The following is a 57671-nucleotide window of genomic DNA, read 5'->3' on the forward strand; positions in this document are numbered from 1 at the left end:
GGCGTCGCTGCGCCGGCGGGGGTAGACCCGGTGGGAAGGCGAAGGGCCCGTCCTGACCAGGACGGGCCCTTCGCCTTCGCTCACTCCCACTCGATGGTGCCCGGCGGCTTGCTCGTCACGTCCAGCACGACCCGGTTGACCTCGGCCACCTCGTTGGTGATGCGGGTGGAGATGCGCTCCAGCACCTCGTAGGGCAGGCGGGTCCAGTCGGCGGTCATGGCGTCCTCGCTGGACACCGGGCGCAACACGACCGGGTGGCCGTAGGTGCGGCCGTCGCCCTGGACGCCGACGCTGCGCACGTCGGCGAGCAGCACCACCGGGCACTGCCAGATCTGCCGGTCCAGGCCCGCGCTGGTCAGCTCCTCGCGGGCGATGGCGTCGGCCTTGCGCAGGACGTCCAGGCGCTCCTGGGTGACCTCGCCGATGATCCGGATGCCCAGGCCGGGGCCGGGGAACGGCTGCCGCTGCACGATGGTCTCGGGCAGGCCCAGCTCGGTGCCGACCCGGCGGACCTCGTCCTTGAACAGCGCGCGCAGCGGCTCGACCAGGGTGAACTGGAGGTCGTCGGGCAGGCCGCCCACGTTGTGGTGGCTCTTGATGTTCGCGGTGCCCGCGCCGCCGCCGGACTCGACCACGTCCGGGTAGAGCGTGCCCTGCACGAGGAACTCGTAGTCGCCCTCGGCCTTGAGGTCGCGCTCGGCCTGCTCGAAGACCCGGATGAACTCCCGGCCGATGATCTTGCGCTTCTGCTCGGGGTCGGTGACGCCCTTGAGGGCGTCCAGGAAGCGCTCGCGGGCGTCGACGGTGACCAGCCGGATGCCGGTCGCGGCCACGTAGTCGCGCTCGACCTGGGCGCGCTCGCCCGCGCGCAGCAGGCCGTGGTCGACGAAGACGCAGGTCAGGCGGTCACCGATGGCGCGCTGCACCAGGGCCGCGGCGACCGCGGAGTCCACGCCGCCGGACAGGCCGCAGATGGCCTTGCCGTTCCCGACCTGCTCCCGGATGCGGGCCACCTGCTCGTCCACGATCGACGAGGTCGTCCACTGGGGCCGGATGCCCGCGATCTCGTGCAGGAACCGGCGCAGCACCTCCTGGCCGTGCGGCGAGTGCCCCACCTCCGGGTGGTACTGCACGCCCGCGAACCGGCGCTCCCGGTCCTCGAACGCGGCCACCGGCGCGCCCTCGCTGGTCGCGGTGACGGTGAAGCCCTCGGGCGCGGCGGTCACGCAGTCGCCGTGGCTCATCCACACCGGGTGCCGGTCGGGCAGCTCGTCGTGCAGCAGGCCGCCGGCGTGCCGCACGCCCAGCTCGGTGCGGCCGTACTCGCGGGTGCCGGTGTGCTCGACCGTGCCGCCCAGGGCGCCCGCCATGGCCTGGAAGCCGTAGCAGATGCCGAACACCGGGACGCCGACCTCGAACAGCTTCGGGTCGACCTGGGGCGCGCCCGGCTCGTAGACGCTGGAGGGGCCACCGGACAGCACGATGGCGGCCGGGTCCCGCTCCAGCAGCTCCGCCACCGGGGTGCTGTGCGGCACGACTTCCGAGTAGACCTGCGCCTCCCGGACCCGCCTGGCGATCAGCTGCGCGTACTGCGCGCCGAAGTCGACTACCAGCACGGGGCGGTTGCTGCTCTCGGGCACTGGGGGAAAACCTCTCGTCCGGCGGATCCGCGCAGGTGAAGGATGTCATGGGCACCCCGGGGGGCGCTCATCGAGGCCGGTCGACCCGGTCCGGGCACCGGGTTTCGCCCGCACCGGGCGGGGCAACACCCCTGGTGACCCGATCCCGCGGCGTGCGCACGGGTGCACTTCCAAGATCGGTGAAGCCAACCAACCCCGTACGGGCATACGGTGACCACCATGGACGCGACCACCCCCGAGCCCCGGCCCTGCTGGATCGCCGGACACGCCGAGCAGGGCGTGCAGGCCACCACCGTCTACCACCCGTTCGACGGCACCGAGGTGGCCTCGGTCGCCGTACCGGGGCCGGACCAGGTGGAACGCGCGGTCGCCGCCGCGGCGGCGGTGGCCAAGTCGTTCCGGCGCACGCCCGCGCACGTGCGGGCCAAGGCCCTGCTCCACGTCTCGCAGGCGCTGGCCGACCGCGCCGAGGAGATCGCCGAGACCATCACCGCGGAGAACGGCAAGCCGCTGAAGTGGGCGAACGTCGAGGTGCAGCGGGCGGTGAACACCTTCCGGTTCGCCGCCGAGGAGGCGCGCCGGTTCACCGGCGAGCTCCAGCGGCTCGACACCGACACCACCGGCGAGGGCCGGCTGGCCGTGGTGCGGCGGGTGCCGCGCGGGCCGGTGCTGGCGGTGGCGCCGTTCAACTTCCCGCTGAACCTGGTCGCGCACAAGGTCGCGCCCGCGCTGGCCGTCGGCGCGCCGGTGATCGTCAAGCCGGCCTCGGCCACGCCGCTGTCGGCGCTGCTGCTGGGCGAGCTGCTGGCCGAGGCGGGCCTGCCCGAGGGCGCGTTCTCGGTGCTGCCGGTGCGCGGTGGCGACATGAAGGCGCTGGTCACCGACAAGCGGCTGCCGGTCATCTCGTTCACCGGGTCCACCGCGGTCGGGTGGTCGCTGATGGACGACGCGCCGCGCAAGCACGTGGTGATGGAGCTGGGGTCGAACTCGGCGGCGATCGTGTGCCCGGACTGGCCGGACCTGGACCTCGCCGCCTCCCGCATCGCCACGTTCGGCAACTACCAGGCCGGGCAGTCGTGCATCGCGGTGCAGCGGGTGCTGGTGCACCGCGACGTCGCCGACGAGTTCGTGCCGAAGCTGGTGGCCGCGGTGCGGTCGCTGCGGACCGGTGACCCGCACGACCCGGAGGTCGAGGTCGGGCCGCTGATCGACGAGGACAACGCACGCCGCGTCGAGGAGTGGGTGGCCGAGGCCGTGTCCGGCGGGGCCACCCTGCACGTCGGCGGCGGGCGGACCGGCACGTCGGTCGAGCCGACCGTGGTGCAGGACGTGCCGGCGGAGGCGAAGCTGTGGCACCAGGAGGTGTTCGGGCCGGTGCTCGCGGTGTCCGTGGTGGACTCCGTGGCCGAGGCGTTCGAGCGGGCCAACGCCACCGACTACGGCCTCCAGGCCGGCGTGTTCACCCGGGACGTGACCGTGGCGTTCGAGGCGGCGGCCGAGCTGGAGGTCGGCGGCGTGATCATCGGCGACGTGCCGTCGTACCGGGCGGACCAGATGCCCTACGGCGGGGTGAAGGGCTCGGGCACCGGGCGCGAGGGCGTGCGGTCGGCCATGGAGGACTTCACCGAGGAGCGCACCATGGTGCTCACCGGCATCAGCCTCTGAGGGCTCCGAGGGCTCCGAGGGCCCGGCGGCACCGCCCCGGTCCCCCGGGCGGTGCCGCCGGCGTGGACCGGCCCGACCGGTCTCAGGGGTGCTTCACCTCCACGATCGGCAGCCGCAGGGCACCGGGGGCGTCGGCGGGCACGGCCGGGTGCCGCGGGAGCACCGGGGCGACCCGCCGGTACCCCTCGCCCTGCGCGGGCCGCCGGTCCGGCTCGCCCTTGTTCGGCCACAGCGAGAACGCCCGCTCGGCCTGCGCGGTGATGGTCAGGGACGGGTTCACGCCCAGGTTCGCCGAGATCGCCGCGCCGTCCACCACCGACAGGCCCGGGTAGCCGTGGACCCGGTGGTACGGGTCGATGACGCCGCCCTCCGGGTCCGCGCCGATCGGGCAGCCGCCGATGAAGTGGGCGGTGAGGGGGATGTTGAACAGCTCGCCCCAGGTGCCGCCGGGGATGCCGTCGATGTGCCGCGCCGCCAGCAGGTTGGCCCGGTGGCCGGCGGGGATGAAGGTGGGGTTCGGCTGCCCGTGCCCCTGCCTGGAGGTGAGCTTGCGGCGGCCGAACGCGCCCTTGCGGGTGTAGGTGGTGATGGAGTTGTCCAGGCTCTGCATCACCAGCAGGATCACGGTCCGCTCGCTCCACCGGTGCACCGACAGCAGCCGCGCCAGGCGGACCGGGTGCCGCACCGCCTGGGCGAGGAACTGCAGCACCCGCGGGGTGGACTTGGCGCCGTCGGTGGCCAGGGTCTGGAGCAGGCCCATGGCGTTGCTGCCCCGGCCGTAGCGGACGGGCTCGATGTGCGTCTGCTCGTCCGGGTGGATGGACGAGGTGATGGCCACGCCCCGGCTGAAGTTGCGCTCCTCGTCCACGGTGAAGCGGCCCGCGCCGATGATGGCCTCGGAGTTGGTCCTGGTCAGCTCGCCGAGCCTGGGCGAGAGGCGCGGCAGGGCGCCGGTGGCCCTCATGCGGTGCAGCAGCTGCTGGGTGCCCCACGTGCCGGCGGCGAGCACGACCTGGCCCGCGGTGATCGTGCGGCGGTGGCGGCGCACCTTGGCCCCGGTGCGGCGGGTGTGGACCGCCCACGTGCCGTCGGGCGCCTGGCGCAGGTCGGTGACGGTGGTCAGCGGGAGGACCTCGGCGCCGTTGCGCTCGGCCAGGTACAGGTAGTTCTTGACCAGGGTGTTCTTCGCGCCGACGCGGCAGCCGGACATGCACGCGCCGCACTCGGTGCAGCCGGTGCGGGCGGGGCCGGCACCGCCGAAGTACGGGTCCTCGGCCGGCTCGCCCGGCTCGCCGAAGAACACGCCGACCGGGGTGGGGTGGTAGCTGTCCGCCACGCCCATGTCCCGCGCGACCTGGCGCATGACCTCGTCCGACGGCGTGGTGGTCGGGTTCTCCACCACGCCCAGCATCCGGCTCGCCTGGTCGTAGAACGGGGCCAGCTCGGCCTCCCAGTCGGTGATGTGCGCCCACTGGCGGTCCTCGTAGAACGGCTTGAGCGGCCGGTAGAGGGTGTTGGCGTAGACCAGGGAGCCGCCGCCCACGCCGGCGCCCGCGAGGACCATGACGTTGCGCAGGGCGTGGATGCGCTGGATGCCGTAGCAGCCCAGGAACGGCGCCCACAGGTAGCGCCGCAGGTCCCAGGAGGTCTTGGCGAACTCGTGGTCGGCGAACCGGCGGCCGGCCTCGACGACGGCCACCCGGTAGCCCTTCTCGGTGAGCCGGAGGGCGGCCACGCTGCCGCCGAAGCCCGAGCCCACCACGACGACGTCGTAGTCGGTTTTGTTACCGGCGAGTTCACCCATGCCTGGCAGGTTAGGCGTTACCCGAAGTAACAGGCTAGTTCCTGATCGATCCAGACATCCGGGCACACCGAAGAGCCCCCGCTTTCCGCGGGGGCTCCCAGGTGAAATACCGGACGAAGCGGACGCGAGCCCGTCAGCCCCTGATGGTCAGGCCGACCTTCTGGAACTCCTTCAGGTCCGAGTAGCCGGTCTTGGCCATCGCCCGCTTGAGCGAGCCGAACAGGTTCGTCACGCCCCGCGGGTCCACCGACGGCCCGAACAGCAGGCTCCGCAGGTCGACCACCTGGTCCACCCCGGTGGACACGTGGCTGCGCGGCACCGACGGGTGCGCCGACGCGGCGGTCCAGTACAGGCCCTGGCCCGGTGCCTCGGCCGCCGACGCCAGCGGCTCGCCCAGCATCACCGCGTCCGCGCCGCAGGCGATCGCCTTGGCCACGTGACCGCTGGTCAGCACGCCGCCGTCGGCGATCACGTGCACGTACCGGCCACCGGTCTCGTCCAGGTAGTCCCGGCGCGCCGCGGCCGCGTCGGCGATCGCGGTGGCCATCGGGACGCCGATGCCGAGCACGGCGTCCGTGGTGGTCACGCCCGGCGTGTAGCCGTAGCCCACGATCACGCCCGCCGCGCCCGTGCGCATCAGGTGCATCGCGGTCCGGTAGTCGCCGACGCCACCCGCGATGACCGGGATGTCCAGGTCGGCGATGAACGACTTCAGGTTCAGCGGCTCGCCGTCGCGCGAGACGTGCTCGGCGGAGATGATCGTGCCCTGCACGACCAGGATCTCCACGCCCGCGGCCAGCAGGTCCGGGGTCAGCTCGGCGGCCCGCTGCGGGCTCACCCGCACGGCCACCGTCACGCCCGACTCGCGCACCTGCTTGATCGCCTCGGCGATGAGGTCCATGCGCACCGGCGCGGCGTGCAGCTCCTGGAGCACCTTCACCGGCGCGGCCGGGTCGTCGGTGTCCTCCACGGCCCTGACCAGCCGGAACAGCGCCTCCTCCACGTCACCGTGCCGGGCCCACAGGCCCTCCGCGTTGAGGACGCCCAACCCGCCCAGCTCGCCCACCGCGACCGCCGTGCCCGGCGACACGATCGCGTCGGTCGGGTGGGTGATCAGCGGGATCTCGAACCGGTAGGCGTCGATCTGCCACGCCGTCGAGACGTCCTTCGAGGACCGGGTCCTGCGGGACGGGATGATCTCGACGTCGTCCAGCTCGTAGGCCCGCCTCGCGGTCCGGCCCATGCCGATCTCGACCAGATCGCGCACCTTCGTCGTCCTTCCGTGGAGCCTGCGTGCCCAAACCAGTGGACCTTACAGCCCACCGGTCCGTTTTTCAGCGGCTCGTGTAGTTCGGGGCTTCCACCGTCATGGTGATGTCGTGCGGGTGGCTCTCCTTCAGCCCCGCCGCGGTGATCCGGACCAGCTGCTTGCGCTGGAGGTCGCCGATCGTCTTGGCGCCCGTGTAGCCCATCGCGGCGCGCAGGCCGCCGACGAGCTGGTGCACCACCGTGGACAGCGGGCCCCGGAACGGCGTGCGGCCCTCGATGCCCTCGGGCACCAGCTTGTCCTCGGACAGCACGTCGTCCTGGAAGTACCGGTCCTTCGAGTACGACTTGGCCGCGCCGCGGCCCTGGAGCGCGGCCAGCGAGCCCATGCCCCGGTAGGTCTTGAACTGCTTGCCGTTGACCAGGACCAGCTCGCCGGGCGCCTCGGCGGTGCCCGCCAGCAGGCTGCCCAGCATCACCGTGCTCGCGCCCGCCGCGATGGCCTTGGCGATGTCGCCGGAGTACTGGATGCCGCCGTCGCCGATCACCGGCACGCCCGCGGGCGCACACGCCAGGCTCGCCTCGTAGATCGCGCTGATCTGCGGCACGCCGACGCCCGCCACCACGCGCGTGGTGCAGATCGAGCCCGGGCCGACGCCGACCTTCACGCCGTCCGCGCCCGCGTCCACCAGCGCCTGGGCGCCCGCGCGGGTGGCGACGTTGCCGCCGACCACGTCGACGTCCTCGCCCAGCTCCTTCTTCACCCGCGCCACCATCTCCAGCACGTTGCGCTGGTGGCCGTGCGCGGTGTCGACCATGATCACGTCCACGCCGGCGTCGGCCAGCGCCATGGCGCGCGCGAAGCTGTCCTCGCCGACGCCGATCGCGGCGGCGCACAGCAGCCTGCCGTCCGGGTCCTTCGAGGCGTTCGGGTACTGCTCGGTCTTGACGAAGTCCTTGACCGTGATCAGGCCGCGGATCTTGCCCTCGCCGTCCACGATCGGCAGCTTCTCGACCTTGTGCCGGCGCAGCAGGCCCAGCGCGGCCTCGGCCGACACGCCGACCTGGGCGGTGACCAGCGGGCCCTTGGTCATCACCTCGCTGACCTTGCGGGAGTGGTCCACCTCGAACCGCATGTCCCGGTTGGTGATGATGCCGACCAGCTTGCCGCTCGCGTCGGTCACCGGGACGCCGGAGATCCGGTAGCGGGCGCACAGCTCGTCCACGTGCTTGATGGTGTCCTCCGGGGAGCACGTGACCGGGTCGGTCACCATGCCCGCCTCGGACCGCTTCACGGTCTCCACCTGGCGGGCCTGCTCCTCGGCGGAGAGGTTGCGGTGCAGCACGCCGATGCCGCCCTGGCGCGCCATGGAGATGGCCATCCGGCCCTCCGTCACGGTGTCCATGGCGGCGGAGGCGAGGGGCACCCCCAACGTGATGTTGCGGGACAGCCGGGCGCTGGTGTCCACCCCGCTGGGCACGACCTCGGATTCGGCGGGCAGCAGCAGTACGTCGTCGAAGGTCAGTCCCAGCATGGCGAACTTGGGCGGGACTCCGTCAGCGTTGAGCTCGCTGGTCATGGCGGCTGGCTTGCCTTCCGTCGTGCGGCGATCCCGCCGCCGCGGATCGGGTTTCCACAGGCGGCGATGGGTTCAGCCCATGGTATCTGGACGTGGTCGGGGGTCCGCCCGGTACCGTGCGGGGTCGTGCCGCACGACGCGTTGCCACCAGACCCGTTCGCGGGTGACCCGGACGACCCGGCCCGGGCGCTCGGCGAGCCCGAGCACGACCACGACCACGACCACCCCCCGATGGACGACGCCGAGCGCGCCGAGCTGGTGGGCGACCTCAGCGACCTCGCCGTCTACCAGGCGCTGCTGGAACCCCGCGGGATCAGGGGGATCGTGGTGGACTGCGGCGAGTGCCAGGAACCGCACTACCACGACTGGGCGCTGCTGAGGTCGAGCCTGGAGCAGCTGCTGTCCGACGGGCGGATGCGCCCGCACGAGCCCGCGTACGACCCGGACCCGGCGACGTACGTGAGCTGGGAGTACTGCCGCGGTTACGCGGACGGCGCGACCGCGGAGAGCGCGCGGTAGGGAAAGTGTGACGAAGCCCGCCCCGGCGGAGGCGGGACGGGCCTGCTCGTCGTCGGTCCGGCTACTCGCCGGCGCCCTGCGTGCCCTGGGAGCCCTGCGTGCCCCCGGAGGTCTCGCCGCCCGGGCTCTGGCCACCCGGGCTCTGCGTCTCGCCGCGGGTCTGCCCCGTCTGGCCGGAGGACTCGCCCGAGGTGGGCAGCGGTGGCGGCGGCTCGGTGGCGTCCGTGGACGGGTTCGGCTCCGAGGTGGGCCGCGGCTCCGTGGTCTGGCTCGTCTGCTGCGTGGGCAGCACCTGCGACGTCGTGGACTGCGTGGTCGACACCTGCGGCAGCGTCGAGGTCGCCGACGTGGTGGCCGTGGACGGCGTGGCCGTCGGCGTGGCCGTGGTGCTCGCCAGCTCCTGCTTCAGCGACTCGTGCCGCTGGGTCAGGACGTCGCGCTCGTCGTCCTCGGACACCGACGGGAGGAACGCGCCCGCCTTCTCCAGGGCGGTCGCGGCCTCGCGGTAGCGGCCCTCGCGGAGCGCGGCGTTGGCGGTGTCGAGGTCGGTCCGGACCGCCACGGCGGCCTCGATCGACCGCGCGTGGTCGGAGTAGAGGACCCTGGTCAGGCCCCAGAGCGCGTCACCCGGCTGGGCGTCGCGCGCCACCAGGCTCACCCCGGTGAACGCGATGGCCAGCACGGCGGCGGCGCTCGCGAGGGGGATGAGGTAGCGCCTGGGGCGCGGCTGGGGCCGGGCCGCGGCGATGGTCGCCACGGCGGTGTCGGTGTCCACCAGCTCGCCCACCGGGCGGCTGTCCACGTCGCGCCGCCACGCCAGCAGCAGCGCGTTCAGCTCGTCGTCGACGAGCGCTTCCGACTGCCGGGGGTCACGCCCGCCCAGTGCGTCCAGCAGTGCGTCGTCAGCCCGGATGCCCGCCAGGTCGTCCCCAGGTTCGACCAGGGCGTCATCGGGTTGCGGCGGTCTCTCTTCACGTCCGCGCACGACTTCTCCGTTGCCCTTCCCGTGCTGGTCAGCCACGTCAGACCACCTCCTCCGCCGCCAAGGCTTTGCGGAGGCGGGCCAGGGCGCGGTGCTGCGCCACCCGTACCGCGCCCGGCGTGGAGCCGACCGCGTCGGCGGTCTCCTCGGCCGAGAGGCCGACGACCACCCTGAGCAGCAGGATCTCCCGCTGCTTCTCCGGAAGGACTTTCAGGAGCGCGGCCATCCGGTCCGACAGCTCGCCCTGCATGGCGCGCTGCTCGGGGCCGGCCTCCGTCTCCGGGGCGTCCGGCACCTCCGGGACCGGCTCGGACCGGTTCCGGGCGGCTGAGCGATGCGCGTCGGCCACCTTGTGCGCGGCGATCCCGTAGACGAACGCCAAGAACGGCCGACCCTGGTCGCGATAGCTGGGCAGGGCCGTCAGCACCGCGAGACACACCTCCTGGGCCACGTCGTCCGCCGAAGCGAAAGACCTCTCCTGCCTTCCGACACGGGCGCGGCAGTACCGCACCACCAGGGGTCGGATGGATGCCAGGAGCCGCTCGATCGCGTGGCGGTCGCCATCGACGGCTGCGCCCACTTCGGCGTCCAGTCCGTCCCCCAAGTTGGTCATCGCAGACAGCAGCCCCGGTGTTACGCGCAGGCGTATCGACAGAGAACAGCACGGGGCGACCGACGTCGCCCGTACCGGTGACCCCTACCGTACCGGTCACCCGGCCGTGTGGGGCGCAACGGGTGCGGAGACGCCTCGCGACCTGCCGACACGCCGTGGACGGCGAGCCGGCCCGGCGACGGTGACGTCGGCCGGGCCGGCAAGAGGAAGGAGCGTCGGTGTGACCCGCCTTACCCGTTCGCGCGGGTGCTAGGAGACCAGGCCGCGCCGGAAGCCGTGGGCCACGGCCTGCGCGCGGTCGCGCACGCCGAGCTTGCGGAACAGCCGGCGGGCGTGCGTCTTCACCGTGTCCTCGGACAGGTAGAGCTCGCGCCCGATCTGCCCGTTGCTCTTGCCCTGGCTCATGCCGCGCAGGACCTGCAGCTCGCGCTCGGTGAGCTGCACGCCCGGGTCGGAGGGCTGGCGCGGCGCGGGCACGCTGGTGCTCGCGAGGGTGTGCGCCAGCGCGGCGACCAGCTCGGGGCGCGAGGCGTCCCAGCGGAGGTAGCCGCGGGCGCCGCCGGCGATCGCGGCGGCGATGCTGCCCGCGTCGTCCGGTGCGCCGAAGACGATGACGTTTGCCTGCGGGTTGGCCGAGACGAGTCGCCGGGTCGCTTCGACCCCGGTCGGGACGGCGCGCTGGGTGCCAACCAGTACGACGTCGACCGGCTGCCGAGAGAACCGAGCCAACAACTCGTCACCGTGCGCTACGCAGTCGATGCGGCTAACCCCGGGGACAGCCGACATCACGCGGGTGAGACCCTCCCGCACACTGCGCCGGTCGTCGCAAATAAGGACCGTGGTCACGGGGACTCCTCCCTGCAGCCGAGTGACGTTCCACATCCCCTATCGGACGCTAGGGGCCGAACCTTGACACGATCCGGTGCTTAATCCGTCAAGAAGTTCGTCTCAGCGTCTGCGTTCGGGGGTTCCCCGGAACGGAGCAGCGCAGTCGGGATCCACGGCGATCGGTCGGCCAGTCGTCGGCTGATGGGATCAGCTCTCCGCAACACGCAGCTCAGAGCGTTTTTTGTTCGAACCTTCATGTTCTGTTCGTCCGCAGAACTGCGGTCTTCCTGCAGGTTTGCGAGTACGAGTGCCGCCGGCCAGAACAACGACACCAGGTCCCGTTGGTCAGTGTGATTTAGGTCACAGTGCAGCAAACGGCGGCCCCTGTCAACGCTTTCGGGGGTTCCGAGCACCACGAGCGTGGTCCCCAGGACCAGGTCGGACTTGAGGATGTGTCGCGTTGCGCCCACCTCCCGGGCGATCCGGGCGGCCTCCTCGGCGGGCCCCACCGCGCGCTCCGCGTGACCGTCGGCCAACTCGATCTCCGCCGCCACCCACTGGTGGCGCACCCGACTGCGCCAACCGAGCGGCCGGACCCTCCCGTGCAACCTCCGGGCTTCACCCACCCGTCCGGCCCCCACCGCGTCGGCCGCGAGCCCCAGCAACGCGTCCGCGAGCGCCCCGTCCGCGTCCACCCCGTCGGGATCCCCCCGCCGCGGTACCCCCGGTCCCCCGGTACCCCCGACCTCCACCGCCACCCGCAGCGCCAGCGCGTCCAACCCCCGGGCCGCCGAGTGCCCCCCGAGCTGACGGCGGTGCGAAGCGAGCGTCGAGGCCGCCAACGACCCGAACAGCCCACCCCCCTTGATCAACTCCCCCAACACCCCCGCCGCCGCCGCGTAATGCCCCTGCCCACCCAGCACCACAGCGGCCAACCACCGCTCCTCCACCCCACCCCCACCCGCAGCCGCCCAAACCCCGACCTCGGGCCGATCCCCGAACGCAGCACGCCGAACATCCACCCCACCATCCTCCGCCCCACCTCCCCTCCCCCACCCCCGCGTGTCCTCCACTCCAACCCCGCGTGTCCTCCACCCAGACACCGCGTGTCCTCCACTCAGCCCCGGCGTGTCATGCGCTCAACCCCCGCGTGTCATGCCTCCAGACCTCGCGAGTCGAACGCTCAGACCCCTCGTGTCGAACCTTCCGGACCGGCGAGTTCCACGTTCAGCCCCGGCGTGTTCAGCAGACGGCGCGTTCCACCGCGTCCGCGGCCGCCGCGAGGTCGTCGATCCGCTCCGACGGCTGCGGCACGACCCCGCGCGCCCAGCCGGGACCACCCACGAACACGCGGACCTGCTGGCGCGTCCGGGGCAGCGCGACCACCACACCCGGATCGGCGTACCGCGGCAGTTGGGCCCACAGCACGACCGCCGCCGGTGCGGTTCGCCGAACGGCGGCGACCAGCGCGTCCAGCGGCAGCGCGGCACCGAACTGGCGCACGCCGACCCCGCGCTGGGCCAGCACCGCCGCCAGCGGGTAGAGGGGCAGGTCGTGCCGCTCGGCCGGCACGCACGCCAGCAGCACCGGCCGGTGGTTGCGCGGCCGCGTGACGACGGGCGTCGCGCGGATCATCGCGGTCCGCACGCACTCCTCCAGCAGGTGCGACACCTCCACGCCGGCACCCGAGTGCGCCCACCGCGCGGCGAGCGCCGCCATCACCGGGCGGACCACGTCGTCCCAGGTCGCGACCACCCCGTCCGCCTCGACGGCGGCCGCGAGCAGCGACTGCACCGCCGCCGAGTCCAGCGCCACCGCCGCCCGGCCCACGCCCCTGGCCCGCCGGTTGGCCGCGCCCAGGTCGAGGTCCCGGCGGGGCGCGGCACCCTCGTCCAGCTCGCCCCCGGTCAGCACGGGCGCGTCCGGCGACGGGTGCGACCGCGTGGCGCGCGGCCCGGGGACGGGCGCGGCGAGGGCGTACTTGGCGGCTTCGGCGGACGACGCTCCGCGCAGCAGGGCGCGCTGCATCAGCTCCAACCTGGCCACGTCCAGCGGTGCGTATTTACGGTGTCGCCCGGTTGTGTGATCACTGGGTCCGAGGCCATAGCGGCGGTCCCAAGTGCGGAGAGTAGCCGGCGCAATGCCCAGCCGACGGGCCACCGCGGCCACCGAGAGCGTCACCGAATGGGCGGGATCATCGTCTGCCCCAATGGTTTCCGGTTCGCCTTCGGCCGCGGTGCCGTTGTGGTCGGGGGGCGTTGTCACGGTGACATGGTCCGTTCACCTGATGTCACCGGCAACTTCGGGTTTGAACCGCGTCTGATCACCCATCGAATGAATTGCCGGCCCTCTGCCTCAGATCCTCTTGAACAAGCATTGACGCGGTTCTACGGTGGATCATCGTTAAGCCGAATGGAGCAGTGCACGTCAATGGGCCAAGGAGGCGGTCTCGATGGCGGACACCCGTAGGCTTCCCGGTCCCAACGCGGATCTGTGGGACTGGCAGATGCGCGGCTCGTGCCGCGGGATGGACAGTGCGTTCTTCTTCCACCCGGATGGCGAACGCGGACCGGCGCGGGCTCGGCGGGAGGCGCGCGCCAAGGCGGTGTGCCTGTCGTGCCCGGTACTGGAGATGTGTCGACGACATGCCCTGGCGGTTCAGGAACCGTACGGGATATGGGGTGGGCTTTCGGAGTCGGAGCGGGACAGCATCATCAAGGCCCGCAAACGGCAACTGACGCCTGCTTGACGAGCGACGACGTGGAGGGGCGGCACCCGCGGGTGCCGCCCCTCCACGTTTTCCCGGGGTGCCCGAGCGGTCGGTTCGCGGTGTCGGACCGGAGGACACGCGGTGTCCGAGCGGAGGACACGCCGGGGCTGAACGTGGAACTCGCCGGTCCTGGAGGTTCGACACGAGGGGTCTGAGCGTTCGACTCGCGAGGTCTGGAGGCATGACACGCCCGAGGTGAGCGCATGACACGCCGGAGGTGAAGGCATGACACGCGGGGGGTGGAGGCATGAGCGGGGGTGGGAGATGGGGAAGGGGCGGCCCCGGGAGGGGGCCGCCCCTTCAGGGGTGGTGCGGTGGGTCAGTGGCCGTGGCCGTGACCGTGGCCGTGGCCCGCGGCGGCGGCCGGCTCCTCTTCCTTCTTCTCCACGACGGCGCTCTCCGTGGTGAGCACCATGCGGGCGATGGAAGCGGCGTTGGCGACCGCGGAGCGGGTGACCTTGACCGGGTCGATGATGCCCGATTCGAGCAGGTCACCGTAGGTCAGGGAGGCGGCGTTGAGGCCGAAGCCCCACTCCTGCTCCCGGACCTTGTTGACCACGACCGCGCCCTCCAGGCCCGCGTTCGCGGCGATCCAGAACAGGGGCGAGCCCAGCGCCTCGCGGACGACGGCGACACCGGTGGCCTCGTCGCCGGTCAGGTCGAGGTTGCCGTCGAGCACCTTGGAGGCGTGCACCAGCGCGGAACCGCCGCCGGGCACGATGCCCTCCTCCACCGCCGCCTTGGTCGCCGCGACGGCGTCCTCGATGCGGTGCTTGCGCTCCTTCAGCTCGGTCTCGGTGGCCGCGCCGACCCGGATGACCGCCACGCCGCCGGACAGCTTGGCCAGCCGCTCCTGCAGCTTCTCGCGGTCCCAGTCGGAGTCCGTGGCCTCGATCTCGCGCTTGAGCTGCTCGGCGCGCCCGGCCACGTCGGCCTTCGAGCCGCCGCCGTCGACGATCGTGGTCTCGTCCTTGGACACCACGATGCGGCGGGCGGAGCCCAGCACGTCCAGGCCGGCCTCGGACAGCTTCAGGCCCACCTCGGAGGAGATGACCGTCGCGCCCGTGACGACCGCCAGGTCGTCCAGGAACGCCTTGCGGCGGTCGCCGAAGTACGGCGCCTTGACCGCGACCACGCGCAGCGTCTTGCGCAGGGCGTTGACCACCAGGGTGGACAGCGCCTCGCCCTCGACGTCCTCGGCGATGATGACCAGCGGCTTGCCCGCCTCGGCCACCTTCTCCAGGATCGGCAGCAGGTCGGCCAGGGCCGAGATCTTCTCGCGGTGCAGCAGGACGCGGGCGTCCTCGAACACCGCCTCCTGGGCCTCCAGGTCGGTGGCGAAGTGCGCCGAGATGTAGCCCTTGTCGAACTGGACGCCCTCGGTGATCTGCAGCTCGGTGGCCAGCGTCGAGGACTCCTCGACGGTGATCACGCCGTCCTCGCCGACCTTCTCGATCGCCTCGCCGAGCAGGCCGCCAATGGACTCGTCGCGGGACGACACGGTGCCGACCTGCGCGATGTTGTCGCGGCCCTTGACCGGCGTGGCCTTCGCCTTCAGCGCGTCCACGACCGCGTCGGCGGCGGCCTGGATGCCGCGGCCCAGCGAGGTCGGGTTGGCGCCCGCGGCGACGTTGCGCAGACCGACCCGCACCATGGCCTGGGCCAGCACGGTCGCGGTCGTCGTGCCGTCGCCGGCCACGTCGTTGGTCTTGGTGGCCACGTTCTTGGCCAGCTGCGCGCCGAGGTTCTCGAACGCGTCCTCCAGCTCCACCTCGCGGGCGATGGTCACACCGTCGTTGGTGACCGTCGGCCCGCCGAACTTCTTGTCGAGCACCACGTGCCTGCCGCGCGGGCCCAGGGTCACCTTGACCGTGTCCGCGAGCTTGTTCACGCCGCGCTCAAGCGCCCGACGAGCGTCCTCGTCGAAGCTGATCTGCTTGGCCATACCCTTCACGCCTCTCTCAAGTGCGAAAACGCCCCGGTAGGCCCCGGTGATGGGGTCGCCGGGGCGCCTTGCGTGTCAGCCGAGCGTCAGTTGATGACGGCCAGCACGTCGCGAGCGGAGAGGATCAGGTACTCCTCGCCGTTGTACTTGACCTCGGTGCCGCCGTACTTCGAGTAGATGACGACGTCGCCGACGGCCACGTCCACGGGGACGCGGTTGCCCTTGTCGTCGATGCGGCCGGGGCCCACCGCGAGGACCTTGCCCTCCTGGGGCTTCTCCTTCGCGGTGTCCGGGATCACGAGGCCGGAAGCGGTCGTGGTCTCGGCCTCGCTGGCCTGGACGACGATCTTGTCCTCGAGCGGCTTGATGTTCACGCTCACCGGGCTGACCTCCACGGTCGTCGAAAGCGTTGGCAGGTTGCGTTTACGGCTCCTGCCACCCCGCCGTCGCGGGGGTCGGGGCGGTTGCTGGTGCCGTGCGACTAGCACTCTACCCATGCGAGTGCCAACGCTTCAACGACCCCCCGCAACGTCCCGCCCGAAGTCGTCCACTCGTGTCACACCGCAGTTCACCTCGTCGCCAACACCGTCGGGAACGGTGTCCACCCATGACCACGGTGACCCGACGTTCCCTGCTCATCGGCGGTGTGGCCCTCGCGACAGCGGCCACCGCGGGAGCCGGCCGCGCGAAGCTCGACAACCCCTTCACCCTCGGCGTCGCCTCGGGCGACCCCAGCTCCGACGGCATGGTGCTGTGGACGCGCCTGGCCCCTACCCCCCTCAACGAGGACGGCCGCGGCGGTATGCCCGACCGCGTCGTGCCCGTGCACTGGGAGCTGGCCGAGGACGAGCGCTTCCGGCGCGTGGTGCGCCGCGGCGTGCAGCTCGCCCGCCCGGAGACCGCCCACAGCGTGCACGTGGAGACCTCCGGCCTGCGCCCGGGCCGCGAGTACTTCTACCGGTTCAAGGTGCAGGACCACCTGTCCCCCGTCGGCCGCACCCGCACCACGCCCGAGCCGTGGGTGCTCGGGCAGGCGCTGACCATGTGCTTCGCCTCCTGCTCGCACTACGGCGAGGGCTACTTCACCGCGTACCGGCGGCTCGCCGAGGACCACCCGGACGTGGTGCTCCACCTGGGCGACTACCAGTACGAGTACGCGGCCAAGGCGGCGGACGTGCGCACCGTGGTCGGCCCGGAGACCCGCACGCTGGCCGACTACCGGCTCCGGCACGCCCAGTACAAGACCGACGAGGACCTCCAGCTCGCGCACTCGGTGGCGCCGTGGGTGGTGGTGTGGGACGACCACGAGACCGAGAACAACTGGGCCGACGAGGTCCCCGAGCAGCCGGACCCGGCCTTCCTCGACCGGCGCGCGGCGGCGTTCCGGGCTTACTACGAGAACATGCCGCTGCGGCGCGGTGCCCGGCCCAACGGCATCGACATGCAGCTCTACCGGCGCGTCCAGTGGGGCGGCCTGGTCAACTTCCACATGCTCGACACCCGCCAGTACCGCGACGACCAGGCGTGCGGCGACGGCTGGAAGACCTGCACCGACGCCGGGCTGCCCACCCGCACCATCACCGGTGCCGCGCAGGAGGCGTGGCTGCTCGACGGGTTCCGCCGGTCGCGGTCGCGCTGGGACGTGCTCGGCCAGCAGGTCTTCTTCGCCGAGCGCGACCGCAAGGACGGGCCGGAGAAGGAGCTGTCCATGGACTCCTGGGACGGCTACCTCGCCTCCCGCGACCGGGTGACGCGCGGCTGGGTGGACGCCAAGGTCCGCAACGCGGTCGTGCTCACCGGCGACGTGCACGCCGCCTACGCGGCCGACATCAAGGCGGACTGGGACGACCCGGCGTCGCGGACCGTCGGCACCGAGCTGGTCTGCACGTCGGTCACCTCCGGCGGCGACGGCAACGACACCGCCGACGAGGTGCAGCTGCGCAACAACCCGCACATCAAGCTGCACAGCAGGCGGCGCGGGTACGTGCGGACGAAGTTCACCGCGGGCGAGCTGCGGGCGGACTTCCGCGCGCTGCCCTACGTGCGCACGCCCGGGGCCGAGGCCACGACGCTGAAGTCGTTCGTGGTCGAGGACCGCAACCCCGAGCTGAACGCCGTCTAGCCGAGCCGTCCGGCCGAGCCGCCTAGCGGCCCCGGATCACGTTGACCAGGGCGGTCCAGCTGTCCCTGCCGTGCCCCGCCTCGACGGCGCGCCGGTAGAGCGACTGGACCGCCCTCGGCAGCGCGGCGTCGAGCCCGGCGGCCTCGGTCGCGCCCACGATGTGGTCGGCCGTGGCGCCCATCATGGTCACGTTGGCCTGGTCGCCGGGGTGCTCGCCGGCGTCGACGTGCCGCGCGGTCTCCTCGACGTACAGGTTGAGCGACGACAGCAGGTCGCCCAGGTAGGGCGCGAACCGCTCGGCGCTCACGCCCGCGGAGCCGACCAGCGCGATGGCGTGCAGCATCCCGGCCAGCGAGGTCAGGAACACGTCGAGCTGCGCCTGGTAGAACAGCTGGGCCAGGGTGTGGTCCTGCCCCAGGTGGTCGGGCCTGCCGATGACCGCCAGGACGTCCCGGTGGCGGTCGAACACCTCCTCCGGGCCGCTGTAGAACACGTACGCGCTCGGGTCGCCGACCAGCGGCGCGGGCACCATCACGCCGCCCACCAGCAGCTCCGCGCCGCGCTCGGCCAGCCACGCGGCGGCCTTGAGGGTCTTCTCCGGGGTGTCCGAGCTGAGGTTGACCACGACGCGACCGGCCAGGTCGGCGCCGTCGAGCACCGCGTACATCGCCTCGTAGTCGGTCAGACTCAGCAGCACCAGCCGGTTGGCCTCGACGGCCTCGGCGGCGGTCGCGGCGCGGGTGGCGCCCCGGGCCACCACGTCGTCGGCCCGGCTCGCGGTGCGGTTCCAGACGGTGACCCGGTGACCCGCGTCGAGGAACCGGTGGACCATGGCCCGCCCCATGGGGCCGAGGCCGATCAGGGTCAGCGGGGTCTTGCCGCTCATGCGCTCACTCCTCGTTCCGTGGTGATCACCACGGTGCCCGGCCGCGCGCACGGAACCCTGGGGGTTCGCTGGGGGTCGTTGGCTACGGTGCCCCTCGTGCGGTTCGGGGTGCTGGGGGCGCTGGCGGTGTGGACGCCGGCGGGCGAGCCGGTGCGGGTGCCGGAGGCGAAGGTGCGGCTGCTGCTGGCGGACCTGCTGGCGCACGGGGGTCGGCCGGTGCCGGTGGACCGGCTGGTGTTCGACCTGTGGGGCGACCGGCCGCCCGGGAACCCGGTGAACACGCTCCAGACGAAGGTCTCCCAGCTGCGGCGGGTGCTGGGTCCGCTGGTGGTGCGCGAGCCGACCGGGTACGCGGTGCGGGTGGGTGCCGGGTCGCTGGACCTGCTGCGGTTCCGGGAGCTGGTGGCGGGCGGGCGGTACGCGGAGGCGCTCGGGCTGTGGCGCGGTGAGCCGCTGGCGGAGTTCGCGGACGCGCCGTTCGTGCCCGGGGTGGTGGCGGCTTGGGAGGAGGAGCGGCTGGCGGCGGTGGAGCGGTTGGCCGAGGTGGCGCCGGGCGGGGTGGACCTGGCGGCGGAGGTGGCTCGGTACCCGCTGCGGGAGCGGTTGCGCGGGCTGCACATGCGGGCGCTGTACCGGGCCGGGCGGCAGGTGGAGGCGCTGGAGAGCTACGCGGAGCTGCGGGCGCTGCTGGCGGAGGAGCGGGGGTTGGAGCCGGGGCCCGAGCTGGCCGCGCTGCACCTGGCGATCCTGCGGCAGGACCCGGCGCTCGGCAGTGGTCCGGTGCCCTACGCCAACCCGACACCCGGCAGCGCGACGCCCGACCACGACCCGGCTTCGGGTCACGACCCGGCGCCCGGCTCCGGGCGGGCGGTCGAGCGGTCGCGGACGAACCTGCCGGCGGCGGTGACCGCGCTCGTCGGGCGGGACGCGGCCGTGCGCGGGCTGCGCGACCTGCTCGGCCGGGTGCGGCTGGTCACGCTCACCGGGCCCGGCGGGGTGGGCAAGACCAGCCTGGCCGTCGAGGTGGCGCGCGGGTCCGGGGCGCCGGACGGGGTGTGGCTGGTCGAGCTGGCGGGCGCGGGCGACGGTGAGCAGGTCGTCGCGGCCGTCGCCGCCGTGCTCGGGGTCCGGGACGACGGCGGCGGGCGGTTCGGCGACCCCGTCGACCGGGTCGTGGACGCGTTGCGGACCCGGGACGCGCTGCTCGTGCTCGACAACTGCGAGCGGCTGGTCGAGCCGGTGGCCGGGCTGGTGTCGCGGCTGCTGCGGGCCGCGCCCCGGCTGCGGGTGCTGGTCACCAGCCAGGAGCCGCTGGCGCTGGCCGCCGAGGTGGTGTGGGCCGTGCCGCCGCTGGACCTGCCGGGCGCGGTCGAGCTGTTCGCGGCGCGGGCCGCGGCGGCGGCGCCCGGGTTCGCCGTCACCGGGGAGAACGCGCCGCTGGTGGAGGCCGTCTGCCGGCGGCTGGACGGGCTGCCGCTGGCGCTGGAGCTGGCCGCCACGCGGGTGCGCGGCCTGGGCCTGCCCACCCTGCTCGACCGGCTGCGCGACCGGTTCCGCGTCCTGGCGGGCGGCCACCGGGACGCGCCGGCTCGGCACCGCACCCTGCGCGCCGTGATCGACTGGAGCTGGGACCTGCTCGACGACACCGAGCGCGCGGTGCTGCGCCGGCTGTCCGCGCACGTCGACGGGTGCGCGCTCGACGCCGCCGAGGCGGTGTGCGCGGGCGGCGGGGTCGCGGCGGCGGACGTGCCGGACGTGCTGACCCGCCTGGTCGACCGGTCGCTGGTGGTGGCGCCCGAGCACACCGGCACGCCCCGGTTCCGGCTGCTGGAGTCGGTGGCCGACTACGGGCGGGAGCGGCTGCGCGAGGCTGGCGAGCTGGAGGACGTGCGCCGGCGGCACGCCGAGTTCTACCTGGCGCTGGCCGAGCGGGCCGACCCCGAGCTGCGCGGGCCCGACCAGCTGCGGTGGCTGGAGCGGCTGGACGCGGACGCGGCGAACCTGCGGGCCGCGTTCGACGCGGTGCCCGACCCGGCGCGGCTGGCGCGGGCGCTGACCTGCTACTGGTTCCTGCGCGGCAGGCTGCGCGAGGCGCTCCGGCTGCTGACCGGCGACGACCCGGTCACGGTCGCCTGGCGGGCCGCGCTCGGCGTGCTCGCGGGCGAGGCGGTCGACCCGGCCGCCGTGGCCCGGGCCGCGGAGATCGAGGACCCCGGTGAACGCGCGCGGGCGCGGTGGTTCCTCGGGTACGTGCTGGCCACGGTCGGGGACATGGCCCGCGGCGAGGAGCTGACCCGGCAGGCCCTGGCGGCGTTCGAGGAGCTGGGCGACCGGTGGGGCGTGGCCGCCGCGCACGCCGACCTGGTGAACCACCTGCCGGCGCGCGGGCTGGTCGACCAGGCCCGCGAGTCGGCGGCGCTGTCCGCCGCGCTGTTCACCGAGGTGGGTGATCGGTGGGGGCTGCTGAAGGCGTCGTTCGCCCTGGGCGTGCTCGCCCAGATGGACGGCGACTACGCGCGTTCCGCCGCCGTGCACCGGGAGGGGCTGCGGGTCGCCGAGGAGCTGCGGTCGTGGCCCGAGGTGTCCTACAAGCTGTCCTGGCTGGGACGGGTCGCGCTGCTGACCGGTGATCTGGCGGAAGCCCGCGACCTGCACGAACGAGCGCGGCGGATCGCGGTCGAGCACGGGTTCCCGCCGGGTGAGGTGTACGCGGAGACCGGGTTGGCGCTCGGCGCGCGGCGGGAGGGGCTGCTGGACGAGGCCGAGGAGCGGTTCGGGCGGGTGCTGGCGTGGCACCGGAAGGTCGGCGGGGACCTGGCCGCGACGCTGCCGCTGGCCGAGCTGGGGTTCGTGGCCGAGCTGCGCGGTGAGGTGGACCGGGCGCTGGAGCTGCAGGCCGAGGGGTTGGCGCTGGCCAGGACGTCCGGTGATCCGCGGGCGGTGGCGCTGGGGTTGGAGGGCATGGCCGGCGCGCGGGCGGCGGGTGGTGAGGCGGCGGAGGCGGCGCGGTTGCTGGGCGCGGCCGCGGCGGCGCGGGACTCGGTGGGGGTGCCGCTGCCGCCGGGTGAGCGCGGGGACGTGGACCGGATCACGGCCGCGGTTCGGGAGGTGCTGGGGGCGGAGGGGTTCGCGGCGGCTTTCGAGGCCGGGTACGCCGGTGGGGAACCGGCCGAGCGGACCTGATCGGGCACGGACCTGTCCGAGCGGACCGGTTCGGCCCGTCCGGTCGGCGGGACCGGACGGGCCGAACCGGCTGGAACCCGGAAGACCCGGCCCCGGAAGACCCGGCCCTAGAAGACCTGGACCGTGCCGACCGGCAGCCCGGGCGTGGTGGACAGGTCCAGCGACGACGGCTTGGCGCCCGCCGCCACCAGGTGCGCCCCCAGCGCGGCGATCATCGCGCCGTTGTCCGTGCACAGCCGGGGGCGCGGCACGCGCAGCTCGATGCCCGCCTCGGCGCACCGCTCCGCCGCCAGCCCCGACAGCCGCGAGTTGGCCGCCACCCCGCCGGACACCACCAGCGTGTCCACGCCGAGGTCCCGGCACGCCCGGACCGCCTTGGCCGTCAGCACGTCGGCCACGGCCTCCTGGAACGACGCGGCCACGTCCGCCAGCGGGATCTCCTCGCCGGCCCGCTCGCGCTTCTCCACCCACCGGGCGACCGAGGTCTTCAACCCGGAGAACGAGAAGTCGTACTTGGCGTCCCTCGGCCCGGTCAGGCCGCGCGGGAACGCGATCGCGCACCCGTTGCCCTGCTTGGCCAGCCGGTCGATGGGCGGCCCGCCCGGGTAGGGCAGGTCGAGCAGCCGGGCCACCTTGTCGTACGCCTCGCCCGCCGCGTCGTCCACGGTGGAGCCCAGCTCGGTGATCCGCTCCGCCAGGCCCTCGACCAGCAGCAGCTGCGAGTGGCCGCCGGACACCAGCAGCGCGACGCACCGCTCCGGCAGCGGGCCGTGCTGGAGGGTGTCCGCGGCCACGTGGCCGGCCAGGTGGTTGACGCCGTAGAGCGGCTTGTCCAGCGCCGCCGCGTACGCCTTGGCCGCGGCCACGCCGACCAGCAGCGCGCCCGCCAGGCCGGGGCCCGCGGTGACCGCGATGGCGTCCACGTCGCGCAGCTCGACCCCCGCCTGCTCCACCGCGCGGCGCATGGTCGGGACCATGGCCTCCAGGTGGGCGCGGGAGGCGACCTCGGGCACGACGCCGCCGAAGCGGGCGTGCTCCTCGACGCTGGAGGCGACCTCGTCGGCGAGCAGTTCCAGCGCGCCGTCCGGGCCGAGCCGGACGATGCCGACGCCGGTCTCGTCGCACGAGCTCTCGATACCGAGGATGAGCCGGTCAGTCACGGTTGGCGGGCCTTCCCATCGTGTACGCGTCGGCACCCGACGGCTGGTAGTAGCGGCGGCGCAGGCCCAGGTGCTCGAAGCCGTGCGCCAGGTAGAGGTCGATGGCCCGCGCGTTGTCGGTGCGGACCTCCAGGAACACCGGCAGCCCCGCCTCGTCGGCCCTGGCCAGCAGGGCGCGCAGCAGGGCCTTGCCGACGCCGCCGCCCTGGAACCGCGCGTCCACGGCGATGGTGTGCACGCTGCTCTCGAAGTCGGTCAGGCCCAGGCCCGCGTACCCGATCAGCTCGCCGCCGGAGTACGCGCCGACGTAGAAGTTGCCGTTGTCCAGCTCGCTGAGGAACGCCCGCTCGCTCCACGGGTCGTCGCCGGGGAACAGCTCCTGCTCGATCTGCGCGCACCGCGCCGCGTCGGAGTGGCGCAGCGGCGCGATGGTCACGGTGCCGGCGTTCACGCCCTGGTCACCCGCTTGCGGCCGACCGGCTCGACCGCGTCGGGCCGGCGCAGGTAGAGCGGGGTGAGCGCGGCCGGCCGGGCGCCCGCGAGCAGGTCCTCGGCGGCCGCGGCGACCAGGGACACCGGCGACGGGTAGCGGGCGTCGACCACCGGCAGCCCCAGCACGTCGGCGTACAGCTCGGCGCCCTCGCCCGCCGCCGCGGCCACCGCGGTCAGCTTCGGCAGCAGGTCGGCGGGCCGGTCGACGTGCGGGCCCTCGGTGCGGCGCCCGGCGGCGTCGTAGGCGGCCCAGTAGACCTCCTTGCGCCGCGCGTCCGTGGCCACCAGCAGCGGCTTGCCGGTGCACGCGTCCAGGGCGATCGCGTCCGGGGTCGGCACCGGGTAGACCGGCCGGTTGAGGGCCTGGCCGAGGGCGGCGGCGGTGGCCAGGCCGACGCGCAGGCCGGTGAACGGGCCGGGGCCCGAGCCGCAGACGATCGCGTCCAGGTCCGCGGGGCGGTGCCCCGCCTCCGCCAGCGCCTCCAGCAGGTGCGGCGTCAGCAGCTCGCCGTGCGCCTTCGGGTTCACCGTGACCCGCTGCGCGAGCAGGCGCGGTGACTTGTCGGCCGTCAGTTCCACGACACCGGCCGTCACGGCGGGGGTGGCGGTGTCCAAGGCGAGCACTAGCACAACGGACAAGAATAGAGGTGTCGCAAGCCACACTTGCCTTGACGTCCACGTCAAGGCGAAGGATCGGCATCGTGCGCATCGGTGAACTGGCGCGGCTGGGGGGAACCACCACCCGGGCGCTGCGCTACTACGAGTCCCTGGGGCTGCTGACCGCGCGGCGCGACGCCAACGGTCAGCGGGAGTACGACGAGGACGACCTGCGGCTGGTGCACGAGATCCGCTCGCTGACCGGCATCGGGTTCGCCCTGGAGGACACCCGCCCGTTCGTGCAGTGCCTGCGCGACGGCCACGCCAGCGGCGACGCCTGCCCGGCGTCGGTCGCGGTGTACCGGCGCAAGCTGGCCGAGCTGGACGAGTGCCTGGCCAGGTTGCGGGCCGTGCGGGACCAGGTGCGCGCGCAACTGGAGGAAGCCGAGCAGAGGAGCAGGCCGTGCGGACGCTGACCGACGAGACGTTCACCGAGGCGGTGCGCACCGGGACGGTGCTGGTGGAGTTCCGCGCCGACTGGTGCGGGCCGTGCCGGATGCTGGAGCCCGTGCTCGCCGAGATCGACCGGGAGCGCGACGACCTGGTGGTGGCCAAGCTGGACACCGACGCCAACCCGCGCACCGCCCGGGACCAGCGGATCATGTCCGCGCCCACGCTCCAGCTCTACAGGGACGGCGAGCTGGTCGCGCAGACCGTGGGCGCGCGGCCGAAGATCCAGCTGATGGCGTGGCTCGAACCACATCTGTGATGCGCACGACGGCGTGGTTGAGCACCCTGGAGCGATGCTGCTGCCAGCGCTGGCCACGCCGTCGCCCAAGATCGCCCTGCGCTTCCCCGAGCGGGAGCTGACCTACGAGCAGTTGGCCGCCGAGGCGCGCCGGGTCGCCCACGGCCTGCGGGGCAGGCGCCGGGTGGCCGTCTGGGCCCGGTCCACGCCCGAGACCTGCGTGGCCGTGGTGGGCGCGCTGCTGGCCGGTGTGCCGGTGGTGCCGCTCAACCCGAAGATCGGCGAGCGGGAACTCGCCCACGTCCTCGGCGACAGCGCACCCGACCTGGTGATCGATGACGAGCTGCCGGCCGGCCCCGAGGGGGACCTCCCGGAGCCGGACGGCGAGGCGCCGGCCCTGGTCGTCTACACCAGCGGCACCACCGGGCCGCCCAAGGGCGTGGTGCTGCCGCGCCGCGCGCTGGCGTCGAACCTGGACGCCCTGGCCGCGGCGTGGCGGTGGACCGCCGACGACGTCGTGGTGCACGGCCTGCCGCTGTTCCACGTGCACGGCCTGGTCGTCGGGGTGCTCGGGCCGCTGCGGCGCGGCGGGACGGCGCACCACCTGGGGTCGTTCACCCCGGCCAAGGCCGCCGGGGCGCTGGCGGGCGGCGGCACGATGATGTTCGGCGTGCCCACGATGTACCACCGGATCGCGGGCGAGCCCGAGCACGCCGGGGCGTTCCGCGGTGCCCGGCTGCTGGTGTCCGGCTCGGCACCGCTGCCGGCGACCGTCCACGAGCGGATCGAGCGGCTGACCGGGCAGCGCGTGGTCGAGCGGTACGGGATGACCGAGACGCTGATGATCACCGGCGTCCGCGCCGACGGCGACCGGCGGCCCGGCACGGTCGGCCCGCCGCTGGACGGCGTGGAGGTGCGCGTGGTCGGCGACGAGCCGGGCGAGGTGGAGGTGCGCGGGCCCAACCTGTTCCTGGAGTACCTCAACCGCCCCGACGCCACCCGCGCGGCCTTCCGCGACGGCTGGTTCCGCACCGGCGACCTGGCCGTCGTCGAACCGGACGGCTACCTGCGGCTCGTCGGCCGCCGCGCCACGGACCTGATCAAGAGCGGCGGCTACAAGATCGGCGCGGGCGAGATCGAGAACGCGCTGCTGGAGCACCCGGCGGTGGCCGAGGTCGCGGTGACCGGCGAGCCCGACGAGGACCTGGGCGAGCGCGTGGTGGCGTGGGTGGTGGCCGAGGGCGAGCCGCCCGCGCCGGAGGAGCTGGGCGACCACGTGGCCCGCCTGCTCGCGCCGCACAAGCGCCCGCGCGTGGTCCGCTACCTGGACGCGCTGCCCCGCAACGACATGGGCAAGGTCCTCAAGCGGGAACTCCGGTGACCTCGGACCCCCTGGGCTGGCCGGGTTACCGGGCGCAGCTCGACCGGGCCCGGGAGCGGTCCGGCGGCGCGACCGAGTCGGTGTCCTGGGAGCGGCACGCCTCCGCCGTGCGGATCACCTTCGACTTCCGGTTCCTGGGCGGCTCGGTGGGCACGGCGGCCGGCGCGCTGATCGAGGAGGCGTTCACCGAGGCCCGGTCGGCCCGCCTGCCGGTGGTGTCGCGGATCGCCACCGGCGGCAGCCGGATGCAGGAGGGGATGCTGTCGCTGCGGCAGCTCCAGCGGGTGGCGCGGCTGTGCGCGCTGCACCGGGAGGCCGGCCTGCCGCACGTGTCCGTGCTGGGCGACCCGACCACCGGCGGCCTGTGGGCGTCGCTGGGCGCGGGCGCGGACTACGTGGTCGCGGTGGCGGGCGCCCAGGTCGGGTTCGCGGGCAGCAGGGTGCGGCCCGCCGACGACCCCGCCTACACCGCCGAGGGCCAGTTCGCCGCGGGCACCGTGGACGTGGTCGTCCCGCCGGCGGACGTGGACGCCACCGTCGCCGCCGTGCTGGACCTGCTGACCCGCGGCGACGCGGTGCCCGCCGAGGTGCCGCGCGCCCTGGGCGCCGCCGACCTGCCCGCGACCGGGTGGGACGCGGTGCGGCGGGCCCGCGCGCCGGAGCGCCCCCGCGCCCGCGCCTACCTGGACGCCCACTTCGACCACCGGGTGCCGGTCAGCGGCGACCGGGCGGGCGGCGTGGACCCCGGGATGCTGTGCGGGATCGGCCTGCGGGCCGGGCGGGCCGTCGCGTTCGCCGCGCAGACCGGCACCGCCACCACGCCCGCCGGGTTCCGCACCGCGGCCCGCCTGGTCCGGCTGGCCGAGCGGTTCGCGCTGCCCGTGCTGACCCTGGTCGACACGCCCGGCGCGGCCAACGACGCCGCGGCCGAGCGCGCGGGCGTCGGCGCGGCCATCGCCGAGCTGTTCGCGACCGTGGCGCGGGCCCGCGTGCCGATCACCACCCTGGTGATCGGCGAGGGCGGGTCCGGCGGCGCGCTGGCGCTGTCGTCGCCGGAGCACACCTGGATCACGCCGGACGCCTACTTCTCGGTGATCGCGCCCGAACTGGCGGCGGCCATCCTCAAGCGGTCCGACGTGCGGGAGCTGGCCGACGACCTGCGGCTGCGGCCGCAGGACCTGGTCGAACTGGGCGTGGTGCGCGGGATCGCGGAACCGGCCTCAGAGCGGTAGGTCGCGCCCGGCCCAGGCGCCGTGCGGGTGCAGGTGCGCGACCCGCACGTCGTCGTCCCGCCGCTCCAGGGTGATCAGCAGGTGGTCGGGGCTCAGCCGCTCGGCCACGCCCTCGCCCCACTCGACCGCCACCACCGCGTCCACCAGGTCGGTGTCGAGGTCGAGGTCGTCCAGCTCGTCGAGGTGCCCGCCGAGCCGGTAGGCGTCGACGTGCACCAGCGGCACGCCGCGCCCGCCCGGCGCGGGGTCGTGCACCCGCGCGATGACGAACGTCGGCGAGCTGACCCGGCCGCTCACGCCGAGGCCCGCGGCCAGCCCGCGCACCAGCGCGGTCTTGCCCGCGCCCAACGGCCCCGACAGCAGCACGAGGTCGCCGCCCCGCACCAGCCCGCCCAGTCTGCGCCCGAACTCCTCGGTGTCCGCCACCTCGGGGAGCGTCACGCTCGTCGCCACTACGCCCGCCTGCTTTCCGAGCCCCCCGCGGCGCTGCGCCGGAGGAGACCGACCAGGTGCCCGGTGACCAGGTCGGGTTGTTCCAACATGAGCATGTGGCCCGCACCGGGCACGCGGACCAGCTCGCCGTGCGGCATCTCCTCGGCCATCCGCTCGGCGTGCGAGAACGGCGTGATCCGGTCGGCGTCACCGCTGATCACCAGCACCTCGCAGTGCCGAAGGCCGGCCAGCGCCTTGTAGCGGTTGTGCGTGCCGAGGGTGTCCAGGAACCCGGTGAGCACTTCGACGGCGTTGCCGTTGATCATCTTCGCCATCAGGTCGACCAGCGACGGGCTGGCGTGCCGGTCGCCGAACGCCAGCGCCCGGATGCCGCTCCAGGTCAGCGTGGACGCCCGGCGGCGGACCCACTCGACCAGGCCGGGCTGGAAGCCGGCCAGCCTGCCCACGCCTATCGTCACCGGGTTGTACCGGGACAGCACCGACTTGGGCAGGCCCGCGCCGCCGACCGCGCCCGCCGCCGTGCCGACCAGGGCGACGCCGCGCACCCGGTCGGCGAACAGCTCGGGCCGCTGCTCGGCCAGCGCCATGATCGTCATGCCGCCCATGGAGTGGCCGACGAGCACCAGCGGCCCCTTGGGCGCCATCGAGCGGATCACCGCGTCCAGGTCGCGCGCGCACTGGTCGATGGTGCTGGTCTCGGGCCCGGAACGCCCGGAACGGCCGTGGCCGCGCTGGTCGTAGAGGACCTGGCGGACCCGCGGCCCGGTCAGCCCGGCCAGGTCGCGGCGCTGGAAGTGCCAGCAGCGGCGGTCCAGGGCGAAGCCGTGCACCAGCACGGCGGTCAGCCCTGGCGGGCCGCCGTCGGCCGGGTCGACCTCCTCGGCCGACAGCGGCACGCCGTCGTCGGCGGCGACCGTGGACTCCCGCGTCGGGACCAGCTCGCCCAGGGGCTCGTCGACCAGCGGGTCGGCGGCCTCGCGGTCGTGGGCGACCTTCTTCTGGTTGGCGGCCACGCCCACCGCGACGCCGGTCGCGGCGGCGCCGAGGACGCCGCCGGCCCACCCGACGGCCTTCCACAGCGTGTTCACCGACGCGCCCCGACGTAGCTGCGGGTCACCCGCGGCCGGTACATGCCGGTGACGATCTCGTAGTCGATGGTGCCGACGGTGTCGGCCCACTCGCGGGCGGTCGGCTCGCCGTGCGCGCCGGCGCCGAACAGCACGACCTCGTCGCCCTCGGCGACCTCGTGGTCGCCGCAGTCGACCACGACCTGGTCCATGCAGACGCGGCCGACGAGCGGGTGCCGCCTGCCGCCCAGCCACACGTGCGCCCGGTTGGACAACGCGCGCGGCACGCCGTCGGCGTACCCGGCGGGCACCAAGGCCAGGGTGGTGTCGGTCTTGGCGGTCCAGGTCAGGCCGTAGGACACCGCCTCGCCGGCCGGGACGCGCTTGGTCATCGCCACCGACGAGCGGAACGTCATCACCGGGCGCAGGTCGGCGGGCACCGGCACCGGGTTGAGGCCGTAGACCGCGATGCCCGGCCGGACCAGGTCGAAGTGCAGGTCGGGCCGGGTGAGCACGGCGGCGGAGTTGGCCAGGTGCCGCCGCGGGTCGAGCCCGGCGGCCAGCGCCGCGCGGTAGGCGTCGTCGAAGCGCTCGGCCTGGGCGTCCGTGGCGGGGTGGCCGACCTCGTCGGCGACGGCCAGGTGCGACCAGATGGCGTGCACCTCGACGTTGGGCGTGCGCGCGGCCCGCTCCACCAGCTCGGGCCAGTCGGCGGGTTGGCAGCCGTTGCGGGACAGCCCGGTGTCGATCTTGAGGTGGACGCGGGCGGTGCGGCCGGCCCTGGTGGCGGCGTCGGCGATGGCGTCGAGCTGCCGGACCGAGGACGCGGCCAGGTCGACGCCCTGCTCCACGCCGGGGGCGTAGTCGGTGCCGGGCGGGTCGAGCCAGGCCAGCACCGGCACGGTCAGCCCCGCCGCGCGCAGGGCCAGCGCCTCGGCCAGCGAGCAGGAGCCCAGCCACGTCGCGCCCGCCTCGACCGCGGCCCGCGCCACCTCGACCGCGCCGTGCCCGTACCCGTCGGCCTTGACCACCGCCATCGTCTCGGCGCCCGGTGCGAGGGCGGCGAGGTGGGCGACGTTGTGCCGGAGGTTGTCGAGGTCGATCACGACCTCAGCGCGTGGGGCTGCCATGACGCCGTTCATGGTGTCACAGCGCGGGACGCCGGGACCGCCCGGTGGCCCGCGCACCACCGCACCGGGGCCGTCGCCCCACCCGGCCGGTCGAGCCGGTCGGGCACCCCCGGCCGGGGTTACCGCGACCGGACGGCCCGGATCGCGTCCGGCAGGGCGCGCAGGAGCGCCGACGCCGGGATCGGCGCGCCGGCCGCGGCCAGCTCGGCCGCCAGGGCGTGGACCTTCGCCGCGCAGCCCGCCGCCAGCACCGGGTCGAGCCCGGCGGCCAGCAGGGAGCCCAGCACGCCGGCGAGCACGTCGCCCGAGCCCGCGGTGGCGGCCCACGAGGACCGGGCGCGGTTGACCAGGGTGCGGCCGTCCGGGCCGGCGACCACCGTGACGTGGCCCTTGAGCAGCACCACGGCGCGGAACTTCTCGGCGGCGCGCCGGGCGGCGGCCACCCGGTCCTCGCCCACCGGGCCCGCCAGGCGCTCGTACTCGCGGTCGTGCGGGGTCAGCACCAGGGGCGTGTCGGGGTCCCGGGCGTCCCAGAGGTCCGGGTTGTTGGCCAGCATGGTGATCGCGTCGGCGTCCGCGCACACCGGCACGCCCGCCTCCAGCACGGTGCGCAGGACCGCCTCCGAGCCGAGGCCGGTGCCCAGGCCGGGACCGGCGACCCACGCCTGCACGCGGCCCGCGTCGGTGATCGAGCCGGTGCAGATGGCCTCCGGCCAGCGGGCCCGCACCGCCTCGGCGGCCGCGCCCGCGTAGCGGACCATGCCGGAGGTGGCCAGCACGGCCGCGCCGGTGGCCAGCACCGCGGCGCCCGGGTAGGTGGCCGAGCCGGCCGCGACGCCGGTCACGCCCTGGGTGTACTTGTCCGACTCCGGGCCGGGCACGGGCCAGGCCGCGCCGACGTCCTCCGGCTCCAGCTCCAGCAGGTCCGGGCCGCCCAGCTCGGGGCCCAGGCCGAGGTCGACCAGCCGCACCTCGCCGCAGTCGGCCAGCGCGTGCACCGGCTTGAGGCAGCCGAACGTGACGGTGGCGCGGGCGCGCACGTGCGGCCCCGGTGCCGCGCCGGTGTCCGGGTCGATCCCGCTGGGCAGGTCCACGGCCAGCACGGGCGCGTCCAGGTCGGCGACGTGCGCGGCGGCGTCCGGGCGCAGCGGGCCGCGGGCGGACAGGCCCACGATGCCGTCGACGGCCAGGTCGACCGGCGGCAGCCGGTCCACCACGCGACCGCCGGCGCGCCGGAACGCGGCCAGGCCCTCGGCGTGCGCCTTGTCGGGCGACAGCAGCACCGCGAACACGGCCACCCCGCGCTTGCGCAGGTAGTAGCCCGCCCAGAGGGCGTCGCCGCCGTTGTTGCCCGAGCCGACCAGCAGGCCGACCCGCCGCCCGCCGCCCAGCAGCTCCAGCGCGACCGCGGCCACGCCGAGCGCCGCGCGCCGCATCAGCGCGCCCGGCGGCGTCGCCGCCAGCACGCGCTCCTCCGCCGACCTGACCCGAGCCGTCGTCCACAGACCCCGCACGGCGCCCCAGCCTGCCCTACTCGACCGTGACGGACTTGGCGAGGTTGCGCGGCTTGTCCACGTCGTAACCCCGGCTGCGCGCGATCTCCGCGGCCAGCACCTGCAGCGGCACCGTGGAGACCAGCGGCTGGAGCAGCGTCGGCACCGCGGGTACCTCGATCAGGTGATCCGCGAACGGGCGAACCGTCTCGTCGCCCTCCTCGGCGATCACGATGGTCCGCGCGCCGCGCGCCTGGATCTCGGAGATGTTCGACACGAGCTTGGAGTGCAGCACCGCGCGGCCCTTGGGCGAGGGCATCACCACGACGACCGGCAGGTCCTCCTCGATCAGCGCGATCGGGCCGTGCTTGAGCTCGCCCGCCGCGAAGCCCTCGGCGTGCATGTACGCCAGCTCCTTGAGCTTGAGCGCGCCCTCCAGGGCCACCGGGTAGCCGACGTGCCTGCCCAGGAACAGCACCGCCTTGGAGTCGGCCAGCCGCCGCCCCAGCTCGCGGACCTGCTCGACCGTGCCCAGCACCTTCTGCACGGCCGCCGCCGCGCCCTCCAGCTCGTGGAACTCGCGGGCCACCTCGTCGGGGTACTTGGTGCCGCGCGCCTGCGCCAGGGCCAGGCCGACCAGGTAGTTCGCCGCGATCTGGGCGAGGAACGCCTTGGTGGACGCGACGCCGATCTCCGGGCCCGCGTGCGTGTAGAGCACGGCGTCGGACTCGCGCGGGATCTGCGCGCCGTTGGTGTTGCACACCGCCAGCACGCGGGCCTTCTGCGCGCGGGCGTGCCGGACCGCCTCCAGGGTGTCGGCGGTCTCGCCGGACTGGGACACCGCCACCACCAGGGTGTCGCGGTCGAGCACCGGGTCCCGGTAGCGGAACTCGCTGGCCAGCTCGACCTCGACGGGCAGCCGGGTCCAGTGCTCGATGGCGTACTTGGCGACCAGGCCGGAGTGGTAGGCCGAACCGCAGGCGACCACGAAGACCTTGTCCACGTCGCGCAGGTCCTGGTCGGACAGCCGCTGCTCGTCCAGCACGATCCGGCCGTCGGCGAAGTGCCCGCGCAGCGTGTTCGCCAGCGCCTCGGGCTGCTCCTCGATCTCCTTGAGCATGAAGTACTCGTGGCCGCCCTTCTCGGCGGCGGACAGGTCCCAGTTGACCGTGAACGGCTTGGCCGCGGCCTCCCCGCCCTCGAAGTCGGTCACGGTGTAGCCGTCGCGGTCGATCACCACGACCTGGTCCTGGCCCAGCTCCACGGCCTCGCGGGTGTGCTCGATGAACGCGGACACGTCGCTGGCGACGAAGGTCTCGCCCTCGCCGACGCCGACCACCAGCGGCGAGGACCGGCGGGCGGCCACCACCAGGTCCGGCTGCTCGGCGTGGGTGACCACGAGGGTGAACGCGCCCTCCAGGCGGCGCACCACGGCGCGCACGCTGGCGGCCAGGTCGCCCCTGGTGCCGCCGTCGTCGTAGGCGCGGGCGATGAGGTGCGCGGTGGTCTCGGTGTCGGTGTCGCTGGCCATCTCCACGCCGTCGGCCTCCAGCTCGGCGCGGAGGGCGGCGAAGTTCTCGATGATGCCGTTGTGCACGACCGCGACCCGGCCGGTCACGTCGCGGTGCGGGTGGGAGTTGCGGTCGACCGGCGCGCCGTGGGTGGCCCACCGGGTGTGCCCCATGCCCGCGGTGCCGGTGAAGGTGTCGCGGCCGACCTCGTCCAGGCGCGCCTCCAGGTTGGTCAGGCGACCGGCCCGGCGCTCGACGGCCAGGCCGCCCGCGCCGTCGAGCACGGCCACGCCGGCCGAGTCGTAACCCCGGTACTCCAGCCGCCGCAGGCCGTCGAGCACGACGTCCAGCGCCGGGCGGTGTCCCACATATCCCACGATTCCGCACACGCCGCACAGCGTAACCAGACCAGCGGGGCGGTCCACGAGGCCCACTCGCGCCCGTTTCCGCTGGTCGGCCTCCAATTTGGTATAGACCAATCGCGGTATGCGGCGGTCGGTGCCGATCGACTACCGTTCACGCGGTGAGCGGCTACTCGGCGAAGCAGGTGCTCGACCAGCTCAGCAGGCCCGGCGAGCACGCGGTGCTGCGCGGCGACCTCGCCCTGGTGGGCCTACCCGGCCTGGTCTACACCCCCGCCTCCGGCCTCGGCCTGCCCGCCGTGGCCTTCGGCCACGGCTGGTTGCAGCCGGTCGAGCGCTACCGGGCGCTGCTGCGCCACCTGGCGTCGTGGGGCTTCGTGGCCGCCGCGCCCGCCACCCAGCGCGGCCCGCTGATGTCGGCCAGGCTGCTGGCCGCCAACCTGCGCACGGCGCTCGACGTCTGCACCGGCGTGCGGCTGGGCGACGGCGACATCAGCGTGGACCCCGAGCGGCTGGCCGTCGCGGGCCACTCCATGGGCGGCGGCGCGGCGGTGCTGGCCGCCGCGGACGACCGGCGGGTGCGGGCCGTGGTGACGTTCGCCGCGTCGGAGACCCGCCCGTCGGCCCTCGACGCCGCCCGGCGGGTCGGCGTGCCCGGCCTGCACCTGGCGGCCGGCGAGGACCGCATCGCACCACCCGTCGGGCACGCGGAGGCCATCGCCGAGGCGTGGCAGGGGCCCGTGCAGCTGCGGACGCTGCCCAAGGCCAGCCACCTCGGGTTCGCCGAGGGGCGGCACTGGAGCGAGCTGCTGCTGGACGGGAGGGGCGAGCGGTCGGCGCAGCGGCTGGCCAAGGCCCTGACCACGGCGTTCCTGCTGCGGGTGGTCAAGGGCGAGCGGCAGTGGGACGCGCTGCTGGAGGGCGACGTGAAGGGCGCCCTGCTGGCCTACCAACGGCCTCCGCTGGTGGGTCGCTGACGTCGGTCACGCCCCGCGGGTACGTGGGAGGAACGTCACCCCCGGCGGCCTGACGACGACGGGGTGCCCCGCTCGGCAGGGCACCCCGTCGTCGTCAGGTCAGCCAGCTCTGGCCGCCGAAATCGTCGTCGTCGTCGACCGGTTGCGGGCGGCGGCGGGGCGGGGCGGCCGGGGGGCGCGCGGGCTGCACCGGCGGTGGCGGCGGCACCGGCGGGCCGCTCGGGGTGCGTCCCCACGGCGTCGGCTGGGTGGTCGGGGCCTGGAGGAACGAGCCCTCCGGGGACTGGGGCGCGGCGTGCGCGGCGCGGGTCCGCTCCAGCGCCGCCAGCTCCTGGGCCAGCTCGTCGACCACCGGTTCGTCGTCCTCCGGGCCGAAGGCGTACTCCTTCGGCTTGTTCCGGTTGGCGGCCTGCTCGCGCTGCGCCTTCGCCATCTCGCGCAGGCGCTCGACCAGCCGCTTCTCCTTCTCGACGAACTTCTCGTGGCTCTCGGCCGTCGCCTTGTTCGACTCCTCGAACTTGCGCGCGACCAGCTCCATCCGCGCCGAGTGCTCGGACCTGATGCCTTCGAGGCGCCGCTTGACGCTCTCCAGCGAGTCGAGGTCAGACACGCACCCTCCCCCAGTCGAAGCCGGTCACCGGCGGTCCTCGCCGAGCAGGCCGCTCAGCCGCTGCATGCTCACGTCGTCGTCGTCGAACAGCGAGCCGGTGGTGCGCCACTGGCCGGAGCTGCTGCTCCGCTCGGTGTCGCCGCCGCCCTGCTGGTGACCGCCGCCGGCCATGCCGCCGCCCATCATGCCCCCGCCCATCATGCCGCCGCCGGCGGGCGAGCCGGCGGGCTGGCCCGTGCCGTCCTGCATGGACGGCAGGGTCGCGGAACCGGCCTGGCCCGCCTGGGAGGCGTTGGTGTCGGCCAGGCCCTGCTCCGCCGCGGACGACGGCGGGCTCCACGGGCTGTCCTGGCCGGACGCGCTCGAACCGCCGAGCACGGAGTCCGCGCCGTTGAAGCCCGACGAGCCGCCGAAGATCGACGCGCCCGAGGCGCGGGTGACGCCGCTGTCGTCGGAGGAGGCGACCAGGGGTTCGCCGAAGGACGGGCCGAAACCCTGGCCGGGCGCGAAGCCCTGACCGGGGCCGTGACCCTGGCCGGGCGCGAAGCCCTGACCCGGGCCGAAGTCCTGGACCGGCGCGAAGCCCTGCGGTGGGGTGAAGCCCTGGTTCGCGTCCGCGACGGGGGCGAAGCCGGGCTCGGTGAACGCGGGCGCGGGCTGGGTCCAGACCTGCTCGACGGCCGGGCCGAGCACGGCGGCGTCGGCCGGCATCGTCGTGACGGGGGACTCGACGGCAGCCGGGCCGAGCACATCGGCGTCAGCGGGCATCGTCGTCACCGGGGACTCGACCACGGCCGGACCGAGCACATCGGCGTCAGCGGGCATCGTCGTGACCGAGGACTCGACCACGGCCGGGCCCAGCACGGCGGCATCCGGCCGACCCAGGTCACCGGGCAGGTCCCGCGCGGGCTCGTCCTCGCCGAACTCCACGCCGTACCGCTCGGGCGAGCCGTCGCCGTCGTCCACGGTCAGGTTGATCTCGCCGGTCAGCGGGTCGACCTCGGCGGTGATCGCCAGGCCGTCCACCTCGATCAGCGCCTTGCCGTCCGCACCCGCCTGCACCTGGGTGACCTCGCCCGGACCGGCCCCGCCGGCCTGCACCGGCTGCGCGCCGGGAGTCCCGGCCGCCGAGACGGGGGTCGCGCCGCCCAGCGCGCCCGCCAGGGCCGCCGCGCCGTTCTGCCCCATCAGGGCCTTGGCCGCGTCCGGGTTCGCGCTGAAGTCGACCTGGTAGGTCTTCGGCTCGCCGGCCGGCGTGTCGACGGTGATCATCACCTGGCCGTCGGCGTCCGGCTCGGTGACCTTGATCTCGTTGTCGCCGCTGTGGATGGTGACCGTCTCCGGCGCCTCGTCCCCCGACTTCAGCCCGTCGGGGGTGTCGGCCTTGCCGTCGCCGTCGAGGTCGTCGGGCTTGCCGTCGCCGTCCAGGTCGCCCGGCATGTCGGGCTTGCCGTCGCCGTCCTTGTCGAGCGGGTTCTCCACCTTCGGGATCTCCGGCGTGCCCCCGCCGCCACCGCCGGGGGTCCCACCGCCGCCGCCCGGGGTGCCGCCGCCGCCACCGGGCGTGCCGCCACCGCCACCGGGCTTGTCACCGCCGCCGGTGTTGCCGGGCTTGTCGGACGGCTTGTCGGCGGGCTGCTCCTCCTTGGCCGGGTCGAACGGCTTGGTGTTGAAGGCGTCGAGCTGCTTGCCCAGCTCCTCCCACGCCTTGTCCACCGACTCCTTGGTGGTCTTGCAGGTCTCGTCGAACAGCTTCCACTTCGAGTCCACGTCGCCGTGGAAGGTGGTCTGCAGCCACTCGCGCGACTTCTTGCGGACCTCCTCCTTCCACACGTCGCCGTCGCACGCGCCGTCGTCGATCTGGAAGTTCACGAACCCGGCCACGCGCCGCAGCAGGCTCTCGTCGTCGCTGGTCGCGCCCTGCACGACCTGCTCGATCTGCTCGGGGCTCAGGCCCGCGATGTCGTAGACGCTGCCGACGCCCTCCAGGATCGTCCGCGCCTTGGTGTTGACCAGCCCGGACACCGTGTGGCACGTGGCCCTGGTGACCTCGGCGATGTGGTCGATGGCGTCGGCGTGCGCGGCGGCCTTGCGGGACATGTCGGTGACCACGCGGCGCGAGTTGTCCGCGGAGGCACCGGTCCAGTTCGCCCAGACCTTGCCCATCGACCGCTCGGCGTCGGCCTGGCGGTTGCGCGTGTCGGTCGCGACCTGGCGCAGCTCCACGATGTCGATGTCGATCTTGTGGAAGTCGATGTCGCGCTGCTCGTCGTAGCGCTTGCGCATGTTGTCGACCGAGGTGTCCACGGTCGTGCCGACGCCGATGACGCTCTTGGCCTTCTCGTACACCGGCAGGAAGTTCTCGAAGTAGCGCAGCCCGGGCTTGCCCGCGTCCAGCAGGTCGTTCGAGTTGCCGACCCCGGCGCCGCCGTCGGAGGCGCGCTGCTCGGAGCCTGCCAGCGCGTCCTGGCCCGCCTTCTTGTCCTGGTTGTGCTGGTCGTACTTCTTGTGACCGTCGTCGTAGGACTTCTTCGCCTGGTCGTAGGCGTTGTTCAGGCGGTCCTCGGAGCTGTCCGACCACGGCATCGCGTTGGAGAACGACTGGCCGAAGCCGTCGCCCCACGAGACGTCGTAGTCGTCGAGGTACTCCTCCAGCTCGTCGTTGTGCGTGCCGCCGAGGATGTTGCCCTCGGCGTCGGCCACGTAGTAAGCCTCCAGCAGGGCCTTCTTCTGGTCGTGCGGGACCGACGGGTCGTCGACGACCTTCTTGACGTCTTCCCAGGAAGGCGCGCCCATCACTGGTTCCCGGTGTTCGCGAAGGTGCCGGCGTTGCCCTGGTCGGACCAGTCGTAGCCGTTGGCCGACTCGCGGAGCTTGTCGGCCAGGCCGCGCACCGCGGCCGCGTGCGCGCCGATCGCCTCGGCGATCTTCGGCAGGCCGGCGAGGTAGCGGGAACCACCGGCGGTGTGCTCACGGCCGAAGTCCTTGGCCGTGACCGCGCTGGAGGTCACCTTGTTCTTGTACTCCTCGATGTCGCCCGCGACGCCTTGGATCGTCGTCGCGGACGACATCATCTCGCCCGCGTTCGCCTGGTAGCCCGACATGCGCTGGTGCCTCCCCTTCGTCCCCGGTCAGACGCGACCGTGCCGTTCCGGGTTCCGACCCAGGATCGCAGGCGGGGCCGGCGGGCAAGGGCCGTTCGGCGGAGTTGGTTGCCTTAGCGAAGCAGGCTCAGCCCTGGTGGGGCGGCTGACCGGGCTGGTCCGGGCCTTGGCCCGGGTAGCCGGGGCCCTGGCCGGGCTGGGGCGGACCGTAACCCGGCTGACCGGGCCCCTGCTGCCCGTACCCCTGCTGCGGGTAGCCCTGCCGGCCGTACCCCGGCGGCGGCCCGTACCCCGGCGGCGGCCCGTAACCGGGTGGCGGCCCGTAGCCCGGCTGCTGGGGACCGCCCTGCGGCGGGTACGGGTGGTGCCCCGGCGGGAACTGCTGCCGCCCCCGCTTCCTGGTGGTCACCACGACCACCACGACCGCGACCACGGCCAGCACGAGTACGAAGACGAGCAGCTCAGTCGGTCCGATGTTCGGCATCGGCACACCCCCGTTCGGGGTTCAGCGTACCGAGGAGACGACCCCCGCGAGCCGCTGCGCGGTGGCCTCCGCCAGCTCGTGCGTCGGCGCCTCGACCATCACCCGCACCAGCTGCTCGGTGCCCGACGGGCGCAGCAGCACCCGGCCGGTGTCGCCCAGCTCGGCCTCCACCGCGGCCACGGCCTCCGCGACCTCGGCGGCCCGCGCCACCGCGGCCTTGTCCGACACCACGACGTTGACCAGCACCTGCGGCAGCCGGCGCAGCACGCCCGCCAGCTCGGCCAGCGACCGGCCGGTCTCGGCCATGCGCGCCATCAGGCGCAGCGCGGTCAGCAGGCCGTCGCCGGTGGTGGCGTGCGCGGGCAGCACCACGTGCCCCGACTGCTCGCCGCCCAGCGCGTAGCCGCCCGCGCGCAGCTCCTCCAGCACGTACCGGTCGCCGACCGCGGTGGTCCGCAGCGCGATGCCCGCCTCGCGCATCGCGATGTGCAGGCCCAGGTTGCTCATCACGGTGGCGACCAGGGTGTTGTCGGTCAGCTCGCCCGAGTCCTTCATGGCCAGCGCCAGCACGGCCATGATCTGGTCGCCGTCGACGACCTCGCCGTTCGCGTCCACGGCCAGGCAGCGGTCGGCGTCGCCGTCGTGCGCGATGCCCAGGTCGGCGCCGTGCTCGACCACGGCCGCGCGCACCTGGTCCAGGTGGGTGGAGCCGCAGCCGTCGTTGATGTTGAGGCCGTCCGGGGCGGCGTGGATCTCGACCACCTCGGCGCCCGCGCGGCGGTAGGCGTCCGGCGCGGCCGCGAACGCGGCGCCGTTGGCGCAGTCCACCACGACCTTCAGGCCCTCCAGGCGGTGCGGCGTCACCTTCAGCAGGTGCTGCACGTACTGGCCCTCGGCGTCCTCGACGTCGCGCACCCGGCCGACGCCCGCGCCGGTCGGGCGGACCCGTTCGCCCATCTTCTGCTCGATCTCGTCCTCCACGGCGTCGGGCAGCTTGTGCCCGCCCGCGGCGAAGAGCTTGATGCCGTTGTCGGGCATCGGGTTGTGCGAGGCGGAGATCATCACGCCCAGGTCGGCGCCCAGCGCGGACACCAGGTACGCCACGGCGGGCGTGGGCAGCACGCCGGCGCGCAGCACGTCGGCGCCCGCCGACGCCAGGCCCGCCACCACGGCGGCCTCCAGCATCTCGCCGCTGGCCCGCGGGTCGCGGCCGACCACCGCGACCGGGCGGTGCGAGCGGTCGTGCTCGGCCAGCACGCGCGCCGCCGAGGCGGCGATGGACAGCGCGAGCTCGGGGGTCAGGTCCCCGTTGGCGAGTCCGCGTACGCCGTCGGTGCCGAACAGGCGGGCCATGATCGCCGTGACCTCCACGTGAAATGCGCGACAGGGGGAGAAAAAGCACTGCGGGAGCAGCAGTTCGACGAAGAACTGGCTGCTCCCGCAGTGTGGTGCTCGCCGGACCCGGTGGGGGTCAGCGCTTGCTGTACTGAGGCGCCTTGCGGGCCTTCTTCAGACCGTACTTCTTCCGCTCCTTGACCCGGGGGTCGCGGGTGAGGAAGCCGGCCTTCTTCAGCACCGGGCGGTCCTCGGAGTCCACGGCGACCAGCGCGCGGGCGATCGCGAGGCGCAGCGCACCGGCCTGGCCGGTGGTGCCGCCGCCGCGCAGGTTCGCCACGACGTCGAAGGTCTCGGGCTTCTCGGTGGTCACCAGGGGCTCGCGGATGAGCTGCTGGTGCACCTTGTTCGGGAAGTACTGCTCCAGCGACTTCCCGTTCAGGGTGAACTTGCCGGTGCCCGGGATGAGCCGGACGCGGACGACGGCCTCCTTGCGGCGGCCCACGGTCTGCGCCAGGTGGTGCGCACCCGCGTTGAGAGTGTGGCGGACGACGGGCGCCGCCTCCTCCTCGGCCTCGACGGCCTCGGCGTCGGTGGTCTCGTCGACATCGGTCGTCTCGACGACGTCGGCGTCGAAGTCGGCCTCGGGGGTGGTCACGTCGATGTCCTCGGTCTGCTGCGGCTCGGTCACTGGGCGACCTTCTTGATCTCGAACGGCTGCGGCTGCTGCGCAGCGTGCGGGTGGTCCGGGCCCGTGTAGACCTTGAGCTTGGCCGCCATCGCGCGACCGAGGCGGTTCTTGGGCAGCATGCCCTTGATCGCCTTCTCGACCAGCCGGTCGGCACGGGTGTCGAGCACCTCGCCGAAGGACCGCTGGCGCAGGCCACCGGGGAAGCCGGAGTGGTGGTACACGAACTCCTGATCGCGCTTCTTGCCGGTCAGCGCCACCTTGTCCGCGTTGATGACGATGACGAAGTCACCGGTGTCAACGTGGGGGGCGTAAGTCGGCTTGTGCTTGCCGCGCAGCAGCGTCGCGGCCTGGGTGGCGAGCCGACCGAGCACCACGTCCTGGGCGTCGATCACGTGCCAGGCTCGGGTCACCTCGCCGGGCTTCGGGCTGTACGTGCGCACGGGTCTACCTCGTCGTCACTTGCGTCTGGGGTCATTGCGGCGGTTGCTCAGGCCGGAGACCCCAGGTGGGCAGAAGACCAGAACACAGGCGCGCTAGTGCGCACCGAGTACCGCACAACAACGTAGGAAGATACCGGGTGGGTCGGGGAGGGTCAAAACGGGCCCCGTTATAGAGCGGGGTGACGCCTCGGATCCGCCCGGAAGTGAGCCGCGCCACACCCGGCGGTGGAGCCGTTCAGCCGTCGGGCGGGCGACTCGTCGGGGGCTCGCCGGGAGACGGCGGCACCGGGCGGGCCAGCAGTGACACCGGGCAGCAGCGGCACCGGGCGACGGCGTGCCCCGCGCGCGCTCCCGCGAGGGGACCGGCGCGCCCAGCGGCGGACCCCGCCGGGTCCGCGGACCCCGCGGCCCACCTCGGGCGCGCCCCTCGCGGGAGCACCGGCGAACACACGCGGGCCCCGGGACCCGATCCGGGTCCCGGGGCCCGCGGAACGCCCGCGGCGGAGGGCTCAGCCGCCCCAGCGGCTGGTGTTCTTCTGCTCGGCGGCCTGGTACGCCTCGCCGGCCTGCTGCACGGCCACACCGATGGTCGCCATGACCTGCTGGAGGCCGGCGGCGGCCTCGTCCCACGCCTGCTGCGCGGCCTGGTACGAGCCGGACGCGTTACCGTCCCACTGGGCGATGACCGGGGCCAGGCGGCTCTTCAGGTTGTCCAGCTCGGACTGGACCTGGTTGGCCTGGCTGGTGATGTCGGAGGCCGCGCTGGCCATGTCGGCGAAGCTGACCTTGATGAGGTTGGCGTCAACCATGATGTCCCCTCGGAAGTGAAGTCAGGAAGTCGAAACGGGTGGAGTGGAAACGGGTGGTGAATTTCACCCGTCAGTTGCCGAGGCGGCCCAGGATGGTGGACATCTCCTGCGACTGCTGCTCTTCCTGCTCCATGTAGGTGGCCGCGGTGCCGCTCATCTGCTCGGCGATGTCCAGCAGCGCCTTCTGGAGCTTCGCGGCGTCGGCGTTGAAGCGCTCCATCAGCTTGTCGAACGCGATGCGGGCGCTACCGGACCAGGTGCTGGCCAGGGCCTCGACGGTGCCCTCCAGGTTGTTCAGGATGCCCTGGACGTTCCCGTTCGTGTCGACGATGTCCTTGCCCGCCTGGACGAGCTCTTCATGTCCAGTGGAGAAACCGGCCATGGGTGCGACCCCCTAGGTCTTCGAAGGCGTTCTTGGTTGGTACGCCTCATCCGACGCAGACCCTGCCACGACCGGTTCCACCCTGTCGCGACTTTCCCGGAAGTAGTTGCGCTCGTAAACGTTTCTGACCGCAAACGGCGTCAGTAGAGGATTCGCGCTTGCGAAAAGTCCTCGTCATCGGGGGTGTCGACGGGCAGTTGCCCCTTCGGCCCGGCCGGCGGTCGAGAACCGAGCCGCGGCGGCGGGGGTGCCGAATTTGCATTCGCGTCCATTTGCTCTCGCGATTTCGGCGGGGAGAGCAGTTCGGCGGCGGGCGGCAGCGCCTCCACGGGCAGGCCGCGGTCCCGGCGGAACCCGTCGGCGACGCGCTGGACGTCCGCCGACGTGGCCGCGTGGTCCCCTGGTCGCACCGCGCGCCCGCGCGCCCGCTCGGCGAGCCCGCGGTTGCGCTCGCGCTGGGCGGCGGTCCGGTCACCGGCCGCCGCGGCGGCGCGGCGGGCCCTGGTGACGGCGGCGTCGAGGTCGGCGCGGAACCTGGCCGCGGCGTCCGAGATGGCGCTCATCGTCCTCCCTGCGAGGGTTCAACTGGTCACGGTCAGCGTGCGGACGACCTGCTCGCACGCGGGGCGCACCCGGTCGCCCCCGTCCCGGGGGTACTGGCAGCCGACGCTGACCTGGAAGGCGTCCTGGAACAGCACGTACCAGTCGATGGTCGTCGTGCCGGCCGTTTCCCGGTAGTAAACGACATCCTTGCCCGCGAAGGTGGCGGAAGGGTCGAAACCGGACAGACCCGTGCCCTTGTCGTAGAGCCGGCGCAGCTCGTCGCGGGCCCGCTCGGGTTCCCGGGAGGAGTCGTAGCTGAGCTTCTGCTCCTGCACCGCGATGGCCTCCAGGTCCGCACCGCCGGACTCCGGTTCCAGCAGCACCTTGCGGGTCTCCACCTGCCCGCCGGTCTGCTCCCAGCCCGCCGGGGCGGTGAAGCTGTAGTCGTACTGCGCGACGGTCTTCCCCGCGTTCGACGCGGACGTGGTGGTCGGCCCGGGCGTGCCCTCCTCGCCCCGGCTCAGCGCGTAGGCCACGGAACCGCCGATCGCGGCCAGCAGCACCACCGAGCCCGCCACCACCAGCGGCACCCGGCTGCGGCGCGGCGGCGGCGCGGGTGGCAGCGGCGGCGGGAAGTGGCCCTGCGGCGGGAACGCGGTCCGCGGCGCGGTCAACCGCCGGGTGATCTTGCGGGTGCTGTCCTCGGTGATCCGCTGGGTCACCTCGCCCGGCGGCGGCAGGGCGCCGGTGCGCATCGGGTCCGCGCCCACCGCCCGCAGCGCGCCGCGCGCCACCACGGTCTCCGGCTGGTCGATGCTCGTGGGCACCACCCCGGACTGCTCCAGCACCAGCCGCGCCACCAGCGGGATGCGGCTGGACCCGCCGACCAGGAACACGGCCGCCAGCTCGCGCGGCTCCAGGCCCGCGTCGCGCACCGCGCCGACCACCAGCGCGGCGGCCCGGGTCAGCGGCGCGGTGACCAGGCGCTCCAGGTCGGTGCGGGTGACGTGCGCGTCGGGGAACGGCGGCGGCATCGGCACGTCGGTGTAGGCGTGCCGGGACAGCGTCTCCTTGGCGCCGCGCACGTCCTGCCGCAGCACCCGGCGCTTGCGGCGGTCGGCCAGCTCGCGGCCCTCGACCAGCCGCCGCCACGCCTCCGGGTCGTTCGGCGCGACCAGCGAGCCGACGTGCTCCAGCAGCGCCTGGTCGACGTCCGCGCCGCCGAACCCGGGGTCGCCCTTGGTGGCCAGCACCCGGAACGCGCCGCCGCGCCGCACCACCACGCTCGCGTCCACCGTGCCGCCGCCCAGGTCGAGCACTGCCAGCGCGGCACCGTCCGGCACGGCGTGGGTGGCCGAGTGGTGGACCGCCGCCGCGACCGGCTCGGGCACCAGCCGCACCTCCTGGGCCAGGCCGCGGGCGGCTTGCAGCAGCACGCGGGTGCGCATCGCGCCCCAGTCCGCGGGGTGGGTGAGCACCAGCAGGTCGACCCGGTCGCGGCCGGCCACCCGGCGCGCCTCGCCCACCGCCCGCGCCAGCACCGCCCGCACCACCTCCGCCACCGGCAGCACGCTGGTGCCCAGCAGCAGCTCGCCCTCGTCGACCCGGCGCTTGGGGTGCGGCTCGTAGCGCGAGGGGTCCACCGCCGCCTGGCGCTCGGCCTCCTGGCCCACGAACAGCGTGCCGTCGGCCGCGGCGAACACCGCCGACGGCACGATCGGCTGGCCGTCGACCACCACCACCTGCGGCTCGCGCCCGTCCAGGGACATGGCGACGCAGGTGCTGGACGTGCCGAAGTCCACCGCCACGCGCAAGCTCATCCGTCATCCCCTCGCCGGCCGGGGTCGCCCTGCCCGCACATGCATACCCCACCAACGCCCCGCCGCGTCGGCTGGTCACGCCATCCCACCGGCCGGCGCCCGGCGGCGGCACCGCCCCCGCGCCGGTCACCCCAGCGCCTCCAGCCGCGCGCGCACCTCCTCGGCGTGCGGGTGGCGCAGCTCCTCGAACGCGGCCAGCGCGTTGCGCAGCGCCTCGCGCGCCGCGCCCGGGTCGCCCAGGCGCCGGTGGGTCTCGGCCAGCCCGCTCCACGCGCCCGCCTCGTAGTAGCGGTCGCCCGACTTCGCGAACAGCTCCAGCGCGCGCCGCTGGGACACCACCGCCTCCTCCAGCCGCCCCAGCTCGCGGTGGGCCAGGCCCAGGTTCTCCAGGGCGGCGGCCTGGCCGGGCAGGTCGGTGATGCTCTCGTACAGCTCGATCGCGGCCTCCGCGTACCGCACCGCCTCGTCGAGGTTGCCCAGCTCGTGGTGCAGGTACCCGATGGCGGTGAACGCCCGCGCCTGCCCCGGCACGTGCCCCAGCTCGCGGAACAGCTCCAGCGCGCGCAGGTCCAGCGGCAGCGCCTCGGCGGGCCGGGACCTCAGCTCCAGGCTCCCGGCCAGGTTCACCAGCACGTACGCCTCCCCGGCCCGGTCGCCGACCTCCCGGAACAGCTCCAGCGCCGCGCCCAGCCGCTGCTCCGCCTCGGCCCAGTTGTGCAGCAGCGCGTTGGCCCGCCCCAGGCCGCGGTGCATGTGCGCGCTGCCGTGCGCGTCGCCCAGCCGCCCGGCCGCGGCCAGGCCGGCGCCGCACACCTCCAGCCACTCCGGCCAGTGGCCGCCGGAGTGCAGGAACGTCGCCATGCACAGGGGTATCCGCCACGCGTGGCCGTCGAAGCCGTGCTCGGCGGCGTACCCGACCACCGCGATCAGCGTGCGCAGCTCGCCCCGGAACCAGGTCAGCGCCTCGGCGTGCGAGCCGACGCGCTCGGGCACCACGCCGTCGGCCGCCGGGGGCAGGTCCACCGGCTCGCGCTGCGGGTAGAGCACCCGGTCCACGTGCTCGGCGGTGTGCAGGAAGTGGTCGAGCAGCCGGAGCCGGGCCGCCCGGACCTCGGCGCCGGTCAGCTCGGCCGCGGCCCGGTCGGCGGCGTAGGCGCGCAGCAGGTCGTGCGCGGTGTACCGGCCGGGCGCGTGCTCGGTGACCAGGTGGGCCTGCGCCAGCTCGGCCAGCGCCCGGCGGGCCTCGCCGACCGGCAGCGCGGCCAGGCTCGCGGTGGCGGGCAGCGAGATGTCCGGACCTGGGCTCAGGCCCAGCAGCCGGAACACGCGCGCCGCCGCGTCGCCCAGGTGCTGGTAGGACCAGGAGAAGACGTCGCGGACCGCGGTGAGCCGGTCGCCGGTGTCCAGGACGTCCAGCGGGCCGCAGCACTCCAGCTCCTCGACCAGCGCCCGCAGCGACGCGACCGGTGAGGTGGCCGTGCGGGCGGCCACCACCGCCAGGGCCAGCGGCAGGCCCGCGCACCGGGCGACGAGCTGGTCGACCGCCTCCGGCTCGGCCGCGGTCCGGCCCGGGCCCGCGGCCGCCTCCAGCAGCTGGGCGGACTCCTCGGGGCTGAACAGGTCCAGGCGCACCGGCCGGGCGCCCTCCTGCACCACGAGCCCGATGAGCCGGTCGCGGCTGGTGACCAGGGCCAGGCAGCCCGGCGAACCCGGCAGCAGCGGCCGGACCTGGTCGACGTCGCGGGCGTTGTCCAGCAGCACCAGCACGGCCCGGTCGGCGAGCAGGCTGCGGTAGAGCGAGGCGCGGGCCTCCAGCGCGGCCGGGATGCGGCCGGGCGGCACGTCCAGCGCCTCCAGGAAGGAGCCCAGCACGTCGGACGGCGACACCGGCTGCCCGGACGGGTCGAAGCCGCGCAGGTTCGCGTAGAGCTGCCCGTCCGGGTAGCGGCCGGCGGCCCGGTGCGCCCAGTGGACCGCGAGCGCGGTCTTGCCGACGCCCGCCGGACCGCTGATCGCCGCGATGACCATCGCCGGGCCGGCCGCGGCGGCGTCCAGCTCGCGCAGCGCCCGCTGCCTGCCGACGAACACCCGCGGCGCCGCGGGCAGCCCGCGCGGCACGCCCGGTCGCGGCGGCACGACCGCACCGGTGCCCAGCACCTGCCGGTGCGCCTCCCGCAGCGCGGGCCCCGGCTCGACGCCCAGCTCGCGGGCCAGGTGCGCGCGCACCTCCTGGTACGCGGCCAGCGCCTCGGCCTGCCGGTCGGCGCGGTGCAGCGCGGTCACCAGCTGCGCCCAGAAGCTCTCGCGCAGCGGGTACCGCCGGGTCAGCGCGCGCAGCTCCTCCACCACCTCGCGGGCCCGCCCGGCGGCCAGGTCGGCCCCGACGCGCTTCTCCAGCACGTCCAGGCGGTGCTCCAGCAGCGGCGCGACCTCCTCGCGGTGCAGCAGGTCCGACCGCACGTCCGGCAGCGGCTCGCCCCGCCACACCGCCAGCGCCTCGGCGTACCGCCCGCGCGCCACCAGGTCCCGGTAGCGGTGCAGGTCCAGGCTCCCCGGCGGCACGTCGGCGACGTAGCCCGCGCCGGCCGTGCGCACCACGTTGACCTCGCCCAGCGCCTGCCGCAGCCGGGTCACCACCATCTGCAGCGTCGCCCTGGCCCGCCGCGGGTTGGGCGGCGCGTCGTCCCACAGCCACTCCACCAGCCGGTCGGCCGGCACGACCTCGTCGGCGTGCAGCAGCAGCGCGGCCAGCAGCACCCGCACCCGGCCCGCGGGCACCGGCACCACCCGGCCGTCCACCTTCACGCACAGCGGACCCAGGACACCGAACTCAACCGCCACGAGCTCCCCCGTCCCGCGCGAGCGCGCCGCGAGGGGGCCGCGGGGCCGCCCCCGGCACGTCGAACCCGATCACGCGACCGCCGCCCGGTGCCCCGCGAGCGCGACCAGGACCGCCATCCCACTCCCCCCTTGAGAGTGGTGAGTTTACGTCCGGTGGCGGGTCGCGCGCGTTCCGTTATCCACCCCGGGGCCGGCTCACGGCGCCGCGGCCAGCTTCCCGCGGACCCGCTCGACCGCGCTGTGCCCGATGTCCTCCAGGATCGCCAGCGCGTCCGCCCACGTCCGCCGCGCCTCGGCCCGGTCGCCCAGCACCTCGTGGGTGTCGCCGAGCCGTTCGAGCGTCGCCGCCTCCTCGAACCGGTCGCCGCTGACCCGGTACAGGGGCAGCGCGGCCCGGTAGCACCGCACCGCCTCGTCCAGGTCGCCGAGGTGGTGGTGGACGTAGCCCAGGCTGTCCCAGGTGGCCGCCTCGCCGAGCACGTCGTTGAGCTGCTGGAACAGCTCCAGCGCCCGCTCGCAGTCGGCCAGCGCGCGCCGGTGGTCGCCCACGGTGGCGCGGTTCCAGCCGATCGCGTTGAGGGACCTGGCGCACCCCGCCCGGTCGCCCAGCTCCCGGAACAGCTCGAACGCCTGCTCGGTGTGGTGCAGCGCCTCCACGGCCCGGTCGGCGAACTCGTACAGGCCGCCCAGGTGGCGGTGGATGTTCGCGCGCACCCGCCGGTCCCCCAGCTCCCGCGCCAGGTCGAGCGCGATCCGCAGGTGGTGCTCCGCCACGTCGAGGCGGCGCAGCATGATGTTCATCCGGCCCAGGCCGCGGTGGGCCGACATCACGCCGACCGGGTCGTCCAGCAGCCGCGCCGCCTCCAGGGCCACGAGCTGGCACCCGGCCTGCTCGTGCCAGTGGCCGCGCAGCCGGGCGAACGCGGTGGTCGCCCACGGCACCTGCCAGGCGTGGCGGTGGAACCCCGTCTCGTGGGCCCACGACACCAGCGCGCACAGCACCGGGTACTCCAGCTGGAACCACGCCATGGCCTCGGCCCGGGAGGCGAACCCGCGCACCGCCGCGCCGGGCTCGGGCGGCGGGAGCGCGATCTCGTCGCGGTGCGGGTAGAGCACGCGGTCCGCGGCGTCGGCGGAGTGCAGGTAGTGGTCGAACATCCGGGCCAGCCCGGGGCGCACCGCCTCGGCCGAGACCAGCTCGCGGGCGTAGGCGCACACCAGGTCGTGCTGGGAGAAGCGGCCGGGCGCGTGCTCCACGACCAGGTTCACCCGGCGCAGCTCGGCCAGGGTCGTCCGGGCCTCGCGCGGCTCGACGCCCGCCAGGCTCGCCGCGGCCGCGACCGACACCTCCGGGCCCGGGTGCCACCCGAGCAGGCCGAACAGCCGGGCCGCCGCCGGGCTCAGCCGCTCGTAGGACCAGGAGAACACCGCCCGCACGCTGGTCGTGGTGTCGCCGGTGTCCAGCGCGGCCAGCCGCGTCCGCTCGTCGGCCAGCTCGTCGGCGAACACCCGCAGCGGGAACTCGGGGTGCGTGGCGGCGCGAGCGGCCACCACCGACAGCGCCAGCGGCAGCCCGGCGCAGTGCCGGACCAGGTCGCGCACGGCGCCCGGCTCGGCGGCGACCCGGTCCGCGCCGAGCTGGTGGGCCAGCAGCGCGGTGGACTCGACGTCGTCGAGCACGTCCACGGCCAGCGACCGGGCGCCCTCCCGGACCACCAGCCCGTCGAGCCGGCGCCTGCTGGTCACCACGGCCAGGCAGGCCGGGCCGCTGGGCAGCAGCGGCCGCACCTGCTCGCTGTCCGCGGCGTTGTCCAGCACCACCAGCACCCGCCGGTCGGCCAGCAGGCTCCGGTACAGGGCCACCTGCTCGTCCGCCGTGGGCGGCACCCGCTCGCGCGGCACGCCCAGCGCGCCCAGGAAGCCGCGCACCGCCACGTCCGGCGGCACCGGCACCGCGGCCGGGTCGAACCCCCGCAGGTTGACGTAGAGCTGGCCGTCGGGGAACCGCTGCCGGTTGCGCGCCGCCCAGTGCAGCGCCAGCGCGGTCTTGCCGATGCCCGGCGCGCCGCTGATCGCCGAGATCACCACCGCGCCGCCGGCCGGGCCGCCCGGGTCGAGCAGGTCCGCCAGCGCGGCCAGCTCGCGGTCCCGGCCGATGAAGAACGGCGTGTGCAGGGGTAGCTGGCGGGGCACCGGGGCGCCGCCGGCCGCCGGGTCGGGCGCGTTGGTCAGGATCCGCTGGTGCAGCTCCCGCAGCCGCGGGCTCGGGTCGACGCCCAGCTCCTCCACCAGGTGGGCGCTGAGCGCCTGGTAGGCGGCCAGCGCCTCGGACTGCCTGCCCGACCGGGTCAGCGCGGTCATCAGCTGCGCCCAGAACCGCTCGCGCAGCGGGTGCTCCCCGGTCAGCGCGCGCAGCTCCGGCACCAGCTCCGCGGCCCGGCCCGCGGCCAGGTCCGCGTCGACGCGCTGCTCCAGCACGGCCAGCCGCTCCTCCAGCAGCGGCGCGACCTCCTCGGCGTGCAGCGCGTCGGAGCGCACGTCGGACAGCGGCGCGCCGCGCCACAGGTCCAGCGCCTCGGCGAACCGGCCGGTCGCCGCGAACCGGCGGAAGCACTCCAGGTCCAGGGTGCCGTCGGGCACGTCGGCCAGGTAGCCGTTGGTGGCGGTGCGCACCACGTCCACCTCGCCCAGCGACCGGCGCAGCCGGGTCACCACCATGTGCAGGCCCGCCCGCGACCGCTCCGGCGCCGACGCGCCCGGCCACAGCACGTCGACCAGCTCGTCGACCGGGACGACCCGGTTGGCGCGCAGCAGCAGGACGGCCAGCAGCACCCGCGCCTTGCCCGCGGGCAGCGGCACCGGGCGGTCGTCGTGCCACACCTCCAGCGGTCCGAGCACCTTGAACGCAGTGGCCATGCCCATCCCCCTCGCCGCGGTCGTGCCTGCCCGTACCCACCGTCACCGCGCGCGGACCCCGACCGGCGCGCGGGAGCCCCCGGCTACGGCTCCGCCAGGCGGGCGCGGACCCGGTCCGCCGCCGCCGAGCCCTCCGGCAGCAGGGCCAGCGCCGCCGCCCAGCTCGCCCTGGCCCCGGTGACGTCGCCCTTGGTAGTCAACGCGCGGGCCAGGTTCTCCAGTACCGCGGCCTCGGTGGACTGGTCGCGCGCCTCCGCCGCGCGGGCGCGGGCCAGCCGGTACGCGGCCACCGCCTCGTCCACCCGCCCGGCGGCGGCCAGCGCGTTGCCGTGGTTGTCCAGCACCCGGCCCTCCACGACCAGGTCGCCCGAGCCCTCCACCAGCCGCAACGCCCTGCTGCTCGCCTCGACCGCCTCCTCCACCCGCCCGAGCCGGGCCAGCACGCCCGACAGCGTGTTCAGCGTGATCGCCTCGCCGTGCTGGTCGCCGACGGCCACCAGCAGGCGCCGCGACTCCTCCAGCATGTCGACCGCGGTGGCGTCCCGGCCCAACTTGAGGTGGCAGATGGCCAGCGCGTTGAGCGCCAGCCCCTCGCCACGCCGGTCGCCCGCGCGCCGGTGCACCTCCAGGGCCACGTGGTGGCTGCGGATCGCGTCCTCGGGCCGGTCGGCGTCGCTGTAGGTCATGGCCAGCGCCCGCGCGGTCAGCGTCAGCGCCCGCGGGTCGCCGACCTCCCGGGCCGCCCGGGCGGCGAGCTCCAGCGCGGGCACGGTCTCGGCGAACCGCTTGGTGAGGTCGAACAGGGACCACTGGGCGATCGGCAGCCGCCACGCGTGCTCGGCGTGCCCCGAGCGGGTCGCGTGCGACGTGGCCGCGCACAGGTTCGCCCGCTCGACCTCCCACCACTCCAGCGCCTGGTCGCGGTCGGCGAACCCGAGCGCCCGCTCGCGGGCCACGCCGGTGCTGACGTCGGGGCGGACGGACCGGACGGCCGCCGCGGCGTTGAGCGCGGTGTCGACGTAGAAGTCCAGCAGCCGGCGCAGGGCGGCGTGCCGGGTGGCCTCGTCCTCCTCCTCGGCGGCCAGGCCGGCGGCGTACTCGCGCAGCAGGTCGTGCAGCGCGAACCGGCCCGACCGCTCGGAGACCAGGCTCGCGGCGGCCAGCCCGCGCAGCAGCCGCTGCGCCTCGCGCACCTCGACGCCGAGCAGCGCGGCCGCGGCCGCGGTCGACACGTCGTCGCCGGGCACCAGGCCGAGCAGCCGGAACGCGGCCCGCGCCTCGGCGTCCAGGCCCACGTAGGACGAGTCGAACGCGGCGCGCAGCGCGAACTCCTCGTCGCCGATGGCCAGCGCCTCCAGCCGGTCCTCCCGCCGCAGCTCGGCCACGTAGCCGGCGAGGTCGGGCACGGGCCGGGAGGCCAGGTTCACCCCGGCGATGCGCAGCGCCAGGGGCCAGTGCGCGCAGGTCTCGGCCAGCGCGGCGGCCGCCTCGGGCGCGGCGTCGAGCACCGCGTCGCCGAGCACGCCGCGCAGCAGCGTCAGCGACTCGTCCCCGTGCAGCGGCTCGACGTCGAACCGCCGGGCCCCGGACCCCCCGACCAGCCCCAGCAGGCAGTCCCGGGTGGTCATCACCGCCGCCGAACCCGGGTGGCCGGGCAGCAGCAGCTCCACCGCCTCGTCCCGGGGCACGTTGTCCAGCACCACCAGCACCCGGCGGCCGGCCAGCAGCGACCGGTACCGCGCCGCCTGCTCCTCCCGGTCGCCGGGCACGTCCTCGGGCGCCACGCCCAGGGCGCGCAGGAACCGCGGCAGCACCACCGACACGGTGACCGCGGACGACGGCGCGTAGGCGCGCAGGTCCGCGAACAGCTGGCCGTCGGGGAACCGGTCGCGCAGCAGGTGCGCCACGTGCACCGCCAGCGCGGTCTTGCCGATGCCCGGCGGGCCCGCCACCACCGCGCACGACGGGTGATCGCCCGTCCCGGCCAGCTCGGCCGCCAGCTCGGCCACCAGGTCGGCCCGCCCGGCGAAGTCGACCGGCGGCGGGAGCTGGCGCGGCACCACGGCGGGCGGGGCACCGGGCGGGGGCTGCACGCCCGCCAGCAGCCGGGCGTGCAGCTCGCGCAGGGCCGGCCCGGGCGCGATGCCCAGCTCGTCGGCCAGGTGCGCGCGCACCGCCTCGTACACGGCCAGCGCCTCGGCCCACTGGTCGGCCGCCTGCAGCGCCCGCATCAACTGGGCCCAGAACCGCTCGTGCAGCGGGTGGCGGCGGGTCAGCGCGCGCAGCTCCGGCACCAGCTCCGCCGCCCGGCCCGCGGCCAGGTCCGCGTCGACGCGCCGCTCCAGCACGGCCAGCCGCTCCTCCAGCAGCGGCACGACCTCCTCGCGGTGCAGCGAGTCCGACCGCACGTCCGCCAGCGGCTCGCCCCGCCACAGCTCCAGCGCCTCGGCGAACCGGCCCCGCGCGGCCAGCTCCCGGTACCGGTGCAGGTCCAGGCTGCCCGGCGGCACGTCGGCGACGTAGCCCTCCGCGGCCGTGCGCACCACGTTCGCCGGACCCAGCGCCTGCCGCAGCCGGGTCACCACCATGTGCAGCGTCGCCCTGGCGCGCGAGGCGTTCGGCGGCGCACCGTCCCACAACCGGTCCACCAGCCGGTCGGCGGGCACCACCTCGTTCGCGCGCAGCAGCAGCGACGCCAGCAGGACCCGGGCCCGGCCCGCGGGAATGGGCACGGGGCGGTTGTCCAACCGCACCTCAAGGGGCCCGAGGACGCACAGCTCGACCGACACCGCTCCCCCTACCGTCCCCGAAGGAGCATAGGGGAGTCCGGATTCCCGTGACAGCGAGGCGTGAGCCGAGTGTGAGGCCCACCGGGCACAGTGGGCACCGTCCACCGAGGTCCGGGGGAACCGGGTGGGCGCGCGGCGGCCGAGGCAGGAGGGGGGCCCACCGCGTGCGCACCGGGCGGGCCCGTCCCAGGGGGAACCGGGGGCCGGGGCCCGGGTGGACACCCGTGACACGCGGTCGCCGGGGCGCTCTCCCGCCCCGGTGACCGCGCGTCGCGCCACACTCCGTCGACGCGAAGGGCCCCACCGGGGGCTGTCCGGGCGAGCGGGCCCTCTTGTTACCGGGGTTACGTCGCGGCTGCCCCCTCCCGGACCTCCAGGACCGTGCAGTTGTGGAGCTGTCGCACTAGCTTCGAGGCTAGGGTCCAGCGAATCGCGGGGGCGATGAAGGAGACGAGTTCGTTCTCGACGGGAACGGGCCGCCCCGCCCCTGCGCGGTACCGGAAGCCCTCGACCCCGTGGACCGGGCACGAGGCCGCCTGCGCGACGAGGTGCCCCTCGTCGCGCAGAGCGGGGCAGACGCGGGTCGCCAAGGCCAGGCAGGATTCGCAGACCGGGGGCTCGCTGACGAGCATCCCCTCGGGCCAACCGCGCCAGTCCCCCGTGCGGTTGCGCAGGAGCCAGAGAACGCCCCTGTCGTCGCCGTGGGCTGGTCGACCGCAGACCTGGCACAGCAGTTTCCGCATGGCGCGCCGCTGACGGTGAACGTGGATCTTGGCGAACTGCGGCTTGCCGCGTCCGGAGGCGACCGTCGCCCGGTCCCAGAGGACGCCCCGGCTGTCGCGGTCGCCGAGGATCTCGTCCGCATACGCGATGCCCGCTCCGCCCCGACGTTCCACGAGCTGCGGCTCCCGCACCGCCTCCTCGCTCCACATGGCGATGTAGGGGACGACGGGCTTCGCCCTGTCCTCCTCCACGCCTGTGGAATCCGCCGGCGAGGGCTCTGCGGTTCGTGTCGCCGGCATGGTTCCACTCTCACCCATTGGGGAAGCGTTCCGAAAAACGCGCTCGGCGGTCTCGCGAACCTCGGGCAGCGCCTCGGCGAGGACCTCGTGGAACTTCTCCACAGCCTCGGGAAGCAGATGCAGGCTCACCACTCCGTCGAAGTCCGCCACGAAGTCGCCGTTGTCCTCGACTCGGGATTCGAATGTGGCGTCACCCCAAATCCGTATTCGCGAACTGTGTTCCACTCCGTTTTCGGGCCGCATCACCACTTCTGGCACATCCCTTCGTTTCCCGTGCCGGGCCGAGGTCGGTCCTGTCGCCCGCCACGTCAGCCCGTGGCGGTTCACCGCCCCTCTGCGCCGAGGCCGCGAGGCGCGACTCACGCCGCAGTCGGCGGGGCGGGCCCGGCGGGCGGCGCGGGGCATGGACGGTCAACGCCAGGAGCAGTCCGTGCCCCCCAGAAGCGCGATCACCATTCCGAGTCACTTCCTGCGAACTGGACAAGGAGATATCCGCATCAGCGGCAGTGGTTCACCCCGTCTGCACCCTGACACCGACAGACGCTTCGGATACCTGTCCTGGCGTTGCCCACGGAGGCGAACCGTGTCCCACCAGGGGGAGCTTCTGCGAGCCGCACGAAGCGCGGCTGGAATGACCCTTGCCGCCATGTCCACCAAGTCCAACTTCGACAAGGGCTACCTGAGCAAGGTCGAACGCGGTCTACGTCCGGCATCATCGGATGTAGTGGAGGCATACGAGCGTGTGCTCGGTGTAGGCGGATTGGATGATGAGGTGGACCGTAGGCAGTTTCTCTCCGTAGTCGGAATAGCGGCGGCCAACGCTCGATTGGCGGCCGAACCGACGGCCGGCATCGCCTGCGGGGACGCTGTCCCCCTCACCACCGTGCAGACGACGTGCGGCGTGGATCGGGCCCCATCGCTCGCGTGAACGCGACGGGCATCCTGGCGAAGCTCCCCGGACAACACGAGGCCGATCGGACAGTCGGCATCCTGAAGCGGGACAGAGAGGTCCGACAGGGCTACCTGACCGTCGTCGTGTCCCGCGCGTGCTCACTCGACTGGGCCACCGCCCAGTCGGTGGTGATCAACCCCGAGTCGTTTCCACATCCCCGGCCGGCCGCCGAGCGACTCACCCCAGAGGTCTTGAATCCCGCGGACGCAGGCGCCCGCTGGTGCTCTGCCACGATGCTCCAGCTTCTCAGCCCACGACCATGGAGGTAGCCGGCGATGTTCGTGCTCGAAGTCAACGACGGCGAACTGATCGCCGCCATCGAGGAGCAGGCAGCCGAGCACGGCATCGAGAACGCCGCGATCGTCAGCCTCATCGGCGGCGTGGACAGCTTCGTCGTCTCCACCATGCCGTCGGACGCCCCGTCCAAGGATCTGATCAGCAGCTACGCCATGCCCGGTGAGATGCACGGCGCCGGGGAGATCCGGAACGGCAAGGCCCACGTCCACGTGACGATGGGCGTGCAGGGCGATCGCGGTGTGGCCGGGCACCTGCACAGCGCCGAGGTCGGGCACTGGTTCGCCAGGGCTTACGTCATCCCCTGCTGACGTAGTCCGGTACGACGACAGTCCCCTAACTCCACGAAGGGCCCCACCGGCGAACCGGCGGGGCCCTTCGCGTGCACCGGGGGGCGGCCCCGGCGGCGGTCACTCCGGGTCGATCCAGGCCACCTGGATGCGCTGCTGGCCGTGCTTGCGGGTGACCAGCGTGCCCCGGCCCGGCGGCTGCGGCGAGGGCTTGAGGTTGCCGACGATCGCCCCCTCCTCCTTGGAGCCCGAACCGATCATGATCGGCGCCGCGATCTCCTTGAGCTTGCCCAGGATCGGGTCGTACATGGCGCGCGAGGCGCCACCCATGCGGCGGACCACGACGATGTGCAGGCCGACGTCCTTGGCCTGCGGGATGAACTCGGCCAGCGGCTGGAGCGGGTTCACCCCGCCCTGCGGCGCGACCAGGTCGTAGTCGTCGACCACGACGAACAGCTCCGGGCCCTTCCACCAGGACCGGTTCTTCAACTGCTCCTGGGTCACGTCCGGGCCGGGCAGCCGGCCGGTCATCGAGGTGCGGACGTCCTTGATCATGTCGCCGAGCTGGTTGCCCGACACCGCGTAGGACAGCAGGTGGTCGGTCTCGATGTAGCCGAGCATGGTGCGCCGGTAGTCGACCAGCAGGATCAGCGCCTCGTTGGAGGTGTAGCTGTTCATGATGCCGCGCACGATGGTGCGCAGCATGTTGGTCTTGCCCGACTCGCCGTCGGCCAGCGCCATGAAGTGCGGGTCCGCGTCGAAGTCCAGGTAGACCGGCGCCAGCTCGTCCTCGTTGACGCCCAGCGGCACCAGGTGGCCCCGGTTCGGGTTGGTCTGGTGCACCTGGGTCATCAGCTCGGCGTGCGGCAGCACGTCCGGCAGCAGGCGGACCTGCGGCGCGGGCCTGCCGCGCCAGGAGCCGCGGACCTTGGCGATCATGTCCTGCACACCCGCGGCCACGTTCTCCGCGTCCGACGAGGCGTCGATGCGCGGCAGCGCGGTCAGGAAGTGCAGCTTCTGCGGCGACACACCGCGACCCGGCCGGCCCGCCGGCACGTTGACGGCGACCTTGCGGTCCACCTCGGACTCGCTCGGGTCACCCAGCCGCAGCTCGAACCGGGTGCCCATCAGGTCCTTCATCGCGGGCCGGATCTCCGCCCACCGGTTGGCCGCCACGACCACGTGCACGCCGAACGACAGGCCCTGCGCGGCGAGCGCCTGGACCATCGGCTCCAGCACCTCGAACTCCTGCCGGAAGTTCATCCAGCCGTCGACGACCAGGAACGCGTCGCCGAACTCGTCGTCGCGGATCTCGCCGCGCCGCTTGCGGTTGCGGAACTCGACCATGGAGTCGATGCCCTGGGCGCGGAACCGCTGCTCGCGCTCGGAGATCAACCCGGTCAGCTCGGCCACCATGCGGCGCGCCTTGTCCACGTCGAGCCGGCTGGCGAACCCGCCGACGTGCGGCAGGTTCTCCAGCGCGGCGAGCGTGCCGCCACCGAGGTCGAGGCAGTAGAACTGCACCTCCTCGGGGGTGTGCGTCAACGCCATCGACGTGATCAGGGTCCGCAGCAGCATCGACTTGCCCGACTGCGGGCCGCCCACGAACGCGCCGTGGCCCGCGGCACCGGAGAAGTCGGCCCACAGCAGGTCGCGGCGCTGCTCGAACGGCTTGTCCACCACGCCCAGCGGCACCTGGAGCTTGCCGTTGGCGAAGAACCCGGGCGCGGTCAGGCCGCGGTCCTCGGTCGCCTGCAGCGGCGGCAGCAGGGTGTCCAGCGACGGCGGCTCGTTCAGCGGCGGCAGCCACACCTCGTGCGCGGGCGGGCCCTGGCCCACCAGGCGCCCGACGATGACCTCCAGCTCGCTGGGCTCGTTGGAGTCCTCTTCCTTCTTCTGCTGCACGACCGGCTCGACCGGCCGGATCGGCTCCTTGGGGATCT

49 protein-coding genes (2 of these 49 running past the window's edge) are annotated in these 57671 nt (G+C 74.2%); 13 read left to right on the forward strand and 36 right to left on the reverse strand.

Going from position 1 to position 57671, the window contains the following annotated elements; genetic code table 11:
* Positions 1-25, forward strand: the final stretch of a protein-coding gene (locus EKG83_RS43635) for a hypothetical protein (RefSeq protein WP_033428633.1). 182 nt of this gene lie to the left of the window's left edge; 25 of the gene's 207 nt are visible here — the last part of the coding sequence; its start codon lies beyond the left edge, outside the window; its stop codon occupies positions 23-25.
* A 55-nt stretch (positions 26-80) separates the two neighbouring features.
* Here EKG83_RS43635 and guaA read toward each other — a convergent pair whose 3' ends face one another.
* Positions 81-1640, reverse strand: a complete 1560-nt coding sequence (gene guaA, locus EKG83_RS43640; RefSeq protein ID WP_033428632.1) for a glutamine-hydrolyzing GMP synthase — start codon at positions 1638-1640, stop codon at positions 81-83.
* Between the two features lie 219 nt (positions 1641-1859).
* On the opposite strand from guaA, the gene EKG83_RS43645 reads away from it, so the two are divergent.
* Positions 1860-3305 carry an aldehyde dehydrogenase family protein gene (locus EKG83_RS43645; RefSeq protein WP_033428815.1) on the forward strand — a complete coding sequence of 482 codons (1446 nt, stop codon included), beginning with the start codon at positions 1860-1862 and terminating at the stop codon, positions 3303-3305.
* An 82-nt stretch (positions 3306-3387) separates the two neighbouring features.
* Here the strand turns inward: EKG83_RS43645 and EKG83_RS43650 are convergent, their stop codons facing one another.
* From EKG83_RS43650 to guaB, 3 genes are all read right to left on the reverse strand, one after another.
* Positions 3388-5109, reverse strand: a complete 1722-nt coding sequence (locus EKG83_RS43650; RefSeq protein ID WP_033428631.1) for a GMC family oxidoreductase — start codon at positions 5107-5109, stop codon at positions 3388-3390.
* 133 nt (positions 5110-5242) lie between these two features.
* On the reverse strand, positions 5243-6376 hold the full coding sequence (locus tag EKG83_RS43655; protein ID WP_033428630.1) for a GuaB3 family IMP dehydrogenase-related protein: 1134 nt from the start codon (positions 6374-6376) through the stop codon (positions 5243-5245).
* A 67-nt stretch (positions 6377-6443) separates the two neighbouring features.
* Positions 6444-7955 (reverse strand): IMP dehydrogenase, encoded by a 1512-nt coding sequence (gene guaB / locus EKG83_RS43660; protein ID WP_033428629.1) that lies wholly within the window; start codon positions 7953-7955, stop codon positions 6444-6446.
* Between the two features lie 66 nt (positions 7956-8021).
* On the opposite strand from guaB, the gene EKG83_RS43665 reads away from it, so the two are divergent.
* Entirely contained in the window at positions 8022-8474 is a 453-nt protein-coding gene (locus EKG83_RS43665; RefSeq protein WP_051764701.1) for a DUF5319 domain-containing protein, read from the forward strand.
* 61 nt (positions 8475-8535) lie between these two features.
* On the opposite strand, the gene EKG83_RS43670 is transcribed toward EKG83_RS43665, so the two are convergent.
* From EKG83_RS43670 to EKG83_RS43690, 5 genes are all read right to left on the reverse strand, one after another.
* Positions 8536-9495, reverse strand: a complete 960-nt coding sequence (locus EKG83_RS43670) for an anti-sigma-D factor RsdA (RefSeq protein ID WP_051764699.1) — start codon at positions 9493-9495, stop codon at positions 8536-8538.
* A gap of 1 nt (position 9496) precedes the next feature.
* Positions 9497-10069: a sigma-70 family RNA polymerase sigma factor gene (locus tag EKG83_RS43675; RefSeq protein WP_033428627.1), complete on the reverse strand. Its 573-nt coding sequence runs from the start codon at positions 10067-10069 to the stop codon at positions 9497-9499.
* Positions 10070-10318: 249 nt separating this feature from the next.
* Positions 10319-10915, reverse strand: coding sequence for a response regulator transcription factor (locus EKG83_RS43680; protein ID WP_015805222.1), 597 nt, complete (start codon positions 10913-10915; stop codon positions 10319-10321).
* A gap of 80 nt (positions 10916-10995) precedes the next feature.
* Positions 10996-11823 carry a hypothetical protein gene (locus tag EKG83_RS43685; RefSeq protein ID WP_407690806.1) on the reverse strand — a complete coding sequence of 276 codons (828 nt, stop codon included), beginning with the start codon at positions 11821-11823 and terminating at the stop codon, positions 10996-10998.
* A gap of 316 nt (positions 11824-12139) precedes the next feature.
* Positions 12140-13078, reverse strand: a complete 939-nt coding sequence (locus tag EKG83_RS43690; protein WP_322746695.1) for a MerR family transcriptional regulator — start codon at positions 13076-13078, stop codon at positions 12140-12142.
* 271 nt (positions 13079-13349) lie between these two features.
* Between EKG83_RS43690 and EKG83_RS43695 the strand changes: the two genes are divergently transcribed.
* On the forward strand, positions 13350-13646 hold the full coding sequence (locus tag EKG83_RS43695) for a WhiB family transcriptional regulator (protein WP_033428626.1): 297 nt from the start codon (positions 13350-13352) through the stop codon (positions 13644-13646).
* 340 nt (positions 13647-13986) lie between these two features.
* Here the strand turns inward: EKG83_RS43695 and groL are convergent, their stop codons facing one another.
* Together groL and groES are read right to left on the reverse strand one after the other, a co-directional pair.
* Complete coding sequence (gene groL / locus EKG83_RS43700) at positions 13987-15612, reverse strand: chaperonin GroEL (RefSeq protein WP_033428625.1); 1626 nt, start codon at positions 15610-15612, stop codon at positions 13987-13989.
* An 86-nt stretch (positions 15613-15698) separates the two neighbouring features.
* Positions 15699-15992 carry a co-chaperone GroES gene (gene groES, locus EKG83_RS43705; protein ID WP_033428811.1) on the reverse strand — a complete coding sequence of 98 codons (294 nt, stop codon included), beginning with the start codon at positions 15990-15992 and terminating at the stop codon, positions 15699-15701.
* 227 nt (positions 15993-16219) lie between these two features.
* On the opposite strand from groES, the gene EKG83_RS43710 reads away from it, so the two are divergent.
* A complete protein-coding gene (locus tag EKG83_RS43710; protein ID WP_033428624.1) occupies positions 16220-17734 on the forward strand; it encodes an alkaline phosphatase D family protein in 1515 nt (504 codons plus the stop codon).
* A 22-nt stretch (positions 17735-17756) separates the two neighbouring features.
* On the opposite strand, the gene EKG83_RS43715 is transcribed toward EKG83_RS43710, so the two are convergent.
* Complete coding sequence (locus tag EKG83_RS43715; protein WP_033428623.1) at positions 17757-18620, reverse strand: NAD(P)-dependent oxidoreductase; 864 nt, start codon at positions 18618-18620, stop codon at positions 17757-17759.
* A gap of 96 nt (positions 18621-18716) precedes the next feature.
* Between EKG83_RS43715 and EKG83_RS43720 the strand changes: the two genes are divergently transcribed.
* Positions 18717-21803 carry an AfsR/SARP family transcriptional regulator gene (locus tag EKG83_RS43720; RefSeq protein WP_033428810.1) on the forward strand — a complete coding sequence of 1029 codons (3087 nt, stop codon included), beginning with the start codon at positions 18717-18719 and terminating at the stop codon, positions 21801-21803.
* 107 nt (positions 21804-21910) lie between these two features.
* On the opposite strand, the gene tsaD is transcribed toward EKG83_RS43720, so the two are convergent.
* From tsaD to tsaB, 3 genes are read right to left on the reverse strand one after another with little or no spacing between them, the layout of a single operon-like run.
* On the reverse strand, positions 21911-22963 hold the full coding sequence (tsaD, locus tag EKG83_RS43725; RefSeq protein WP_033428622.1) for a tRNA (adenosine(37)-N6)-threonylcarbamoyltransferase complex transferase subunit TsaD: 1053 nt from the start codon (positions 22961-22963) through the stop codon (positions 21911-21913).
* A complete protein-coding gene (rimI, locus tag EKG83_RS43730) occupies positions 22956-23399 on the reverse strand; it encodes a ribosomal protein S18-alanine N-acetyltransferase (RefSeq protein ID WP_033428809.1) in 444 nt (147 codons plus the stop codon). The genes tsaD and rimI overlap by 8 nt, the downstream gene beginning before the upstream one ends.
* Before the next feature lie 11 nt (positions 23400-23410).
* Positions 23411-24085: a tRNA (adenosine(37)-N6)-threonylcarbamoyltransferase complex dimerization subunit type 1 TsaB gene (gene tsaB, locus EKG83_RS43735; RefSeq protein WP_033428621.1), complete on the reverse strand. Its 675-nt coding sequence runs from the start codon at positions 24083-24085 to the stop codon at positions 23411-23413.
* A 71-nt stretch (positions 24086-24156) separates the two neighbouring features.
* Here tsaB and EKG83_RS43740 point away from each other — a divergent pair, with 71 nt between their 5' ends.
* Genes EKG83_RS43740 through EKG83_RS43755 form a run of 4 tightly spaced genes read left to right on the forward strand, consistent with a single transcriptional unit; the run spans position 24157 to position 27413 of the window.
* Positions 24157-24528: a MerR family transcriptional regulator gene (locus EKG83_RS43740; protein ID WP_033428620.1), complete on the forward strand. Its 372-nt coding sequence runs from the start codon at positions 24157-24159 to the stop codon at positions 24526-24528.
* On the forward strand, positions 24516-24821 hold the full coding sequence (locus tag EKG83_RS43745; RefSeq protein WP_033428619.1) for a thioredoxin family protein: 306 nt from the start codon (positions 24516-24518) through the stop codon (positions 24819-24821). Before EKG83_RS43740 ends, EKG83_RS43745 begins: the two co-directional genes overlap by 13 nt.
* A 34-nt stretch (positions 24822-24855) precedes the next feature.
* Positions 24856-26181 (forward strand): acyl-CoA synthetase, encoded by a 1326-nt coding sequence (locus tag EKG83_RS43750; RefSeq protein ID WP_033428618.1) that lies wholly within the window; start codon positions 24856-24858, stop codon positions 26179-26181.
* Entirely contained in the window at positions 26178-27413 is a 1236-nt protein-coding gene (locus tag EKG83_RS43755; RefSeq protein WP_051764695.1) for a carboxyl transferase domain-containing protein, read from the forward strand. The genes EKG83_RS43750 and EKG83_RS43755 overlap by 4 nt, the downstream gene beginning before the upstream one ends.
* Here the strand turns inward: EKG83_RS43755 and tsaE are convergent.
* From tsaE to glmS, 5 genes are all read right to left on the reverse strand, one after another.
* Entirely contained in the window at positions 27402-27854 is a 453-nt protein-coding gene (tsaE, locus tag EKG83_RS43760; protein WP_228122427.1) for a tRNA (adenosine(37)-N6)-threonylcarbamoyltransferase complex ATPase subunit type 1 TsaE, read from the reverse strand. The two genes, EKG83_RS43755 and tsaE, sit on opposite strands and share 12 nt — an antisense overlap.
* Positions 27855-27865: 11 nt before the next feature.
* Complete coding sequence (locus tag EKG83_RS43765; RefSeq protein ID WP_033428616.1) at positions 27866-28954, reverse strand: alpha/beta fold hydrolase; 1089 nt, start codon at positions 28952-28954, stop codon at positions 27866-27868.
* Positions 28951-30063 (reverse strand): alanine racemase, encoded by a 1113-nt coding sequence (gene alr / locus EKG83_RS43770; protein ID WP_033428615.1) that lies wholly within the window; start codon positions 30061-30063, stop codon positions 28951-28953. The genes EKG83_RS43765 and alr overlap by 4 nt, the downstream gene beginning before the upstream one ends.
* Positions 30064-30182: 119 nt before the next feature.
* Positions 30183-31577, reverse strand: a complete 1395-nt coding sequence (locus EKG83_RS43775; RefSeq protein ID WP_033428614.1) for an NAD(P)H-hydrate dehydratase — start codon at positions 31575-31577, stop codon at positions 30183-30185.
* Between the two features lie 16 nt (positions 31578-31593).
* Positions 31594-33456: a glutamine--fructose-6-phosphate transaminase (isomerizing) gene (glmS, locus tag EKG83_RS43780; RefSeq protein WP_033428613.1), complete on the reverse strand. Its 1863-nt coding sequence runs from the start codon at positions 33454-33456 to the stop codon at positions 31594-31596.
* Positions 33457-33590: 134 nt separating this feature from the next.
* Here glmS and EKG83_RS43785 point away from each other — a divergent pair, with 134 nt between their 5' ends.
* The gene (locus EKG83_RS43785; protein WP_033428612.1) at positions 33591-34406 is read left to right on the forward strand and encodes a dienelactone hydrolase family protein; all 816 of its coding nucleotides are present in this window, start codon (positions 33591-33593) and stop codon (positions 34404-34406) included.
* A 94-nt stretch (positions 34407-34500) separates the two neighbouring features.
* Here EKG83_RS43785 and EKG83_RS43790 read toward each other — a convergent pair whose 3' ends face one another.
* From EKG83_RS43790 to EKG83_RS43860, 15 genes are all read right to left on the reverse strand, one after another.
* The gene (locus tag EKG83_RS43790; RefSeq protein ID WP_033428611.1) at positions 34501-35016 is read right to left on the reverse strand and encodes a hypothetical protein; all 516 of its coding nucleotides are present in this window, start codon (positions 35014-35016) and stop codon (positions 34501-34503) included.
* 24 nt (positions 35017-35040) lie between these two features.
* Positions 35041-37812, reverse strand: coding sequence for a hypothetical protein (locus EKG83_RS43795; RefSeq protein ID WP_033428610.1), 2772 nt, complete (start codon positions 37810-37812; stop codon positions 35041-35043).
* Positions 37812-38120 (reverse strand): type VII secretion target, encoded by a 309-nt coding sequence (locus tag EKG83_RS43800; protein WP_033428609.1) that lies wholly within the window; start codon positions 38118-38120, stop codon positions 37812-37814. The genes EKG83_RS43795 and EKG83_RS43800 overlap by 1 nt, the downstream gene beginning before the upstream one ends.
* 127 nt (positions 38121-38247) lie before the next feature.
* Entirely contained in the window at positions 38248-38604 is a 357-nt protein-coding gene (locus EKG83_RS47315; protein WP_051764692.1) for a hypothetical protein, read from the reverse strand.
* Between the two features lie 21 nt (positions 38605-38625).
* The gene (gene glmM, locus EKG83_RS43810) at positions 38626-39957 is read right to left on the reverse strand and encodes a phosphoglucosamine mutase (protein ID WP_033428807.1); all 1332 of its coding nucleotides are present in this window, start codon (positions 39955-39957) and stop codon (positions 38626-38628) included.
* A 118-nt stretch (positions 39958-40075) separates the two neighbouring features.
* Positions 40076-40630, reverse strand: a complete 555-nt coding sequence (gene rpsI, locus EKG83_RS43815) for a 30S ribosomal protein S9 (RefSeq protein WP_037330384.1) — start codon at positions 40628-40630, stop codon at positions 40076-40078.
* Positions 40627-41070: a 50S ribosomal protein L13 gene (gene rplM, locus EKG83_RS43820; RefSeq protein WP_033428607.1), complete on the reverse strand. Its 444-nt coding sequence runs from the start codon at positions 41068-41070 to the stop codon at positions 40627-40629. Before rplM ends, rpsI begins: the two co-directional genes overlap by 4 nt.
* A gap of 509 nt (positions 41071-41579) precedes the next feature.
* Positions 41580-41879 carry a WXG100 family type VII secretion target gene (locus EKG83_RS43825; protein WP_033428606.1) on the reverse strand — a complete coding sequence of 100 codons (300 nt, stop codon included), beginning with the start codon at positions 41877-41879 and terminating at the stop codon, positions 41580-41582.
* Positions 41880-41949: 70 nt separating this feature from the next.
* Complete coding sequence (locus tag EKG83_RS43830) at positions 41950-42261, reverse strand: WXG100 family type VII secretion target (protein WP_033428605.1); 312 nt, start codon at positions 42259-42261, stop codon at positions 41950-41952.
* Between the two features lie 140 nt (positions 42262-42401).
* Positions 42402-42824, reverse strand: coding sequence for a hypothetical protein (locus EKG83_RS43835; protein WP_051764690.1), 423 nt, complete (start codon positions 42822-42824; stop codon positions 42402-42404).
* 18 nt (positions 42825-42842) lie between these two features.
* On the reverse strand, positions 42843-44624 hold the full coding sequence (locus EKG83_RS43840; RefSeq protein WP_033428604.1) for a type VII secretion-associated protein: 1782 nt from the start codon (positions 44622-44624) through the stop codon (positions 42843-42845).
* Positions 44625-44750: 126 nt separating this feature from the next.
* Positions 44751-47465 (reverse strand): AfsR/SARP family transcriptional regulator, encoded by a 2715-nt coding sequence (locus EKG83_RS43845; RefSeq protein ID WP_051764689.1) that lies wholly within the window; start codon positions 47463-47465, stop codon positions 44751-44753.
* A 195-nt stretch (positions 47466-47660) separates the two neighbouring features.
* Positions 47661-50381, reverse strand: a complete 2721-nt coding sequence (locus tag EKG83_RS43850; protein ID WP_033428803.1) for an AfsR/SARP family transcriptional regulator — start codon at positions 50379-50381, stop codon at positions 47661-47663.
* 83 nt (positions 50382-50464) lie between these two features.
* Positions 50465-53170 (reverse strand): AfsR/SARP family transcriptional regulator, encoded by a 2706-nt coding sequence (locus EKG83_RS43855; protein WP_051764684.1) that lies wholly within the window; start codon positions 53168-53170, stop codon positions 50465-50467.
* A 344-nt stretch (positions 53171-53514) separates the two neighbouring features.
* Complete coding sequence (locus EKG83_RS43860) at positions 53515-54342, reverse strand: hypothetical protein (protein WP_051764682.1); 828 nt, start codon at positions 54340-54342, stop codon at positions 53515-53517.
* Positions 54343-54595: 253 nt separating this feature from the next.
* Here EKG83_RS43860 and EKG83_RS48830 point away from each other — a divergent pair, with 253 nt between their 5' ends.
* Positions 54596-55120 carry a helix-turn-helix domain-containing protein gene (locus tag EKG83_RS48830; protein ID WP_228122428.1) on the forward strand — a complete coding sequence of 175 codons (525 nt, stop codon included), beginning with the start codon at positions 54596-54598 and terminating at the stop codon, positions 55118-55120.
* A 299-nt stretch (positions 55121-55419) separates the two neighbouring features.
* Positions 55420-55749: a PCC domain-containing protein gene (locus EKG83_RS43870; protein ID WP_084716053.1), complete on the forward strand. Its 330-nt coding sequence runs from the start codon at positions 55420-55422 to the stop codon at positions 55747-55749.
* 99 nt (positions 55750-55848) lie between these two features.
* Here the strand turns inward: EKG83_RS43870 and EKG83_RS43875 are convergent, their stop codons facing one another.
* On the reverse strand, positions 55849-57671 hold the final stretch of the coding sequence (locus tag EKG83_RS43875; protein ID WP_033428603.1) for a type VII secretion protein EccC. Its footprint extends 2182 nt past the window's final position; only the last 1823 of its 4005 coding nucleotides appear in the window; its start codon lies beyond the right edge, outside the window; it ends in the stop codon at positions 55849-55851.

It is taken from the genome of Saccharothrix syringae (assembly GCF_009498035.1).
Lineage (GTDB): Bacteria > Actinomycetota > Actinomycetes > Mycobacteriales > Pseudonocardiaceae > Actinosynnema > Actinosynnema syringae.

Bases quoted from the DNA above. Each gene is read 5' to 3' on its own strand.
- EKG83_RS43645 (WP_033428815.1), top strand. From the start codon at position 1,860: ATGGACGCGACCACCCCCGAGCCCCGGCCCTGCTGGATCGCCGGACAC.
- EKG83_RS43650 (WP_033428631.1), bottom strand. From the start codon at position 5,109: ATGGGTGAACTCGCCGGTAACAAAACCGACTACGACGTCGTCGTGGTG.
- guaB (WP_033428629.1), bottom strand. From the start codon at position 7,955: ATGACCAGCGAGCTCAACGCTGACGGAGTCCCGCCCAAGTTCGCCATG.
- EKG83_RS43665 (WP_051764701.1), top strand. From the start codon at position 8,022: ATGGGTTCAGCCCATGGTATCTGGACGTGGTCGGGGGTCCGCCCGGTA.
- EKG83_RS43675 (WP_033428627.1), bottom strand. From the start codon at position 10,069: ATGACCAACTTGGGGGACGGACTGGACGCCGAAGTGGGCGCAGCCGTC.
- EKG83_RS43695 (WP_033428626.1), top strand. From the start codon at position 13,350: ATGGCGGACACCCGTAGGCTTCCCGGTCCCAACGCGGATCTGTGGGAC.
- groL (WP_033428625.1), bottom strand. From the start codon at position 15,612: ATGGCCAAGCAGATCAGCTTCGACGAGGACGCTCGTCGGGCGCTTGAG.
- EKG83_RS43710 (WP_033428624.1), top strand. From the start codon at position 16,220: ATGACCACGGTGACCCGACGTTCCCTGCTCATCGGCGGTGTGGCCCTC.
- EKG83_RS43715 (WP_033428623.1), bottom strand. From the start codon at position 18,620: ATGAGCGGCAAGACCCCGCTGACCCTGATCGGCCTCGGCCCCATGGGG.
- EKG83_RS43750 (WP_033428618.1), top strand. From the start codon at position 24,856: ATGCTGCTGCCAGCGCTGGCCACGCCGTCGCCCAAGATCGCCCTGCGC.
- alr (WP_033428615.1), bottom strand. From the start codon at position 30,063: ATGGCAGCCCCACGCGCTGAGGTCGTGATCGACCTCGACAACCTCCGG.
- EKG83_RS43795 (WP_033428610.1), bottom strand. From the start codon at position 37,812: ATGGGCGCGCCTTCCTGGGAAGACGTCAAGAAGGTCGTCGACGACCCG.
- EKG83_RS43800 (WP_033428609.1), bottom strand. From the start codon at position 38,120: ATGTCGGGCTACCAGGCGAACGCGGGCGAGATGATGTCGTCCGCGACG.
- EKG83_RS47315 (WP_051764692.1), bottom strand. From the start codon at position 38,604: ATGCCGAACATCGGACCGACTGAGCTGCTCGTCTTCGTACTCGTGCTG.
- glmM (WP_033428807.1), bottom strand. From the start codon at position 39,957: ATGGCCCGCCTGTTCGGCACCGACGGCGTACGCGGACTCGCCAACGGG.
- EKG83_RS43825 (WP_033428606.1), bottom strand. From the start codon at position 41,879: ATGGTTGACGCCAACCTCATCAAGGTCAGCTTCGCCGACATGGCCAGC.
- EKG83_RS43830 (WP_033428605.1), bottom strand. From the start codon at position 42,261: ATGGCCGGTTTCTCCACTGGACATGAAGAGCTCGTCCAGGCGGGCAAG.
- EKG83_RS43835 (WP_051764690.1), bottom strand. From the start codon at position 42,824: ATGAGCGCCATCTCGGACGCCGCGGCCAGGTTCCGCGCCGACCTCGAC.
- EKG83_RS43840 (WP_033428604.1), bottom strand. From the start codon at position 44,624: ATGAGCTTGCGCGTGGCGGTGGACTTCGGCACGTCCAGCACCTGCGTC.
- EKG83_RS43850 (WP_033428803.1), bottom strand. From the start codon at position 50,381: ATGGCCACTGCGTTCAAGGTGCTCGGACCGCTGGAGGTGTGGCACGAC.
- EKG83_RS48830 (WP_228122428.1), top strand. From the start codon at position 54,596: ATGGACGGTCAACGCCAGGAGCAGTCCGTGCCCCCCAGAAGCGCGATC.
- EKG83_RS43870 (WP_084716053.1), top strand. From the start codon at position 55,420: ATGTTCGTGCTCGAAGTCAACGACGGCGAACTGATCGCCGCCATCGAG.